The sequence below is a fragment of the Lutimaribacter pacificus genome (genome assembly GCF_900142185.1).
Lineage (GTDB): Bacteria > Pseudomonadota > Alphaproteobacteria > Rhodobacterales > Rhodobacteraceae > Lutimaribacter > Lutimaribacter pacificus.
Genome location: NZ_FQZZ01000013.1, coordinates 1 through 56,257 on the forward strand (window position 1 = coordinate 1; position 56,257 = coordinate 56,257).

Consider the following 56,257-nt stretch of genomic DNA (forward strand, 5'->3'; position numbering starts at 1 on the left):
TGCGCCTCGGTAAAACGGCTCTTTCGCATTCGTCTGCTCCTTCAAGGTTGGGCAGACTCTACATCATGATGAGGGATTTCGCGGGGGGCAGGTCAATGGCCTTGCGCCTTGCCCGGCGTTTGCGCACCGCCAGCCCTTCCTCGCGGTAGAGCCGGTAGATGCGGTTGATGCCCGAAGGCTCGCCCTCGCGACGCAGCAGAATGAACAAGCGTCGGTAGCCAAACCTGCGACGTTCATTGGCCAGATCGCGCAGCCGCTGACGCAGCTCGGTCTCTGGCGGTCTGATCGACCGGTAGCGGATCATCTTCCGATCCGCCCCGACAATATGGCAGGCCCGCCGTTCCGACAGGCCCATCCGGGCCTGCAGATGCGCAACGGCCGCGCGCTTCACGGCGGGCCTTACCATTTTTTTGAAAGCAGTTCCTTCATCGCCGCCGCATCAAGCACCTGCTCAGCCAGCAGCTTCTTCAGCCGGGCGTTCTCGTCTTCAAGCGCCTTGAGCCGCTTGGCATCGGAAACTGTCATGCCGCCAAACTTGGCTTTCCAGTTGTAGAACGTCCCTTCCGACATGCCGTACTTGCGACAGAGATCCGCGCACGTCGCGCCCGCCTCATGCTCGGTCAAAATGCCGATGATCTGTTCTTCCGAAAATCTTGATCGCTTCATTGTCCGTCCCTTCGTTGGGTCGGACTCTAGTTTCAGGTGGAGGAAAAATCCCGTGGCAGGTCACGAGCGATATCGCGATTGATCGCGCCAGTCATGTGGCAACTCCCACCCAACCACGCTCATTAGCAGCGGAAGCATAACGTAGGGGGTTATGGTTCTCAGTCTCTCGGCATTTCTCCAAGAAGTCATAGAATTGATAGGATCGCAAACGAACGTCTGAAAGGTTTTGATAATAAAGGATGAGCTCTCTGAACGGTGCAGAAAAGTCCTTGAAGGCCGCAATGACCGCAACAAGTGCTCCTAACGACAAGCGCCCTTCAATCACCAGCCATCCGCCGATAGAATACAAAAGGAAGGGTGTGAGGGTCATCAGGAAATTCGTGATTGCCTTCTGCATGAATTTCGCGCGCTGCAAACTGAGCCGAGAATTTCGCAACTCATGCATGGTTGCTCGCGTCTTATTACTGGTATCTCTTTTGACGATGGTCGCCACCTGTTCGCCTAATATGTCGCCATAAACACGAACTGCCATTATTCTGCGACGCATCCGTTCGTTCACTCTCGCCTGCAAAATTGGAATGATGAGTATCTGTAGAGGGATAAGTGTCATCGCTGCCGCACCAAGAATCGGGTCCTGAACGAACATGAATAGCAGCACGGTCAATAGGGTGCCGCCCTGGAATACCGGGGTTGCGAACACATCGCCTGCAAATCCTCCTACTGGTTCGATTTCACCAGTTGCCATTGGAATGACATCCGCCCTACGCAGGCATTTCGCTGTCTTGCGCCAGTTTCGATACAAGTCAAAACGAAGGTGGAGTAGTGTACGCTCGCCTATCTCGCCCTTCTTCACATTCAGTTTGTACTTGACCATGCCGTTGAGCATCAGCGTGAGCAGGTACAGCCCGGACAAAGCGACCAGAACATCCAGTTGCGAAAACTGAAAACCGATCACATCGACTGGAAAGTGACCTGATTCGATTGCCCCGTTTACGATCCGCTTCGGAATCTCAAGACTTGCGTAAAGTAGTGGCTGCGCCAAAAGGCCCAGAGCGACGACCGCAGCCTGTTCCTGCCATCGCAGTTTTAGTACGGATCGCAAGACTCGCCAAGGACGATAGTCGGCACTTTGACCAGAAATGTGACCAAGGAAGTGCTTGGCCAGCCGCAGCAACCTGTACGCAAGTACTGCGATGAATGCGAATGGTGCGATCACCAGAACGATATGCAACACCAGATGCAGCCATTCCGGCGCACTCGCATCCAGCTCGAATCTGGCCAATCGAGCAACGCGGTGCATCAACCCGTCAAGGCCAAGCAGCCAGGCTAGGTTTTCCTCCAAGGCCAGTGTCATTGGGACATTTCCAACGATGCAATAACGAACTGGCCCTGGAGATCATTCATCGGTCATTCGACCTCGATTTCGGTAACCGTCAACTTGCCATTCACGCGATCTGCGAGGAATTTGACCTGCGAACCTTCGGAGAGGCCATCCAGCATGGCCGGCTCGGCTACGACGAACACCATCTTCATGGCGGGCATATCGAGGTTTTCCAGCGGTCCGTGGTCGATCGTGACCTTGTTCCACTGGGTATCGACTTTGGTCACAGTGCCAGTGGCCATCGGATGATCACCATCCGCCAGGGCCGAAGTTGCGGTCAGTGCCAACGCGGCAATGAGGGTGAGAATTTTCATGTCTGGTTTCTCCTAGTTTCAGTTTACGATGAGGGGGCCATGCATGCCGGCTTCATAGTGTCCTGGCAGCAGGCAGGCGAATTCGAACGTCCCGGCATTGACGAACGTCCAGAGGATTTCTCCCTCCTGACCCGGTTCGAGACGAACGGCGTTCGGGTCGTCATGTTCCATCTCCGGAAACTTCGCCATCAACTCCTTGTGTTCGGCATTCGCTTCCATCGTATCCATGACGAATTCGTGGACTTCCTCGCCTTCGTTGACGATGTGCAGCCGGACGGTTTCACCGGCGACGAAGGTCAACTCCTTCTGATCAAAGATGTAGAGGTTGTCCCCTTCATAGTCCTCTTTCATCACGACCTTGATGGTTCGGGTCGGGTTGGCCTCCGCCGGTTTTCCGACCGCCATGCCGTCTTCATGACCATGTGCATGATTGTCTGAGTGACCATGCCCCGCGGCCGGTTTGGTTTCATCGTGGCCATGTCCGCCCGAGTGTGTCCCAGCCGCCAGAACGAGTGTCGGCGACAAGGCAATTGCGAGGACTGCTAGTGCTTTCTTCATGAGCGTTTCTCCTTGGGGTGCTCGATGGTTCAACCTTTCCGAACACCGCCGCGCGGTGTGAGGATCGTGTTTGGTGAAGTGTTTGATGCATGTTCGGGCAATTCGCCCGTCCATTCGTAAGCCTGGGTGCCCGGAGGATTCTGATACCAGCCCGGATCCGAATAATCGTCCGGTGCAATTCCGTCGCGCACCTTCACGACCGAGAACATGCCGCCCATTTCGAGCGGGCCGTGTGGACCCCACCCGGCCATCATTGGCACTGTGTTTCCCGGGATTTCCATCGACATCTCGCCCATATCAGCCATACCGGCGGTGCCCATTGGCATATACCCCGGCTGCTGGCGGCGGATTTTTTCGGTCACCACCCGCTTGTTCGCACCGATGAAGGTTGGAATGTCGTGGCCCATCGCGTTCATCGTGTGGTGGGACTTGTGACAATGGATCGCCCAATCACCCTCGTAGATGGCATCGAACTCGTAGGCGCGCATGGCACCTACGGGAATATCGATCGACACCTCCGGCCAGCGCGCGCTCTCCGGTACCCAACCGCCGTCGGTACAGGTGACGTGGAAATCATAGCCGTGCATGTGAATGGGGTGGTTCGTCATCGTCAGGTTTCCGCACCGCACCCGCACCCGGTCGCCCTTGTTCACCACCAGCGGGTCAATATCCGGGAAGATTCGGCTGTTCCACGTCCACAAGTTGAAATCCGTCATTTCCATGATCCGCGGGATGTAGGTCCCCGGATCAATGTCGTAGGCGGCCAGCAGGAAGGCGAAGTCACGGTCCACCGGCATGAAGGCAGGGTCGCGTGGATGCACGATGAACAGGCCCATCATTCCCATGGCCATCTGAACCATTTCATCCGCGTGCGGGTGGTACATGAAGGTGCCTGACTTCACGAGGTCGAACTCGTAGACAAAGGTCTTGCCGGGCGGGATGCCAGGGTGGCTCAGACCTCCCACTCCGTCCATCCCGGAGGGCAAAATCAACCCATGCCAGTGGACCGATGTGTGCTCCGGCAGGCGGTTCGTCACATAGATGCGCACCCTTTCGCCCTCGACCGCCTCGATGGTCGGTCCTGTCGACTGACCATTATAGCCCCAGAGCCGTGCGATCATGCCGTCGGCCATGATCCGCTCCACAGGCTCTGCAACCAGATGGAACTCCTTCACATCGCCATTCATGCGGTAAGGCAGCGACCAGCCGTTAATAGTGACAACGGGGTTATAGTCGAACCTGTCCGTCGGGCGCGGCGGCACCTGAGTGTAGGGGCTGTCCGTAAACGCCGCCTCGGGCAGGTCGCGGAACCGAGTTTGTGCGGAACCGGCATTGGCAAGAACCGCCCCGGCACCCGCAGTCAGCCCGGCGCCGAGAAGTTGTCTGCGATTCATCATTCATCGTCTCCTTCTTCATCTCCGCCAACACTTGCTGATCCGCCCCATATTGCGGCGGTTACGCTTGTCTCGGCCAACCAGTAGTCTCGCTTTGCTTCGGCAGCACTAAGCTGCGCTTCCAATCCATCACGCGCGTCTTCAAGCAGTTCGAACGTGGATGTGATCATCCCGTTGTAGGACAAGAGGGCTTCTTCATCGATCGTACGGCGCAAGGGCAGAACTACGTCGCGCCAGTGCCGAGCGACCGAGTGCTTGCCTGTAACAGCCTTGTGTGCGGCTCGCGCTTCCGCCCGCGCGCCGACGGCCGATTCCGCCAACATGTTGGCTGCCTTCAGGTACTCCAGAGACCCCCGACGTGAGATAAGCTTGCCAGTATCGTAGAGCGGAATTTCGAATTCCACTTCCAGAACTGGGTTTCGGTCCGTTTCGCCGTCTTCGCGCTCGATTTCTATGCCCGCCATGAGCGAAATATCCGAAACCGCGCGCGTCTGACCGGTGAGCCGATAGTCGGCTGCGATCGCTTGAAGCTCCAGACGACCGGCGGCAAGGTCGACGCGGTTCTGCAGCGCCAACCGCTCGATGTCGACTTGGGAACGGGGCCCGCCGGGCAATCCTGGGAGTGCGTCCGGAACGTAGAAAGTCATTTGCCCCAGAGAAACGCCCATCAGCCGCGCCAGCCGCTCCTTGGCGAGTTGTGCTTCCAACCTTGCGTCAGCTCGCTCCGCCGCGACTTCGGCGTTGAAGGCGTGCTCCCGGGCTTGATCTGCCCGGTTCAACGCACCTGTACGCCCTAGTTCGGTAGCCAGTTCTGACGCGGCATTGGCTGCATTTTGGGTTTGTGCGATCAGGCCGGCAGCCTCGAAGGCGGCGACGGCCTCGATCCATGCGCGGCGGGTTTCAATAGCCAACGCAATCGTCTCTCCGGCAGCAGCCAGTTGGGCTTGCTCGAACCGAAGTTCAGCCACCTTTGTTCGAGGTTTTGCTGTTGCCGCGTCCAGAACGGCGGTGAGGAGAGTCGCTTCGAGCGTTCGCGTGACATCACCGGCTAATCCCGACACTGACACGCCGATCGTGGGAACGGGGCCTAAAGCGGCTTCCCACACATCTGTCGCAGACAAGCCAAGTTCCGCGTAGGACGCCTGGAGGCCACGGTTGTTGAGAAGTGCGGCCCTGACGGCGGTGTCTGCACTGATTGTCTTGCCTTCGATCAAAGCCTTGGTTTGTGCTTCAGCAGCTGCGATCTCAGCTGCAGACAGGTGCCAAGCCGGCGTGCCGGTCTGTGCGCGCTGGCTGCGGTCCGCCACGGCGGCGAAACCTGCGCGCGGAGTGCTGACTTTGCCAATCGTCGCTGTGTCCGCACAGGCTGAGAGAACGGCGAGTGCCGCAACGGAGGAGATGAGTTTTCCCTTCATGCTCAGTTCTCCCTTTGACTGTCATTGACGCCGCGCCAATCGGCAGGCTCGACGACCTGATATCCGAGATATTCGACCGGAGGAGCGGCATGGAGATGCGTTGTTGGGTTCGCGGGGGCAGAGTTCTCTGCGCCCACCGGGAGTGGCTCTAGCGGCGCACAGGCCGCAATAGCCAGCGGCAATACAGCCGCGAACATGGTTTTCATTGTGCGTTTTCCGTCAGAAGATGTGGTAACGTGCGGCTGTATTGCCGTGACGATCATTCACATCTTTGGACGGGGTGGTCGGTCGATACCTTCGGGCGTTTTAGGTAGGACTTTGTCATCGGCACTGATCTCGTATCTTGCCACCAGATGGCAGGGCGCAAGACTCTTTGCGGCTTCAAATGTCAACGCGGAAATACATCCATGTGACGCACAATGATCCGCCGCATGCGGGGGCGGGTCCAATTTGTCATCAAGTGTAATGGTGTGCCCGTGATTGGTGCCGTGCGAATCCAAAGCTGCTGACACCTCCGCCGAAAAATCACATTCGAGCATCTCGGCAGCATTGGCTGGTGCCAAAAGGAGGGCGACGGCGAAAAACGCCGATGTGATCCAACTCAGAAAAGGTGCAACTCGGACTGTCATGAAACGGAGATAAGCGGGCAATGTGTCGTTTCACAAGTATCAAATTGTATCAGACCTGACAGAGACATAGTAGCCACAGTAGCGGAAGCGATCAGCGATACTCTATTCAACCAAAAAAGGCCCGTGCAGGCATCCACAGCCCCATGAAAATCATCATCAAATTCTCGGTCAGCGACACAAATCCCAATGGTACGTTCGAGCCGCCGCCGACGCAGGCGCACTTCAATTCCCGCTTGTCGATATAGACCGCTTTAAAAACCGAAACAGCGCCTATGGTCCCGATAAACAATGCGACGGGCGCGCTTATCCAAACCAGCGCACCGGCGACCATGAGAATACCGGCCAACGCCTCGCCAAATGGGTAGATGTAGCCGTACCTCACCCAGCGTTGCGCCAACAAATCGTAGTTCAGGAACATCGTGGAGAACCCCTCGACGTCCTTAAGCTTTTGAACCGCGAGAAAACACATTGAGATCGCGATGAACCACTCGAAGGCGCGTAAGGTGAAAACGGACCCGAAGGAGGCCCAGCTCAGTCCGAGCGCCATTAGGAAAGCAACCGAGAAGATCGCGATGACCGGTTGATAGGTGGTTTCGTCCTCTCCTCGCACCTCTTGGCCAAAATGCTTCCGGAGCGCGTCGTACCCACCAATACGCTCACCGCTGATGAAGGTTTGAGGAGTCGTCTCGACGCCATGCTCCTTCTTGAATGCGTCGGTCTCCGCACGAGACGTGAGGTGGTGGTCCTCTACCTCGTAGCCCTCCCGCTCAAGCAGATCCTTCGACTTGAGCCCGTATGGGCAGAGATGATCCTCCATCACCATTCGGTAGAGAACGGCTTTTTTCGCGTCGGATACGGTATCTTTAGGCATGGTCAGCTCCTGTGGGTTTGACGTCACGCGTTGCACCGTGTCCAGCCGATGAACCCGGCCCGGGATCCGGCATCGAGCGTGTAAACCAGCGTCGACTCGGCAAGTGCGTCGTCCGAAGACCCGTCCTCGGTCGGCGTTATGGAAACCGCCATCCCATCAGTCGAAAGCGAGACAGCACCATCGCTCGCAGTCTCCGAGGCAGAGAGGCGGATCAGGTCGCCGCTCAGCTTCATCAGAGCCACCGCTTCGCCGTCGACGTCGCCCATGGCAACAGTAGGTTTGGACGTGGTGGTGAAGTTGAACGTGCAGGCCGCGCCCTCAGGGAACAGCTTGGCGATATCGGCCTCGGTCAGGAATTCCGGATCAATGGCGGCAACCTTGGCGGTCGACAGCGCCTCCGAAAGCGGGACGATCTGTGCTTCAGGTGCCTCCTCCTCGGTCCCGTCGCCATTGCCCTCGATATCCTCGATCAGGTACCGCATTTCAGCGATTTCCTTGTCTTGCGCATATACGATTTCATCAGCGAGCTTCTGGACGCGAGGGTCTGACAGGTTCGACCGCGACGACGTCATGATCGCGATCGAATGGTGCGGGATCATCGCGCGCATGAAGCTGGTGTCGCCAACCGTAACCTGGCTTCGAACAAGCCAGAGAGCCCCAGCAAAAACGACGATTGATCCGAGATAGATTGCAGCGTTCATCGCCTTGCTCTTGTACATACCGAGCATGAAGGTCAGCATTACAAGCGCCATCGCCGCACCCATCACGAAAGCCATGTAGAAGCGTGTTTCGGACCAGAACAGATGGGTCCACTGGTAAGTATTGAAGTACATCAGAGCGAGCATGATCGCCGTCGAGGTGCCAATCATGGCAAAGAATTTGCCATAGGATGACGTCGAATGCCCCGATGCTCTGTCACGCGCGGTCTGCCGCGCACCGTGTGAGGCAGTCGCTGCTTGAGTATTCTGATGCGTTGCGTCAGACATGATGATCCTCCGAAATATCTCTACAGAAACAACCCTCCAGCGCTGGAGGGTTCCGAAAAATCAGAAATACTCTGTCCTGTCAGACAGTTCGAACGGTCAGTTCTGTCGTCTTCTGCGCAATATGATCGTGGCTAGGCATCCGCAGAGCAACTGGTCCAAAGGCTAGGCGGGACCACCCGCTAAATCGCTGAGTATCGGACAGTCCGGGCGATGGTCGCCATGACAGGATCTGATTAGATGCGAGAGTGTCTCGCGCATGGATTGAAGCTGCGCGATCTTGTCGTCAATCGCTGTCAGGTGTTCTTCGGCGACCGCCTTGACCTGAGTGAGCCTCCCCAACTGAACTGGTCCACCGCTATGTTTAGGAAACGGAGGACTGAGAATGGCAAACAGGCGACCCAAGCCCGAAGAGATTGTCTCGAAGTTACGACAGGTTGAGGTGCTGATGGGACAGGGCATGTCCCGTCTCGACGCAATCCGACAGATCGGCGTTGTTGAACAGACGTACTATCGCTGGCGCAAGCAGTATGGCGGAATGGGCGTAGATCAATTGAAAGAGCTGAAGCGGCTCCAGAAGGAGAACGAGCAGCTGAGACGCGCTGTATCGGATCTGACACTGGACAAGCTGATCCTGAAGGAGGCGGCCAAGGGAAACTACTGAGCCCCGCTCGTCGTCGTGCCTGTATCGACCATGTCCGCGACCGGTTCAAAGTGTCTGAGCGCAGAGCCTGTCGAGTGTTGGGGCAACATCGTTCGACCCAACGGCATGTGCCCAAGGGGCGTGCAGATGAGGATCAGCTGGTTGCCGACATGATCGAACTGGCTAGACAGTTTGGTCGCTACGGTTACCGGCGGATTGCGGCCTTGCTGAGAGATTCAGGCTGGTCTGTCAGCGATGGTCGGGTTGAACGGCGTCCGCCATGGGCCTCGGACCGATGGCGGCCATCATGGCGAACCGGCGAGAGGGTCTGAAGGTTCCACAGAAGCAGCCCAAGAGAGGGCGTTTGTGGATGAACAACGGATCATGCGTCAGGCTGCGGCCTGAGTATCGGAACCATGTCTGGAGCTATGACTTCGTGCATTGCCGGACCGATGACGGGAAGGCATTCCGCACGTTGAACATCCTGGATGAGCACAGCCGCGAATGCCTGGCAATCAAGGTGAAGCGCAAGCTGAACTCATCAGATGTGATCGATGCTCTGACAGATCTGTTCATTCTGCGAGGTGCTCCCTCTTTCATTCGGTCGGACAATGGACCTGAGTTCGTTGCACAAGCGGTTCGGGATTGGATCACGGCTGTCGGTGCAAAGACAGCATTCATCGAGCCAGGTTCGCCCTGGGAGAATGGGTATTGCGAAAGCTTCAACGGGCGGATGCGGGATGAACTGCTCAATGGGGAAATCTTCTATAGCCTGCGTGAAGCTCAAATCCTGATCGAGCAATGGAGGAAACACTACAACACCAAGAGACCACACAGTGCATTGGGCTATCGGCCGCCGGCTCCCGAAACCATCACCCCAATGGAAACCAGCCCGATCATGCACTAACAATTACCTTGGACCAATCAGATCGGGCAGCTCAGTAGTGCGACAAAGCCCGGTCGCAACATGAACACAAGCTGCACAAACTGTCACGCAAACTACTGAAATCACGAGCTAATCGTCACCATCCATCATTGGACCAACCTTTTCGCCCTTTCCGCCATTCTTACTAACTGATCGCTGGCGGTTTTTGCTGCCGCCTGCACAGCCGCTGGACTCTGTACTACGCTTCGCCCGACCGCTTCCCCGGTGGTCAATGCGCCGATGCGAGACCTGCCTTTTACACCGGTCGTGTTGATTATCCCGCGCATGATCCCAGCCGATCCAACGACAACGGCCGGCGCGGCTGCAACCATCAGGTTGCCCGAGATCCCACGTACGATTAGCGGCGTCGCCGCGACGAAACCCTTGGCGAGGAACACCATCACGAAGAATGGTACAAGCGAGCCGATGTTGTTTGCCGAGTTAGGATCACCGAGCTGGGCGAGAAGCGAATTCGCCATGCCGACGACGGTCGAGAACATGGCTGCGATGACGATGGGGTAGAAGGCATAGCTGACTGTCGTCGAGACCCATCTGTGGAAGAAATCCTTGGTCGCGTCAAAGAGCGACAGTGCGATCATGATCGGAGCGAGGCCAAGCATGAGTGTCAGCATCATCTTGGCGAATATGAGGACGATGCCGGTCATGAAGCCAAGGAGGCTCAAAAGAATAAGCCCGATGCCGCCTAGGATCGCGCCCGTCATCCAGTTCAGGTTGCTGCCGATGGCATTCAGGTACTGGCTGAATTTTTCGATCAGGATGTCGAATTCGCCGGCAAAGTGTGTGGCCCCCGCCCCTCCGCCGCCGACCGAGGAAATCAGGGCTCCAGCAACATAGTCGAGCCCGCCGATGATGGCATTCGCGACCGCGTTGAAGTTGGCCCAGTTGAAGGCGAAGAGCCCTATCAACATCAGCTTGATTAGGTACCAAAAGAAGCTGGCCCCATCCATGCTGCGGAACTGGAATGCCATGTTGATGCAGACGCCGATTAGCGAAAGCGTGACCATCAGCAGGACGATCGTGCCGGTATTGCTTGCCACGGCCCCGAACTGGGACTCAGCGGCATCGACAAGGAACGCGTCTGCCGTTCCGACCATCCAGCTGACGACGCCCATTACCAGTTGCCTTGAGCTTCGCAGATTGTACGCACGCTCGGCTCGAGTTGCTTCCTTACTTCAATCCAGTCGCGGCGAAACGCTGAATGCTCGGCTTGGCTAAGGCCTGCATACCTTTCATGATATTCGCCATCGGAGCTATCCCAAGCGGGAAAGCGGGTTTCACAGCTGCAGTCGCCAGATTCAGCGATCTCCTCCCAGGCCCGAATTTCGTACAACTCCATCAAAGCTGCTGCCTTGTAAGCTTCCCGCGGATTGATTTCGTCCATCCAGGTCGGGCGCGCCGGACGATCGTTGCAGATCCGGTATTGTTGAGGCGACATATCGACCGTGAGATCGTTTGAGACCTGAGGCGAAGTCTGCGCCACAAGGGGGCCCGCCAAGGCGGCAAGCATGAGTGCGAGAATTGGTTTTCGCATCTGGGGGGTTCCTTTTTTACTCAGCGGCAACGGAGGGGCTCTTGTTGCCTCTGCCGTCGACCATGTCGAGGTTCAAATCTCTGGTTTGACCTGGGAGGAAGAACTCGGTGATTCCGCGCGCGCCTTCATGGCGGCCTGCCTGAATGATCACGTCGATCGAGCCTTCGATGTAATCGATCATGTCGGCGTAGGTCATCGGCACATCGGTTTTCAGGGCGGCGATGGCGAGGCGGCGAACAGCAAGTTGTGGGGTCTCGGCATGCAGTGTGGTCAGCGATCCACCGTGGCCGGTGTTGATCGCCTCGAGAAAGGTCATCGCCTCGCGGCCGCGGACCTCGCCCAACACGATCCGGTCGGGCCGCATGCGCAAGGTCGAGGCCAGTAGCACATCAGCGCTGCGGGCGTCGGTATCCCGGTCAGCGATCAGCGTCACGGCATTGGGCTGCTCGGGGCGCAGTTCTGCCGCCTCCTCGATGGTGATGATCCGCTCCTCGGGAGGGATCAGGGAGAGGATTTTGCGCGCCGCGACCGTCTTGCCGGTCGATGTACCGCCCGAAACGATCATGTTGAGCTTGTTCTCGACGCAGAAGCGCAGCGCGGCGTCGATGTCGCCGGAGGCAACCACATTGCGCAGCGCGGCGTTTCGTTCGCGCCGCAGACCTTCGAGGCTGCGCTCCTTTCCATAGAGGAAGCCGAGCCGGATTGCCTCCAGCGGCAGGGAGGAGAAGAACCGCAACGATATTGAAAACCCACCCTCGACTGCCGGCGGCTGGATCACCTGCGCGCGGATCGGGCGATCTCGATATAGGATCGAGACCGAGACAATGGGCTTCTTCGTGCTGAGCGTCGTCGAGGCGGCCGAGGCGATCTGGTTGCCGAGGTCCTTGATCTCGGTCTGGCTCAGCGGGCTGCCGAGACCTCGCATGAAGTGATCGCCCTGGAATTCGCCCCAGACTTGTCCGTCGGGATTGATGCAGATCTCGATCGTGTCGTCGTGCAGGACCTCGGGGCCGAAACGGTCGAGCGACGCTTCCAGATAACTTGCAGCCATGTCAGAAAATCTCGAGGTCACGATCGACCATGACCGTGATCCGTGTACCCTGATCGACATGTATCACTGGTCGGATCGCCAGATAGTCCTGCATCACGCTTTGCGTGCTATCGCGCAGGTCGGTGCCGACATCACTCGCAACATCGGCCGCCGCCTCGCTGTCGATTTGACCCGCTGCAGCCGCAGGCAGGGCGCCGATCAAGGAAATCAGCGCGGCGGAGCCGAAGCGTTGCGCGAAACGGGTCTCGACAAACCCGGTGGTGCCAGTACGGCCAAGTTCGTCTCCACCGAAGGCGCTGATCTGCACGGTCTGATTATCGGGCAAGATGATCCGGTCCCATGCCACCATGACGCGCGATTGGGCGAGTGCGACATCCGAGCGGTAGCGCCCGATCAGCCGCGCGCCGCGCGGGATCAGGATACGCGTTCCATCGAAAGAATGGACGTCTTCCGAGACGATAGCGCGGATCGCGCCGGGCAGTGTGCTGTCGAGGGCCGTCTCTGTCACAGCCTGAATCATGGTGCCCTGAACAACCGTGTTCGATGGGTTCGCGATCACTTCGGCACGTGTCACCTGCGCAGGTTGTGCGCCCGAACGAACAAAGGCTTCATCTGCATTCAAACGTGCGGCTTCCAGCGTGTTCTCCCTATCCGCACCCGCGCCCATCCCGGAGAACGCGATCATAGGAGACGCGATACGCTCTGCGCGGGCCTCAGCTTCAGCAGCGCGCCGCCTTTCGAGTTCGGCCAGCCGCAATTCTTCTTCACTTGGTCCCAATGAGGTCGGCTCTGGTGGTGCAAGCCGTGCAAGTTCCAAGTCCATGCGGAGCTGATCCAATTCGCGGTCCCGCTCGGTCAGCTGCCGCTCGAGGGCACGCTGAGCCTCGGCGGATGCTTCCTGTAAGGTGGCAATTTGCGCCGTCAGGTCCGCAATAGCCTGCTCCGCCCCGCTATCCGCGGCCTCGGCCGGTCTTGCGCGCAGGTCCTCGAGTTCCGCTCTCAATGTCGCAAGACTTTCCATCAGCGCGAGTTCCGACTCGCTCGGACCTGTGTCCGCAGGCGGGGCTTGGCTGGGCTGCGGGGTAGAAATCGGCGCCAGATCTCCGAATCCGGGGCCGCTGCTCTGGAACTCCTCCGGCGCGGCGGTCGCCATTGGTGCTTCTGCTGACGGCTGCAGGGCAGCCCACGCCAGACCACCTGCTGCCGCGATGCCGACGACGCCAAGGATCGCGGCAAGCGGCGCAGGCCGCTTGCTTGCCTTCGCTTTGCCTGTCGAGCCTTCGAGAGCCGCGAGGCGCGTGGCGAGGTCTTCCGTACCTTCGGTCATGATGTGGCCTGTCCTGCGTCCTGGACGCATACCACCTCTTCGCCAAGGCGAAGAACCCATTGTCGGTTGACGCCGGACACGCGGATGACGCCGTCCCTCAAGGCTTGGCTGTTCACCGCGCGTTCCCTGCCGTTCGAATATCGGAAGATGGCGGGCACCGGCGCATTCCGTGCGAACCGGAAATACGTGAAGGTACCATCATCCCAGATGGCCGTCGGCGTGAACTCTTCTCGGGCGCTGACCGCATAGTTCGCGTTCGGCGCATCGGCCGCAACCGCCCTGGTGGGTTGCACGCGGCTTTCAGGGTAGCGGAACTGCACGACATAATGCGGCGTCTCCCGGGCTTCGACGACATGGAAGTAGTAGGAGCGGCGGTTGGTGTAGACGGTGATGTTGGTGGCGACGCCAGATGCTGTCGGCTTGATGGCGAAGGCACGGCCACCCGGGACACCGTCGAATTGAAACCCGACCGTATCGCCGGCGATGATCGAGCGGATTGTTTCACCCTCACCGAATTCGACTGTGGTGACGCGGGTCAGAGTCGTGACGACACGGTAAACTTGGCCTTCAGTCCAGGTCGCTACGCGCACGCGGTTGTCATGAGAACCTGGGCGGGGCGTGGTCTCGGCCAAGGCAGTCGATCCCGCGAACGTGAGAAAACTGGCGGCCAACAAGGTAAAGATTGGAGTGCGAGTCATTCGGAACGGTCCGATCGGATGGCATATTGGGTGACGGTGAAACCGAAAGGGTTTTGCCAAACATCGTCGATCGCGCGGGTTCGCTCTGGCCGGAATTCGAACATCAACGTGGCAGTGAACGATCCATCCTGTACCCCTTGCGGGCTTGTCAGGCGCTTTCTGAGCCGCACCTGGGCGCGGTTATCGCCAATAAGGGTGATCGATGCGATCTCAACGGCCATCTCGGCCGCAGCCCCGTAACGCGTCGGCGGATAGCTGTCCTGCCCGGAGGTCCACATGGCTCGCATGCTGGCCTCGGCCGCCCCGGAAGACTGTGCGAGGACACGGCGGACACGAAGGTCGTTGTCGAGCTGGTTGTAGGTCTCGCGGTCGAGAATGTAGCGGTAGATTTGCGCTTCGATCACGGCAGGCCGTTCGGCGAGCGACACGGTTTCAACCGTGGCATTGGGGAGCGCCATCCCGGTCGCGGGATCGTAGGGCACAACCACGGGAAGCGGCGTCTCGACCATCAGCGCGACAGCCGCAGCCGTCAAACAGCCGAATACGCCAAAGCCTGCCCCGGAAATGCCGATCATCCGCCAAAGCTGTTCCCGGCGCAGGGCACCGTAGACAAGTTCCTCTTCCACGAGCTCGCGCGCAGTCATCACCCCTACCCCACTCACGGCTCAAGATCCGGCAAGGTGAAGTCCATGTAGCGGCGTTCTTCAGCAACGGTGGCGGCGTCAACCACGCCTGCATTGCCAGCGCCTAGGGTTTGGATCGCTTCCAGCTCCCACATCCGTGTCATGGCGATGGCGAGTTCCGCCGTGACGCGTGTGTTATGATCCATCGAGGCTTTGAGATCTTCCATGTCCGGGATCATCTCGACCAGACGTTCCACCCGTTCGAGAGACTGTTCCGCCTCTGCGTGGCTATTCTGCGCCGCCGCCGACATCACAGCACCTGTGGTTGCCCGCGTGGCCACGCCTTCGGCGCCCGGATTGCCGCTGGTGGCGATCTCGCGGAGTGAATCCTTGTCGAATCCGGCGCTTGCCAGCGCCAGTTCCATCTGCGTGCGCATGGGCCCGGCATTGGGCCCTATTAGAGCGCTCCAATCGCCCGCCTGGATGCCTCGGATCAGGCCGGGGATGTCTTCGAAGTTGGCCTCAAGCAAGGAGTCGAGGTCCCCGCCCATGGCAAGCCCGAGGATGCTGCGCGGCCCGGTGAGCGAGGCATACATCTCGTTCAGCTGATCGAGCTGGCTTTGCAGCATGTCCAGTTGCTCCAACGCATTGTCCAGAAGATCCGTCTGGATCCCGAAATCCTGCAGCATCTGCTGAAGCTGGCGGATTTCCTGGGCAATGTTCTGGGTGTCCACCGTGGGCACACCCTGTGCCGCGGCAGGTCCGGTGACATTGAGGGCGAGCGCGAGAGCAATGCTACCGGCGAAAAGGGAACGGGGCAGGCGCAGGTTCAACGCAAATCCTCCTGACTGAAATCCATGTATTGCCGCTCGGCAGCTTGCGCTGCCGCCAAGGCGATCTGCGCGGCGCTGAGTGGCTCGGTTCGGGCGGCCTTGATCCGGGTCCGGATTGCGACCAGTCGGGCCAGTTCGGCCCGGGCATAGGTGTTGAGCGCGATGGCCTCGTGGAGATCCTCGGTCTCACCAATGCGGGTGATGATGTCCTGAACCCGCAGGGCGGCGGCACGGACCGAGACCAGCGAATAGTCGCCATAGACGCCTGCGCCGTGGGCCGAGAGGCTGAAACTCGCGTTGGCGAGGAGCACAGGGTCGATGGTGCCGAGCGCATCGATGCCGCCTACGGCCGCGAGGTAGCTGTTGTACTGCTGCGGGATCACCACGACATAATGCTGGGTTTCCGCGAAGGGTGGCACACCGCCATAATCCTGCACATTGCCCGGCCCGGCGTTATAGGCGGCGAGCGCATGGATAATGTTGCCATCGAACATGTTCAGCATTTGTGCGAGGTATCGCGCACCGCCGGTGACCTGCAGATAGGGATCGTCGTAATAGGCCGGGTAGATCCCGAGATCGCCCGCGGTACCGGGCATGATCTGGGTAAGTCCGAAGGCCCCCACGGGTGAGCGTGCCCCGATCTGGAAACGGCTTTCCTGCCAGATCAGCGCCTGCAAGAGACAGCGCCATTGCACGAGCGAAAGACCTGCGCGGCCGACCCCGGACAGACTATGGGTGTCGCGTGCTGCGCGGATGATCAGCTCCTCGATCCCCTCCCTGGCATCGCCGAACATCCGCGCTGCCGCTGGATTGGTGTCCTCGGGCGCATAGAGACTGGCGGCCGCGCTTTCGACGTCGTCTACCGCCCCCTGCCCCGCCTCGAGCCCCGCCACGGTTCCGGCCACGTCTCCAGCGCCAAGCGACATGGCATCCATCAGCCCTTCGAGGGAGGCGAGTTGCTGGCGCTCGATTTCGGCCAGTTCCTCCTCGCGGCTTAGCCGGTCCTGCTGCAATGCCAGGTCCCGATCGGTCTGCTCAAGGATGGCCTGCCGCTCTGCGAAGAGGCGCAGGTCGAAGGTCGGCACGCCCTGGGCGACCGCTGGCCCCGCCGTGGGACCTGCCAGCGCAAAACCGATCATCGAGAGAGGAAGCCAGGTCCGCATTGGTTCAGCCGCCCGCCCCCAAGAGGACGAAATCGCAGGCCGTGTCGCGGCGCGTGACCTCCGCCCCCATGGTCGAGATCGTGGCGGTGGCGGTTCCTGCCTGCGCAGGAGCCTCGCGAAAATTGAAGCAGTTGGCTTGCGGGGGGTTATGCTGCGCACAGGCTGTCAGGGTCAGGCCGAGCCCGAGCAGCACGACGCTGCGAATGATGGTACGGGTCATGTCACTCTCCAGAAATCAGGACGTTCGCGATAATCGGCGCCGACAAGCGCTTCGCCCTTCTCCATTCCGCCAAGGATGGTCACGAGCGGGCCGAGCGCGCTGAGATCGGCATCGATCACGACGGAACCACGGTCGTCGCGTACAAGCGCGAGGCCGAGCCGACGCCCAGAAGCACGTCGAGCTCTTTCTCGGTCAGGCCGAGCATCGCGTAGTCAGCGGCGGAAGCACGAATGTTGGGCAAGAGCACCTGCGTCGGCACCGCTTCCACGATGGTCTTGCCGGTGCGCGTGCGCTCGAGCTGGCTGGCATATTGGGTCATCATCACGACGACGGCGTTCTGCTTGCGGGCGGTCACCAGCCAGTTTGAGAGCCGCTCTGCGAAGTAGGCGTTGTCGAGGGCTTTCCATGCCTCGTCGATGACGATGATGGTGGGCTTGCGGTCCTCGATCACCCGCTCGACCCGGCGGAAGAGGTAGGACAGGACCGCCATGCGTTCCCGCTCGCTCTCGGAATCGAGGATGCCGGTGAGGTCAAAGCCCGCGACGTCTCCATCGATGCTGAAACTGTCCTCGGCATTGGCCCCGAAGATCCAGCCGTAGCGACCCTCGGCCGTCCATTCCTGCATACGCTCGAAGAGATCGCCCTCGTCATCGGTCGAGACCAGCAGCGAGGCGAAATCCGACCAGTTCCGTAGACCCGCATGTCCTGCGCTGGCGTTCTGGCGCACGACTTCCTGCAGTCGGTTGGTCTGAACCGGGGTCAGCGGTCGATCGCGCCGCTCCAAGAGGCTCGCGAGCCAATCAGCAAGCCATGCCTGGCCCCGCACGTCGATCTCGGTCTGGAGCGGATTGAGGCCCGTGGGGCGCCCCGCCCGCACGGTCGAATAGCTGCCGCCGAGCGCGCGGACGGCCATCTCCATCCCCGCGCGATAGTCGAATACGAAGACCCGCGCACCTGCCCGCCGTGCCATGGTCATCAGGAAAGCCGCTAGGACGGATTTGCCGGAGCCGGGACGGCCGAGGATCAGCGTGTGCCCACCTGTGGGCTCGCGATCTGGCGCGCCCTGTTCGTGGAAGTTGAAGCGAAAACCGCTGCGCTCGGGTGTGGGAAAGAGCGTGATCGGCACGCCCCAAGGGACTTCCCGCCCGGTCTTTCCGAGCGGTGTGCGGTGGAAGGTCGCGAGATCGGCGAAGTTGTGGTTCGTGATCGCGGCCTTGCGGCTGCGCGCCCCTGTGTTCCCGGGATGCTGCGCCATGAAATGCGCCCGTGCCCCGAAGGCTTCCGAGATCAGGTTGATGCCGGAGGTGGCGGAGATGTTGCGGATCTCGGCTGCGATGTCGTCAAGTGCCGTCTGGGTGCTGGCATAGACGGCCACGGTCATGTGGTGCTCGCCGAAGATCAGGCGTTTGGATTCCAGATCGTCCTGCGCGAGTTCCAGTTCCTGGGCGAGACTGACGGCTCCGTCATTGGCGGCCTGCATTAGCCGCAGCTGCCGCTTGATCCGGCCCGCCATGATGTTGGCGTTGATCGGCACAAAAGAGTGCGTGACCACCATGTCGACGGGCAAGTTCAACTCGTCGAGCATCAGGCTATCGGTCTTGGCAGGGTAGTTCTTCACCGCAAAGATCGCCCCGAGCTTTTCGCCGACGGCACCGTCCGAGAGTGCGATGGTCGTGCCGCGGAAGGTGACGCGGGTATTTGCTACGTCCTCGGCGATCACACCGAGGCGCGACCGGGGGAAGAGCGGGTGCTCCTCGCCCGTGTTGAGTGAACCGAGGAAGCCCAGAAGCTCGCCGGTGCTTGCGGCCAGCAGGCGGGGCTTCAGCTCATCGAAGGAGGACAGCAGAAAGCCCACAACCTCGTCGAGCTTGCGCAAGCGGCGGGTGGTGTCGGCCGCATGTCGCGAGCGAGACGCCCCAAGTCCGAACGGCAAGCGGCTGCCGGTCTCAGGTCGCTTCAGCACGGTCAGGGTCAGCGTCTTGTCGCGCAAGCCCGCGCGGCCGAGATGCGCGTGCCATCGTTTGTCGACGGCGGCAGCAAACCCCTCGCCCGGAATGGGCGGCAGGGTCACATCGACCGCTTTCGAGACCTTGTGCAGGTAGAAGGAGAACTCCGTCCCCACCTGCGCGACGATGCAAGCCAGCAACCCTCCGATCCGGTCGAGATGCCCGTCCTCGCTCGTGCTGCTGTTCACCCCTTCGAGGCGGATGCACTGCATCAGTTCGTTGCCGCGTGTCCGGATCGTTCGGTCGTTCACGAGGCTCACATAAGGCAGCATCATTGAGAGCCGCTTCTCGCCCTTGACCCATGCGGGTAGCGCGGTCAGCGGATCGATGGCGTTCTCAACCTCATCGGCAATTCCATCACGGGGCATAGCTGTCGCCTCCGTGCAGCTTGCGGTTCGTCGTGGGCGGGGTTTCCTGCAGGGTGATCACCAGGACATCAAGGAAGTTCGGATCCCAGTCCGCGGCCTTCCAAAGCGCCGGCCAGGCCAGCCCCGCGAAGACGGCCACCACCCAGCTCTGCACCCAGAGGAACAGAAGCGTCGAGCCGAAGAGCCAGACCATGGCATACATGATCGGCAAGCCCATCAGCTTGGGCGGCCTGAGAAGGCCGATGAACACGCGGGACTGGTCTGACATGGGTGCTTCTCAGGTCGTCCAGATGGCGGCGACGATGGTGGGCGCCGCGGCGATGCCCGCGATCGCGACGACGACCCAAAGCGCTTGGCGGAAGTCGAGGATGCCGAAGAGCCAGGAGAGGAAGACGCCGATCAGCGCGAGCGTGCCGATCACGATGCCCAAAGGACCGGTGATCGCATCGACGATGCCCTGCAGCAGCGTCTGCACGGGCGAGAGGTCGATGCTTTGGGCCAGAGCGGGGCCGGCCAGCACGATAAGGGCCATCGCGCCGAGCGCGACGATCGAAGGTCTCGATGTCATGAAAGATCTCCTCTGAGCCGCTCAAACACGGCAGTCACACGGGCCACATGCCCTTGGGTTTCTCGAAAAGGGGGGATGCCGCCGTGGCGTGTGACCGCCTCAGGGCCAGCGTTGTACGCCGCAAGGGCCAGAGAGCCCTCGCCGAACTGCTCGAGCATCATCAGCAAGTAGCGGGCTGATCCGTCGAGGTTCTGCGCAATGTCATGTGGGTCCACGCCGAGGTCGCGGGCGGTATCCGGCATAAGCTGGCCAAGGCCTATGGCACCGACAGGGCTACGTGCAGCCGGATTGTATGCGCTCTCGACTTCGATATTGGCCCGGTAAAGGAGCGCCCAATCAGTGACTGAAAGCCCTGCGCGACGCAGCGCACCATGCCCGGCATACCGCAGAGCCGTGGTCTCGATCGCATGGAGGATTTCTGGGGTGGCGCGGGCGGCGGATCGAGCCGGGATCGCTGTCTCGCTCGTTGCGTCAGGAACGCGAGGTTCTGCGAAGAGAAAAAGGCGCCTGTTTGCCTCTTGAGAAGTGGAAATCAATTGGCCGTCTGGGCCAACCGAAAAGATGAAACCGTCGGCCAGGGCCGGGGGCGCGGAACAAACGCCTGTACCCAAAGCAACGACGAGCGCAGTTGCGCGGTCAGCTGCCTTTGACCGGAGGCGCGGCGTGGCGCTCGCGGCCACCTTCTTCAAGTGGGATGCTAGCGGTCGTACAGCCCATGTCGGCCAAGAAACTGACAAGGCCAACGATGGTTTTGAAGTCGCGGAGCTTGAGGACGCTTCGGCTGGTGACGAGCATCTTATCGTCACGCCCATCAGTGGCGACGGCGCGGATGACCCACGAGCCGTACCAACTGTTATGGCGCTTCTCTGCTCTCTCCTTGCAGACCACCTCAATGAGGTAGCCCTCGGCGAGCAAGCCGCGCAGTCCGTCTTCTGTAACCACATTCGGGGCTTCTTCTATCATGGCCTTCCCTTGGGTCCTTGTTCTGCCTGGGTGCAGTATCAGGCCCACGGGGTCGCAACACCGTGAGCGATACAAAACAACATTAATGATAGCAAGACAATAATAACGTGTTGACGAAGTTCGCCTTGCTCCGATAACGGTGATAGCCGACAGAATGATAATCTTAAAGGCGGCAAAGGAGTTTTGCCCTGCGCTTGTTTATTGCGCGCAACGCACCGTTGCTGTTCGCGTTCCTGCTTGGAAGCATGCCGATAGCCGCGGCAGCAGATTGCGTACCTCCCGAACGACCGTTCTTGCCTCAGTCGCAAGAAGACATGCGTGCCTACGCCGATCTGATCAGAAGCGATTTCGAGACCTACATTGCCGATGTGCAGGACTACTTCCGTTGTCTCGACACCGAGCGAGCCCGCGCCTTTGTTGAGGCGAGGGAGGTCAGCGATGACTATGCCCGGTTCCTCAATGCTATCGAATAGAGATGCTCGGCCATTTTCTTGATGCCATCAAGCATCACCGCATTGTGCCTAACTTCATGTGCCTTTTTCGGGAAACAGCCCGGGCATCCACCGACCTGCATACTTGGCAGGGAACGCCAGCTTGAGCGGCGCGCGGGTCGAGGTCGATGACAAAGCCCCCGCTTCAAGTAGCGCAGATGTCACCCGCCGCGCGGTGCGATCACTCGTGCCAAGGATGGACTCGACCTCCCCTCGTTCGATCTGCCCCTGATAGAGGACGGCTTTCAGCACGGTATCGGATTTTGGAGGCAACGCCCCGGCGCGGATTTCTTCTTCGGCCCAGATCAGGATACGGTCACGCAGCCGATCAGGTCGCATAAGACTTTCCATGAACTCCACCTGGTCAATGCAGGTGCGCAGGAAGAAGCCGGCGAAGGAAGCAAGCGCGGCTTCGCTCAGCGTCCCACGCCCGTCGCGATCTCCACGGCGAGGACCGTCGCAGGAGGCCAGGTGCTCCTTGTAGGCGGCCTCTTCACGTGCAAGCCCGCGCGCCACAGACCAGAGGCCGCGTGTATCGAGCGTTCTGCGCAGCATGGCGTAAGACATGAGGCGGGCAACACGCCCGTTACCGTCGAGGAAAGGGTGCACCCACAGAAGCCGGTGATGCGCGCAAGCCGCAGCAAGGATTGGTTCGATCCTGCCGGGGAGGCTGTAAGCCTTGTGCATACGTTCGAGAAATCGCGGCACCGCGCCAGGGCTGATGGCAACGTGCCGCCCGACTTCAACGTAGCGCGTCCGCAACTCGCCGGGCCCGACGGGTATTCTTTCGCCCGTCTTCGGATTTTCGACGAAGAGAAGCTCAGGCGGCAGCAGCTCGCAGAAGCGGCGATGCAGTTCGATGACAGACACCGGCGATGTTGGTGGTTCGGCCATGCCATCTTCGTCTATCCATTTCTGAACGGCGACATGCGCCTTCGCTTCAAGCTGAAGGTTTCGCCTCGATGGATCGGCGCTGTAGTCGCCCTGCATCGCGCGTTCGATGTCGATGGGATGGGTGTCGTGCCCTTCGATGAGGTTACTGTAGTAGCAGTTCATCGCCCGCACGAGATCTGCCAAAGCCTCCGAGACGGAGGAAGGCAACCCGCTCCGGAACGCGGCAGACTTTTCTGCCAGCTCGAGCGCGAGATCGTTTAGACCCGCGCGCGCTGGTGCACCTTCAGAAACCATGAGTGGCTCGAACAGTCCTACCGTTTCTCCATCATCCGGGATTGTCACTTGTCCTGCTTTCTGGCCGCTTTGATGGCCATAAATCACCTCTTCTAAACCACAGACTATCATGAGGTTGCCGACTCATAAAGTGGCATCCCGTCCGCCAATTTGGCCGGTTCTTTGGCCGCAACTCCACTGCGGTCCGCTGCCAGGTTTGAGAATTTGACGAGCGACAAAGGCAAGACTAGCAAGCAATCTTCAATCAAATCTCCTTGTCATCATTAATGTTGTTTCGTATCGCTGCACCATTATAGATGGAGTCGGCATCATGAAGCACGTGATCCACTGCGTGGCAACAGCCACGGCAATAAGCATATCCGGACTAATGGCCTCGTCAGCTCCGGCTCAGGCCTATCAGGTGGATTGTGCGATCCTCCTCTGCCTTGCGGGCGGTTGGCCTGCCTCTGCTCCCTGCGCGCATGCCAGAGCGGTCTTCATTCGGCGGATCACGCCATGGCCGATCGAGCCGCCCTTACAAATCTGGCGGTGCCCAATGGGTGTGTCGTTCAAAGACCCCAGTCCAATGTCGCCTATGGAACGCCTTTATGACATCACGTTCCGCTATCCGCCCGAACCGCAGGAATCGACTCCTATGCCCCTTGTCCGCGTCCAATCGGATGAACAAGCCGACATCGACATCTCGGGCGACGCCTTTGATTTCGTGCGCAGCATTCGCGTTTATCACATCCAGTACCGCCAGCATGAAAACCGAGATGGCGACTGCAATCGCAGCGACTCGACGCGATTGGGGTCCTACGGCGTGCAGGGCGACTACCGATGGACAAGATCCACCGTGGGCCAGGTGCCAGCCGCATCCGGCCTGAGCATCCCGAATGGATGTGGCAGCTACTTTTACCGCTCCGTCTTCGTCGACTGGCGTGATCACGCCGGGAACTATGGTTCTGAAGAAGTTCGCTACTGACAAAATCTGCGCGCGGTTTTGCCGCGCGCGTCATCTCAACCCCGCACGGGAGGCTGTGCAAGACCCCTGAAAAGGAGACGACGCCAGACCGTGAAGCCTGACGCCGTGCTAGAAAACTCCGTGAACAAGAGTTTCCTAGCGCACCGCCAAAACACCTGCAACCAGCAAAGTTGTTTTGCTGGCAAGAATGTTGTTGTCTCACGACATGGCGTCGGATCTCCAAGGAGACCTCGACCATGGAACCTACGACCGGCCTGATCCTGCGACGGATCACGCAGACAAATCTCTCTGTTGCTGCGCACAAGCTTGCTACCCTCATCCTCGATGCCATCGCCTGGAAGGATGGCTACAACGGTTTGTCGCGCGGAACGGCAGCCTTCACCCTCTCGGCCCTGGCGGAGAAGATGGGTGTTTCACGACAATATCTTTCGGTTCTTTTGAGCGAACTTGAGACGTCGGAATTGCAGCTCGAGCGGGCAAAGCCGAATGGCAAGTTCGCGCCCTGGATTTTTCGGTTTTCCGCCTTTGACGAGGAGAGTGAAACTCATGATCTCGTGTCAGGTGAAGGCGACACATCACTATCTAGAGAAAATAATAACAAAACTATCTTCTCAGGGCTGATCGAAATCACCCCGAGTTCGAACGTTTTTCAGACCAGTTGGGCAGAGCTCATCAAAGCAGCGAAGGCCACGTTGCCCTGCTGGAACATCGACACCCAGGTCATCTGGGATCGCTTCCTCGCCTTCAACCGGTCCCGAGGCAACGGCAGGGTGCCGGCCGGCTTCCTGCTTGGCTTCATGCGCCGATGGCGGAATTCGCCAGGGACTACGCCTCGTCCCGAGGTGAAACCATCGCAGAAACGGGTAGCAGACCCCAAAGAGCGCGAATTGCTGAGACAGATGCAAGCCGCCCCGACTGCGAACCGCCAGTTCCACGCGTCCGACCTGTGTCGTTTGATCGGTCACGCTGCCTACGAAGCGCGGGTACTGGATGTAATCCGCAAGTTTGGGTGTCAGAGGTTCTCAGCAACCTTAGCGGTGCACGGACAAGCGGTGTTGGCAGGGGAAATTTCCAGGTAGGTTCGGTTGCCAAGCTTTGGAGCCGGGAAAACCCCGCTACAGATTCAATATCCGATAGTGAAGTTTATGTAAATTTTTGGTGAAAGCCCTGAGATCTGAGAGTCGTTCTTTTTGCTAATTTGGAGAGTTTCTGTTGTTGAAACGTCCAGAAAACGACCAATTTCGACATTGGATTTCCCGCGAAGCAGGATCGGTCAACAGGCGCTGCAATAACGCGCAAAAAATCGCCTCCCACATCGTCCAGTAGCCTGAGCCTCCAAAAATGGCTGATCCTAGTTTATCTTGACGCATTGGGTCAAAACCCATTCTCGTGTCGACAAAATCAAGAGAGAGATGACCGTTGTCAATTTCGATATCCATATCCGTCGCACTCTTCGTCGCCACAGCCTATTTGCATCTGATGTCCCTGCGCTTCTGCTCAGGCCGCATGGCATCGGTTCCAATGCGGCCACATACGCGCGTGCTTTCCATCGTGAGTCTGTTGTTTATCACCCATCTATTCCAGATCGGGCTCTTCGCAGGCGGCTTCTGGATTGCGGGGGCGTGGTTCGGGATCGGTGGCTTTGAGGGACCCGACATGGCACACTTGCTCGACTATCTGTATTTCTCGGCCGTCATGTACACATCGCTCGGGATCGGAGATATCGTCCCGACCGGGCATCTGAGATTTCTCGCCGGTGTCGAGGCACTGAACGGGCTTTTGATGATCGCCTGGTCTGCATCCTTCCTGTTTGCGACAATGAACCGTCTGTGGGACTGGGAACCTTGCGTTGAGCCCAAGGACTAGGAATGCGCTTACCTTCTCTATGGTCCGACCGATCGACATTTTCTTAAAGCGACGATGCCGAGAAATGCGGCGGCAGCTGCACTGCCCACAACGGCGAGTTTTGCCGTTGCGGTGATCGGAGTTGCATGAAATGTCGCATCGACGATGAACAAGCTCATGGTGAAACCGACACCGGACAGCAGTGCGACCCCAATGACGTCCCGCATCGAGGTGCCGGGCGGGAGTGTTCCGATGCCGAGGCGAAGCGCCAGGAGTGTTCCGGCGAGAAGTCCCAAAGGCTTTCCGACAATCAGCGCCATCGCAATACCGATGGCCACGGACCATGCCTGTGGATCGGCGGGAAAAAAATCCAGCATAACGCCGCCGTTGAAGAAGGTGAAGATCGGCACGACAAAGAACAGAGCAAATGGCGAAACGCGCCGCTCAGCGCGCGCTGTCGCTCTTGGCGGAAACGACGACAGCGGCAGAGAAAACCCGACAATTGCCCCTGCAATCGCTCCTTCGAGACCGGTCAGTATAAGTCCTGCCCAGAGAACGCAGCCGAAGGCGAGGTAAGGCACGAGCGATGCCCTTCGGGTTCGATTGAGTAGAAATAGACCTGCCAAGCCGCCAACCACCATCCAAAGCGGCCAAAGCTGATCGAACGATCCGTAGAACAATGCGATGACAATTACTGCGCCGAGGTCGTCGAAAATCGCGGCGGCCGTTGCAAAGGCGATGATCGCAGGACCAAGCTGACCCGAAAACAGCGAAAGGACGCCAAGGACCGATTGCGTGGCCACATCCGTCAACTGTGGGCGGGCTCATCTTGCGGCGCCAGCCAGCGCGACAGGTAGGCGCGTTCGAACAGAAAGACTCCCGCGATCGTAACGGCCGCATAGGCGACGATGGCTGGATCGCTCTGCAGCTTCATGGCGGTGAACGCGACGAGAACAATTGCATCGAACCCGAGAGCCGCAAGAATGACGACGCCAGAGGCGCCGATTTCCGCCCGGCGGAAGCGCCAGACACCCCAATGCACGACCATGTCCATGATAAGGTAGAAGAACGCGCCCAGCGATGCGATGCGGCTCAGATCGAAGAACACGGCGAGAAAGGATGCGATCACCACCGTGTAGACCAGTGTATGCCGCTGGATCGGTCCGGACATGCCGAAATGGCTATGCGGGATCATCTTCATATCCGTCAGCATCGCAAGCATCCGCGAGACAGCAAAGACGCTGGCCAGCACGGCAGACGCCGTTGCGACGACCGCCAGAAGAACCGTCAGCAGGAAGCCCACCTGCCCCAGTGCGGGTTCCGCTGCCTCGGCCAGAGAATAGTCCTTGGCGGCGATGATCCCGTCGATGGTGAGGCTGGAGCCAACACCGAAAGCTACAAGCAGGTACACAACCACGCAAAGCGCAATCGAAATCATGATCGCGCGGCCTACGTTGCGGTTGGGATCGGTGATCTCGGCGCCGCTGTTGGTGATCGTAGTGAACCCCTTGAACGCAAGAATGGCGAGCGCGACCGAGGCGACGAAACCCATCGGGCCGAAATCCACAGCGTCCCGCGACGCGGCAGCGAATTCAAACCCGCTCGACCACAGGGCTGCGATCCCGAAGAGCGCGATGCCCCCGATCTTGATTGCGGCCATGACCATCGAGAACAGCCCGATTGACCGGTTGCCCGCGATGTTCACGAGGAAGGCAAAAAGGATCACCCCAACAGCAAGGATGGGCACAAGTGGCCCGCCCTCGATATTAAAAGGGCGCAAAAGATAGGTGGCAAAGGTCCTAGCGACGAGGCTTTCCGCGATCACCATGCTGAGCGCCATTAGTAGCGCCGCACCTGCCGCAACGGCCCCCGGTCCGTAGCATTTTTGGAGGATCATCCCGATCCCCCCGGCCGAAGGCCACGCATTCGACATCTTGATATAGCTATAGGAACTGAACCCGGTGACGATCGCGCCTATGATGAAGGCAATGGGAAAAAGCGGCCCGGCCAGCTCGGCGATCTGCCCTGTCAGGGCAAAGATCCCTGCCCCGATCATCACGCCCGTGCCCATGGCAACCGCGCCGCCCAAAGTGATGGAGTTCTTCTTGTAGCCGTCGCCGCCGTGGCCGTGCTCGTGATTCATGATTTGCCCCGTCTTTCCCGTTTCTTAATTTGGCCTTTGCCAAGCGTTCGTGTGTATGGCCGCTCCGCCTGCCAAGTGGCGACGCAGACAGCTCAGCGCCTGCTCCAGATCAAGGTGGTCAACAATCGAATTGGCCCCTGCCTGTCGCGCATCGCCGAACCGCATTGCATCAAGTGTCACCAATATCATCGCAGCCGTCAAATCAGCCTGATCGCCACCTTCGAACAGGTTCGCGGCAATCTCTTTGCCGTCGCGATCGAACGCAACCGCCGCGATCCGTGTTCTTAATTGCCCGAATTGCGGCAGCCACTCTGAAAGCTTTGTCAATCGCCGGGAATGCTCTGACATCCAGCGTCCGAGCCAAAGCCGTTGTGCCACTGCAAACAGGCGTGTGACAAATGGCGGATCGACGGCCAGGTAATGGTGAACACGGACTTCGCGTCCGCCAGGATGAATTCCCTCATCGGGAAACGCCACATCGAGCGCCAGTCTCGGCGCCTCGTTCTGTGCGAAACTGAACCACCAGGGGTGCGTGCCAGGAAATACAGACCGGCCCGTCACCGGGTCGTCATAAGGCTGTCCAAGCGTCCGAAAGAACCACTCAGACGCTGCCTTCCCATAGTGACGGCCCATGCCAAGCTCGACTCCGATACGCAGCGTCTCTACCCGTTTGTCGCTTGCCAGAGCTGCCGCCATCAATGTGCTGAGACCCGGAGCAGTTCCAACACCCGTCACAAGACACCCGTTTTTCCCGTCCGCCGCCCGGATCAGGGCGTGGACATAGCTCGGCGTCGCCGATGTATCGAGCACCGTACCGCCTCTTGCGAGAATTTCAGCGACCAGCCCCGGCGGTGTCGCTTCGGTCAGATTTACGACCATGGCGTCGTCGGGAAGTGAATGGGCCGCGTCGGGGCGCGCCACGTCGAGGGCTGTGTAAACCACGTTTTCATGCGCCGTTTCAACCGCACGGTTTCGCCTGGAAACCGCCCAAACCTTCCATTCCTGATGGTCGGAAAGGAGGCGAACAAGCCGCGACCCGACATCACCGGATCCTCCGAGGATCACCAGATTGCTCACTCCGTTCACCCTCTTGGTCTCGGCGCTTCTAAATCGCAAATCCGTCTTGCATTTCCGATATCAAACTCAATCTTCGATCAATTCGCAGGCGAGCGCTCGATCGTCGGGAAAAACTGACGCCGCTCCGGTTTCCCGATAGCCAGCTTGCGCTCTGCAAAAAACGGAACAGAACGCTTGCGTTCATTGCGCGGCAACTTCCCGGAATCGAGGCAGAAACGCCGGAACATTCTCTGCATATCTCTCCCATGCCTCGCCAAACCGGGCCCGACTGTCGGCCTCCTCGCTCTTGGCAAGTCGCGCATACATCCAGACCAGAACCGGGAACATTGCAAGCGTGAGGATTGTCGGCCATTGCACGAGGAACCCTGCCATGATGAGAACGAACCCCACATATTGCGGATGCCGTATCCGGGCGTAGGGACCCGTGACCGCCAGTCGCCCGGCCCGCTGTGCTGCCCAGAGATGGTGCCAGGCCACCGAGATCAGCCAGAAGCCCCCACCGATGAATGCAAAGCTGAGGAAATGGAACGGCCCGAAATGCGGGTTCGCTTCCCAGCCGAACATCATTTCCAGAAGGTGCCCGCTGTCATGGGCGAACCAGTCAATCCCCGGCCAGTTGGATTGGAGCCAACCCGACAGGAAAAAGATCGTCAGCGGAAACCCGTACATCTCGACAAAAAGTGCCACGATGAAAGCACTGAATGCGCCGAAGCTGCGCCAGTCACGCGATGTCTGTGGCTTGAAGAAACTGAACGCGAACAGAATGAAGACCGCCGAATTGATGAACACGAGCAGCCAAAGCCCGTATGACGATCCCGGGTCGCTCGTCATTTGTCATCACCCGATCCGCGGCCGCCATGTCCGCCGTGGCCACCATGACCGCCATGCATGAAGAAATGCATGCCAACACAAAGCAGCAAAGGGAGCCAGATCAGCAACCCGCTGCCCAGAATGTGCACCCGATGCTCGTAACCCAGCAGTAGTCCACCAAGGATGAGCGCAAAGATCAGGTAGATGCCCGCGCGTGATTTCCAGAACGAGGGCGGCCTCGGCGGATTGTCATTATCCAAATGTTTTTCGTGATGTCTTGTCATAACACATTCCCGTAGTCAGTTGTGGATCGAGGGGACATGAAACCAGCCCCCACGCGTCGGAGCCATTCGCGCAGTTTCTGCAAGGTTATGGCCAGTCTTTTTTCGCGTCATACGTCATGTCCCTTGAAAAGAACTCCTGCGGGCGCGCGACGTCCCTGAACCGCATCGAATTCGGCTTCTGTCAGAAAATCAAGCGCCCGCCGCCCCGTGACATCCGCCGCAGCCGCAAGAACATGCGCCCAGCTTGATCGGTTGGCGAACAGCATCCCGTTGGTATCGAGTGTACCGCCGCGACCGCAAAACCCGAGGAATTTCGACTTCCGCAATCCGGTATCAAGGCGGCGGAGGAGACCGCAGAGCGGCTCCGGCCTGGTATGCGCGACAAAAACCCGGGCGCCTGCCGTTTCGGGAAAGAATATTTCGAGCGTCGCGTCGGAGGCGGTCATCTTCGCCTCATGATCGTCGCGGGTGCTGCGGAACCGTCCCGGCTCGACCATCACGATGACACGGTGCCGCACGCTCTTTTCTTTCAGGCGATCCGACGCCGTGAGAGTTTCGGCCAGTTGGTAAGCGCCAATGGCGACCAAGATCAATTCCGGGTCATCGCCACCGACATCGCGCAGGCAGACCGCGCCGTCGGCCAGCGCCCGTTGCGCCAGTTCGGGAGATAGCACGTCTGGAACTTCGCGCTTGGGAACCACCATCGTCCAGATCGCCCCGTGTGATCGAAAGACATCCCGCAGGCATGCGACGGCACTGTTCCAGTCCACAGGAAACACGACGCGAGAGAGATCGGACATCTCCGCCCACATCGTTTCGGCGGCGGTCGTGTCCTGATGCGACAGCTCGTTCTTGCCATTTTCCCACGTATGCGAGGTGAGGACAACCGGCAGGCCAAGCCAATAGGGTTGGCGACCTGCGGCGATCAATTGCCGCGTGAAGATCAAATCCTGGCGCAAAGCGCCAAGCATTTTCGTGGCGAAGGCTTCGTAGGAGACTGCCAGATTGAGACCGCTCTTGTTTCCCAGAACGGCGCATATGACGGCTTCTTCGTTAAGGGCTGTTATCACGCCACCGGTCTCGGATTCCGGCATCCCGGGCTCGGGGGCGGTCACACGATGCTTCAGCAGATCTAGGGTCGCGTTCATCCTGTTGCTGCGCATTTCATCAGGGTTGCCGACGCGGGCGCGCAGGCCGGGATTGGCGAGGACAAGCGCTTCGAAGTATTGGTCGAGACCTTCCATCGGCGAGACGTTTCTGCGACCCTCAGAGGCGTGCCACGGCGGTTCGGGCAGGCTGGGCGTCACCGCCGGGCGCGAGATCAGGGGATGGGCCCGCTCCTTGGGACGTCCCGAGGCGTCATGGTTGTTGAGCGCAAGCACCGCATCCGACAGGTCTTTTGGCGGCACCCAGAGGTTCGCGGCACCTTCGTTGAAGTCACGGCGGGCGGCCGCGTCGGTTCGCGGATTGCCCTCGAGCGGCAGGTTATGCGCACGGTTCGTGCCGGCGCCGGGAAATCCGAAACCTTTGACCGTCTCCGCGATGCCGTAGTGTAGACGGATCGCAGGTGCTTCGTCCTTTTCCCGAACGGCCAGGGCTTCGGCGGCGAGACGTTCCTCGATCTCAAAGATCGCCCAAGCGAAGGCTGCCGGATCGCGCCCGTCCAGATCGATCGGATCGAAACCGTTCAGCCGCAGGTGCCGACGGAACCAGTCCACGCCGCCGGATTGCGCCATTGTCGTGCGCTGGTCGATCCGTCGACCGTTCGCGATCATGATCGGGGCGACCGGCCCGGTGTCTTTCGAACGCCACCAGCGCGGTGCCCAGTCGCTTCCGCGCTGTTCTTCGAAAGCACCGTCACTCATGAACGCCACAAGATGTTCACCGGGCTGAGGCATGTGCCCGTAGAGCAGTCCGGCAAAGCCGAGATAGCCGCCTTCGATGAGACCGCCGGCGGTATGCGCGTTCACATGGCTGCCGAGCGCAGATGCGGGGCGTCCCTCGGCGGTGATCTCGTAGGAATAGAAATCCCGAACGAAGCGCGTCAGGCCGGGATCGGAAAACGAGTATCGGTTCTCCTGTTCGGACGACATGTTGTTGACGATGAGGTTCACCGCGTCGATCGCGGCAACGCAATGCCCCTGTCCCATCAGCCAGGATCGTGTCATGCCGCCAAGCGCGTTTGCAGCCAGATAGCCGACATAGGCTGGAACCATGTTGAGCGACCCGCCGGTATGACCATCGGGACCGGCTTTGAAATCCTCGGCGTCAAGCGGTGTCCCGTCCGTGCGCACGTTTCGCGCATAGGTCATATGCACCACGAGCCACATTGCCGCCTTCGTGATGCGATCTGCTGCGGCGAGGATACGCCAGGCTTCGGCCCTGTCGCGCACTCGCCCGCGACGCTCGAGAATATCGACCATGTCGTGGACCCGCACCTGTGTCAGGTCGTCATGGGCCGCAAGACCCGCGCCAAGCACCCAATCCGCAAAGGCCGGTTCGTTGCCACGATAGAGAGCGGCCCGATCCCTTGTCCGCACTTGCCCGGCGGCCGGCGTCTCCAAGTGCCTGTTGTGGTTTTCGGACATCCTGATTTCCCTGCTTCTCTAGTCGATGCTTGTGCCCGCTCGCACCCCAAGCGACCCGAATGCTTCAGCCAGAACGTCGGCGATTCCGATCGCATTCGATGGATGCGGTATGGTGTCGGTGGTGATGATCCTTGCGGCACCGGCTGCCAGAATGTCATCATGTGCGGAACCGGCGAAAACCGCGTGGATCACGAGGCACACCGGCGCGCGGCTGCCCGCCGCAACGAGCCGTTCAATGGTGCGCACCAAGGTCCGTCCCGAAGAGGCGATATCGTCCAGGATCACGGGCGTGCCATCGCGCAACACGGCACTTTCCGGCACGCTGACCTCGACCTGACGGTCGCCGGTCCGGACCTTGCGCAGCACTTCATAGGGCCGTCCGGCCAGCCGGGCCACCTCGGCCACCCATTGCTGGCTTTCGCTATCGGGGCCCAAAAGAACAGCGTCGGGCAGGTTAGTCTTGATCCAGTTTGCAAGCAGTGGGGCGGAAACGGCGCGCACCGCTGGGATCGGGAAAACCTCCTCCAGCCGAGCGATCCGGTGCAGATGCGGATCGACCGTCACCAGCCAGTCGAAACTTTCACCCAGGAAGTGCGCGAAAAGCCGCGCGCTGACCGCCTGCCCAGCCTCGAAACGGCTGTCCTGCCGCATGTAACCGAGATAGGGTGCGATCAATCCGACGCGGCGCGCGCCCATCTCGCGGGCCGTCGCCGCGGCGAAGCGCAACGGCAGCGCATGATGGTCTGGATTGCGTAATGTCGCCAGGAGCGCCACGTCGGCCCCGTCCAGATCGCCCGGCAAGGTCATCAGGCTTTCGCCATCGGGGAAATGGTGCCAGTCGAGCGTGCGCAATTCCGCCCCCATCGCGAGTGCCAGAGTTTCGGTCAGTAGCTTCATTTCGGGAAACGGTATGAGGATCATGGGCCCTCCTCGGACAGCGTGAGAACCCCGGTTTGGGATTCGGCATAGGCCAGGGCATAGGCCAGTTCGCCCGCTGTCTCGGCATGGAGTTCATAGAGCGGCTGGCCCTCGTCCACCCGGTCGCCCAACCGCACCAGCAAGCGAATGCCTGCGCATTTCTGACGCGGCGCGCCTGCCAGCTTGGCGATGCGGGCGATCCGGCGGTTATCCACGGATGTCAAAAGGCCCGCGTGGGGGGCGTGTATCTCGATCCGCTGCGCCGCCGTTCCGGGTTCCCGGAACCCGCCCTGCGCCTCACAGATCGCCATGAACCTGGCCTCAGCCGCGCCGCTATCCAGCAGAGCCCGGGCCCGGTCTCGTCCCTGCCCCGCCACGCCGTCGGGAGCGAGGTCCAGAAGATGCCCGGCCAGATCCAGCGCCCTTTCGCGCAGGTCCGCAGGCGCATCGGGCGCGCGTCGCAGGACCGCCAGCACGTCGATGGCTTCCAGCGTCGGGCCGATGCCGCGCCCGACCGGAGCGATGCCGTCGCTGATATGCAGCGCCAGGTTCAGACCCAACGCATTGCTGACCGCTGACACACGGACGCCGAGTGCCTCGGCAGCCTTCTCAGAGCGCACCTTGGCCGTGGGTCCGACCGGCATGTCGATCAGGACATGCGTGGCACCCGCCGCGGCCTTCTTCGACAGTACGCTTGCCACCAACTGACCGGTCGAGTCGAAATCAAGCGGGCGTTCGACACGAATGAAATGATCGTCGGCGGGGCTGAGGGCGAGCCCGCCACCCCAGACGATGCACCCGCCTTCTGCTTCGACTACCCTGCGCAGCGCGGCGGCGTCGAGCGCAACGGGTGCCATGGCCTCCATCGTGTCGGCCGTCCCTGCCGGCGACGTGATCGCACGGCTGGACGTCTTGGGAATCAGGTGCCCCGCTGCGGCGATGATAGCAACCACGATCGGCGTCGTTCGATTGCCCGGCAAACCGCCGACGCAATGCTTGTCGAGAATGGTCCGCCCTCCCCAGTCGAGCGTCTGCCCGGCGCCCTGCATGGCGCGGGTCAGTGCCACGGTCTCGGGCTCATCCAGCCGCTCACCCGCACAGGCGGTGACGAAAGCGGCAAGCTCGAGATCGGACAGCCGGCTGTCGAGCGTGTCGCTCACGATTGCCGCGAACCCAGCCTGATCCAGCCTGTCGCCATAGGCTTTCGACCGGATCATCGACGCGGAAACGGGCGGTTCGGGATGAGAAAACGCTCCCTTGTCCCCTGCTCGCGCACCAAGCGCCGCCCAAGCCGAGGCGGACAGCGCCGCCTGATCCACGTCAAGCCACGCTCCGCGGCCAACGACATTCAGGGTTGCGATGATCCAACGGTCCTCCAGGTCGATCCGCACACGGGTCTGGGCCGCGAACCCCTCGGAGCGACAGATGTGGCAGTCTTCGTTCATATAGACGACCGGTTGCCGGTAGGTGTCGATCCCGGCGGGGACAAGAGCAAGCGTATCGGTCATCGCGGCCGGTCCAGATAGACGGATTCGAGGTGCTCCGGGACGCGCACGGATCGTCCAAGCTCGTGTTTGACGCGAAATCTCAGGGTGTCCGCAGCCGAAGGTTCCCCGTGGGTCAGATAGGTCATCGTGGGTGCGGGACCGGCGGACATCCAGCGCAGGATTTCGTCGGCATCGGCATGCCCGGAAAAGGACTGGAGCTGAACCACTTCGGCCTCGATCGGGAACTCTCGTCCGAACATGCGCAAGGTTCGCGCGCCATCGGCCAGCACCGCGCCACGTGTTCCGCCGGCCTGAAAGCCGGACAGCAGGATCGTGTTCCGCCTGTCGCCGCCAAAGCTTGCCAGATGGTGCAGGATGCGCCCGCCGGTCAGCATTCCGCTGGCGGAGACGATGATCATCGGGCCCTGGCGCGTGTTCAGATCCTTCGATTGCTCGACCGTGTTGACGCGCTTGGCAATCTCGAACATCGCGACGCAGTCTTCGCGGCTGACGTGATGCTCTGCGTGGTGGCGGTGATAGATATCGGTCGCATCCACGGCCATCGGGCTGTTGAGGAACACCGGTACATAGGGAATGTCCCCCCGCGCCATGAGCCGCGCGATATGCAGCATCACCCCCTGCGCCCGTCCGACCGCAAATGACGGGATCAGTACCGTGCCGCCACGGGCAAACGTGCGCTTCAGGACTGGGGCCAGTTCGGCCTCGGGGTCGGTATCGGGATGGGAGCGATTGCCGTAGGTGGATTCGCAGACCAGCACATCGGCTCCACCGAACGGTTTCGGCGGCCGCATCAGCGGATCGGGATCATGGCCCAGATCGCCGCTGAAATGGACGACCCTGTCGCCGATCTCGAAACGGATCTGGGCGGCGCCCAGAAGGTGCCCGGCCGGGATGAAACGGGCGGCGACCCCGTCGCCGAGGTCGATCCTCTGATCGAAGCCATGCGGCCGAAGGCGTTCCAGCGCCGCCTCTGCATCCTTGAGCGTATAGAGCGGTTTGGGGTTCTTGTGTTTGGAAAACCCCCTCCGGGCGGCAAAGTGCGCCTCTTCTTCCTGAATGTGTCCGCTGTCGGGCAGGATAAGCCCGCAAAGGTCTGCTGTCCCCTCGGTGCAGTGGACCCGGCCGCCGAACCCCGCCCGGATCAGCGCCGGCAGGTATCCCGAATGGTCGAGATGTGCATGTGTGAGCAGCACAGTGTCGATCGTGTTCGGACGCACGGGAAACGTTTTGCGGTTGCGTTCTCGCAGGTTCTTGAACCCCTGGAACAGGCCGCAATCCACGAGAATGCGCCGTCCCATGGCCTCGATCAGATAACGCGATCCCGTCACGGTCCCGGCGGCACCCAGAAAGCGTAGTTTCGGACGTGTGATTTGTGTCATGCCTAAGTCTCCCTATTCGCGATGGCGTTGAAGAGCCCGCCGAAGATCAACGCGGCATACCAGCCATAGAGAAAGCTCTCGACCAGACCGACGATGAAGCCAAGCGGTGTCAGCCAGACGAACCCTGGCAGCAGGCCGGACCAGGTCTGGTACATCGCATAGCCGGGAAAGATCAGATCGAACGCGATGCAGACCAGATAGGTCACCGCCAGAAACAGGCTCAGCGCCCAGCCCAGCGGCACAAGTGGCAGGCGCGCGCGCCCCGTCGCGGTATCCGCGCCCATGACACATGCCCCGCACGTCATGCGCAGGGCCAGGAAAAGGATCGCCGCGACTGCGGTGAAATAGATGATAGGCATCATGGCTTGTTCCCTCCTCGCCGCCGGTGGGACCGGTCCGCAAGAGCCTTGCTATCCGGCGCCGCCGTGCCGTGGCTCGCGCGGGACGCAGATCCCGCGCGGGGGTGTCGTGTCAGTGGCCGCAGCAGCAGCCGGATTTGGCCGGCGTCTCCTTGGCGGATTCCGTGACGCGCGGCTCGGGCTTGGCTTGGCCCTGCGCGTCGGATTTGCCGCCGCAACATCCGGTCGATTTCTCGGCGGCGCTGGCTTGCTTCGGGGTATTGGAAAGACTGTCCATCTGGACCTCCTCTTGTTGCCTTCGTTCTATAGACGCGGCTCGACGGACAGCATTACAGGAATTCGGACATTGGCGCGTTTGCAGTGTGAGGATGCGGGCGGTCTCGCAGGCCGGAGGCAGTCGTTTGGCAGCTCCGACCGGGACGCCCGATCCGGGCTGGCATGGGTCGAGCGGTTCTGACAGCTACAGCAGTCGTCGCGCGGCCCAGCCAATCGCCTCCAGGCCACGCGCGCGCAAGCCGCGGCGGTGCCACGCCGGCTGGGTGATTTCAGCGGCCTCTGCGAGGTCGCCCAGATACTGCGCCTGCAGTTGCTCGGCCAGGGTCCGATCCCGAGCGATCAACACGAGCTCCTGGTTGATGAACAGGCTTCGGTAGTCGAGGTTTGCCGAGCCCACGATCGACCAAGCCGCGTCGATGACCGAAGTCTTGGCATGCAGTTGGCGCGGCAGGTATTCATAGACCCTCACGCCCGCCGACAGAAGGTGCGCATATGCAGCCCGAGTCGCCCAGCCGGCGACCGGCGGATCGCTCCGGCGGGGGACCAGCAAACGTGCGTCCACGCCGCGCCGGGCGGCGGCCTGAAGCGCGCGGTCGACCACGGTTCCAGGACTGAAATATGGTGAGGTCAGATAAACGTGGGTTTGCGCCATTTCGATCAGCCCCGCATGCAGACAGGCAAGCCGCTTGCGGCACAGGCGCGAGTAGCTCGGCACCAGCAACCCCTCGATCCCCTTGGTATCATCGGGAATCGCGCTGGCCGGAAGCTGGCCAGCGTCAAGCCAGAGTCGCTCGAAATGCCTGACAGCGAGCTCCACCAGCGGGCCCGCGACGCGCACATGGGTGTCTCGCTGACGGGTCTCGCCGTGAAGTCGGCGCGAGTTCAGTCGGCGTATGTTGAAACCGCCCAGGAATGCTTCCCGGCCATCGACGACCAGAAGCTTGCGGTGGTTGCGTTGCAGATATCTCAGCGGGTGCAGCAGGCTGAAGGGGCGAAACCAGCGGAACCGGACCCCGGCCTGTTTCAATTCGTGTCGCAGCCTGCGAAAGTTTCTCTGGCCGGCACCGAAGGCGTCGAGGTGCAGCCGCACGTCAAGGCCGGCGCGCGCTTTTTCCGCGAGCGCGGCCACGAAACGCGCGCCGACCTCGTCGGCCGCAAAGATATAGGACTCCATGCGGATATCGCGCGTCGCGCGCTCAATCGCGGCGATCATCTCGTCGAAAAGCACATCGCCTTCGACGAAAAGCCGGAACGTGCCCTCGCCCTCGCCGAGGTCCGGCACACACATCGCAGCGCGCGCATGTTTGCTCGACCGCGAGACGCCCGTTGCTTTGCGGCTGATACCGTCCGCCCGAATAAAATTTCTGTCAAAGACGCGCATGGTTCCCGCTTAGCGCATCGTGAATCTGGCAGCAACGTCAGGGTCGTCGACTGGTGCGCCGCTTCCTGATATGATGGCGCGAGAACCTGCTTTGGTCTCGATGGTGGCGCAATGGCCACGGCCGTCAGGCACCGGACACGTCATGGAGACCGTGCTGGCACCAGACGCAATCGCAATCGACATGGTCGCAACTGCGGTCTTTGAGAGGTTCGCGATAACGAAACCGGGAGAGTGGCAGCACGAAGCGCTTGGAGAACGACAGCCGGTAGGCCGAAGCCAATATCGATCGGGTGTCGTTCGCATCGAGTTTTCCGATCAGATAATCCAATCCGCGTGTACCCGTGTGGTTGAACATGAACCGATTGACCACGCCGGCACTCAGGCCCGGCTCCAAACTCTGCCGCCAGGCCTCGGTGTAGTCGGTTCCGTGTATCAGGCTCTCTGCCGCCAGCCGGCCCGTTCGCATCGCATAGCGCAACCCGAATCCTGCCAGCGCGTCCTGAAACCCCGCGTGCTCGCCGATCACCGGTTTTCCGCCCTGCATCGCTGTGCGTGGCAATCTGACATTTCCGAAACCGCCGAAGCCGCGCGCATTCTGCATTTGCAGCCCGGCGTGACGTTCGAAATACGATACCGTCGCCGCAAGATGCTTCGCCTGGTCGCGAAACCCCGTGAAGATGCAACTCGCCACCGTTCCGCGTCCTTCGTTCACGAGCAGATATGCGTAGCCCTTCGGGGCAAGTTCCGGCCCGAACGCAAGCCAGGCACCATCGGTCATGGCCGTGTTAAAGACGTAGCCGACCGCGATGATATCAGCACGGCGCGGCCCGCCTGCCAGGATCATGTTCCCCGCCGTGGCCGTGACCCGATCATTGAACCGCACCTCGACCCCGGCCGCTTGGGCCTGATCCAGCAGGGCACGGTCCAGCGTCCCCACGGCGTTGCCCCGCCGAAACAGATAGAACAGGGGCTTTGAATCATGAACCCGGTGCGCCGTGGCGCGGCTGTCAAAGACGACGCCTTCGGTGATACCGCGATGATCGAAATCGGCGGCGATTCCGACCGCAGCGAGTTCGTCCAGAACGTCCTGCGCGTCGGTCCAGTTCTCCAGACCCTGAAAATCGTCATGGAAACGGTGACCGACATCCTTGTGCCATTCACGCACCGTGACCCGGCGGTTGGCCTTGGCCAGAACGATCGCGCAGACGAGGCCCGCGGGCCCGGCTCCAACAATTTCAATCTGGTCATCGCTGCCGGCGGAATGGTCGGGCACAGGTGCCATCATCTCGCCGCTTTCCGGCGCCCGGTACCGCCGTGCCTTCTGGCGTCCAGAGTGCAACCGCAAGATCCACCGACCGGTACCATGCGGCAGAGGACAAGCCGGTCAACCGGTTTGTGCGACGATGCCAGGCATCCTTCCTCTGCCGAACCTTGTGTAAACGCCTGCGGGGTCTGATTTCCCCGCAGGCCATTTCTCCGCACTCTTCTGCACCACATCAGTGCCTTTCGAGCATGCAGGAAACTTTTCCGGCCCGCAGGCCATGGAAATGGTGCGGAGCCTTGGCCGACAGTATTGATCATATGCCGTAGGCCCATGCCGCCAGTCGGCCCATATGGATGTCGACGCTGCGGACACCAGACACGTTTTCCACCGCGACCCGGATGGCGTTCTCTTCGAAATCGCTGTCGGCAACGCCCCAGACCGCCACATTGCCGTTATCAACTGTGTAATTGACCAGATTGACCGCTGCACCGGGCACCTCTTTGAGCGCCTCGTCAATCTTGGCGCGCAGCACACGATCATCGCTTGAGGGCTTGGAAAGTGCCCCGTCCGGAATTGTCGACAAGGCATGGAGCAGGTTTGCCCGACTGACAATTCCGACCACGCGCCCCGCGCGCAGCACCGGCACCCGTTTGATCCGGTGCTTTTCCAGAAGACGCGCGATCTCGGCGACCGTCGTGTCCTCCTCGACCGAAACGACATCGCGGGTCATCACGTCCGCTACATGGCGGCTATTGAGCTTGACGAAGTCCTGGGCAGAATTGCCAGAGCCGCCCAGCACCTCGAGCCACCAGGACCGGCGCGGGCCGTCGGTGTCGCGGACGCGCCGCATCAGGTCTCCTTCGCTGACCACTCCCTTGAGGGCGCCGTCCGCGTCTACGACGGGTAGTGCGCTGACGTGATGATCGAGCATCAAGCGCACGGCGTCCTCGACTTTTCCGTCCTGCGGGACGGAGATCACGGACGTCGTCATAATATCCTTGGCTTGCATGTCGTTGTCTCCTTCGCAAATAATGGGCCGATGCACCGATCAGGTGCCGATCACCAGCTGCAGGTCATCGCCCAAATCATAGGGGGGGATGTCAAGGTTGCGGGGTGCTGGTCCTTTCCGTATCCGCCCCGACGTGTCGTAGTGCGATCCGTGACAGGGGCAGAACCAGCCGCCGAACTCGCCCACCGCAGATCCGTCCTGACCCAGCGGTATACAGCCGAGATGGGTACAGACACCGATGACGATCAGCCATTCACCATCCGCATCTGCCGTGCGGTTTTCGTCTCGTGCGGGCACTTCGCCGCTCTGGTTGGGGTTCTCGCGCCCGCTGTCGACCGGATCGGCAAGATCGTCGAGTTCGACGGCACGCGCCGCCTCGATTGCCGCAGCAGACCGGCGCCAGACGAAGACCGGGCGCCCCCGCCACTTGACCGTAATGCGTTGGCCCGGTTCGACGCCGGACAGATCGACCCTGACCGTACCGGAGGCGGTCACGTCGGCTGAGGGGTTCATCGAGTCAATCAGCGGCCAGACCGCAGCCCCGACGGCAACCGCGCCGGTCGAGGCTGTTGCATAATACAAGAAATCGCGCCGCTCAGTTGCGGGCGGCGGAACTGGGTCGTCTGCGGTCCTGTTCATCGTGAATCCTCCGACTTGACGCTCATCTGGGTTGAAAAGACCGGACTTTCGATGTGAACACCCGCGTCTACATGCAACACTTCTCCGGTGATGCCGCTGGTATAATCGCTGGCGAAGAGCAGGGCCGAGCGGCCCACCTCGTCGGCCTCTATGTTGCGCCGCAAGGGTGCTGCGCGCGCGGTCGCCTCCAGAAGACTTGAAATGCCGGTCAGCCCCGATGCTGCACGGGTCAGCACCGGACCCGCCGAAATAGCGTTGACACGGATGTTTGACGGCCCGAGTTCATGCGCGAGATAGCGCACAGTCGCTTCGAGCGCCGCCTTGACCGGCCCCATCACATTGTAGTTTTCCACCACGCGTTCGCCGCCAAGATAACTTAGCGTGATCAGGCTGCCGCCGCCGGACATCAACGGTTCGGCAAGATGCGCCATACGGATCAGCGAATGCACCGAAACGGCCATCGCTTCCGAGAACCCCTCGGCAGAGCAATCGGTCAGCCGACCATGAAGGTCGGCGGGCGGCACGCTGCCCACGGCGTGAAGAAGGAAATCGAGCTTTCCCCAGCGTTCTGCAATGGCATCGAAAACGGCATCGAGTTCATGCGGTGCCTTCACATCGCAAGGCAGGACGATGGGCGCTTCAAGCCGCGCGGCCAATGGTGTCACGTGGGTCTTGGTGCGCTCGTTGACATAAGTGATGGCCAACTGGGCACCCGCTTGCCGGAAATGCAGCGCGGCGGGCCACGCCAGACTGCGTTCATTCGCGATGCCGATGACCAGGCCCTTGCGACCGGACAGGTCCAAAAGTTCCACGGGATCGCAGCATTCGGGGAAGTCAGGCATCTTCCGATTGAACCCGGGTATCGGCGGGTGCGTCCGGCACCTTCTTCTGTGCAGTTTGACGCTTCGCGGTCTTGCCGTGCTTATGCCCGCCGTGTCCATGCCCGAAGAGATGCAATGCAGCCATCCCGCCGACCACGAGGACCAGAACCCAGTTTTCGATAATCCATTCCATGATTGTTCACTCCTTGTTTGATGTGTCGGACGGTTGGCCCGTTTGCGTAGTGGTGGCGAAAGGAAAACTGCCGTACATCGCGCCGAAGACATGTGTTAGCCATGCATCGCGCGCTTTGCGCAAGGCACCGAGGTTTTCGCCGGTACGCGCCAACAACGCGCGTTCGGCAAGGATGGCGGGATGGTCTTTCGGCAGGGGATCTCGCGTCTCGCGCACGGAGTCGGCTGTGGATTTCACCAATGCCATCCATGGGTTCACACGTTCGGAAAACATCGTTCTGGTCCATCGCATCGGATGCAGGGCGCGCAGCATCTCGGCACTGGCCGGAGAAGTCGCGGCCTTGATCCAAGGGCTAACAAATGTCGAATAGGCCGCCTCGTTGATCCGTGACATCTGCGCGACCTGCGCCAGCGCTCCATGGTCTGACCCAAAACCGAGATCGTCGACGTCGCGCTGCTCAAAACGCACGTCGTAGTCGTCGGTTTTGCGCTTTGCGCCCCCGGAAGGATTATCGATGACCATCTCATAAAGCCCGGGCGCCAGCGCCTCGACCGCCTCCAGGCTTTCCAGGATCGCCCGATGCTGAAGCCGCGCGACGGACCCGGAGACGAAGATACCCAGATGCCCGACAGTCTCGTGCGTCATGTAGACGATGCGCTGTCCTGCGGCCTTGAGCGCTTCGGTGTCAGGATATAGCTTGGCAATCCAGCCCAACGCCTGCTGCGGCGGGGTGATGTTGTCGCCCTCCGAGGCAAAGACGATGATCGGGTTGCGGATCCGTTTCAGATCGATGGTACAATGCGCGTCCAGTTGCATCTCGCCCTGCTCCAGTCGATTGCCGATGAATAGGTTCTGAGTGATGCCGAGAATTTCCTCGCGGCTCAGCGTATAGTAGCCGTTCCACCAGCGTTCGAAGTCGAGGAACCGTTCACGTTCGGTATCGGCATGGGAAAAGAGGTTGGCGTATTTCTCCCAGATCGCCTTTTCGGGTTGCAGTGTTTCGAAGTTCTGCGCCAGCCACGCGCCGTCGAACCGCCCGTCGCCCAGATCGGCGATCATGTGCGCCGCCCACGACCCGCCCGAGAGCGCGCCGAGCATTCGCATCGGGCTGGTGGACGCGTCGCCCGACCAATAACTGAGCGGAGAGCCGTTCAGCACGATGGGCCCGGTCAGACCGTCGCAATCGGCGGCCAGCAAGGCGGCGGCCCAACCGGCCTGGCAATTGCCGTAGAGCACGGGTGCTGCGTTCGGGTGACGGCGGGCGACTTCGGTGACGAAGTCACGCAGTGCATAGTGTACGTCAGCCAGCGTCTGGCTTGGCATGGGTTCTGGAAAGAAGATCACGAAATAGACCGGATGGCCCTCGTGCATCGCCATGCCTACTTCGCTGTCATGCTTGAAGCCGCCGATGCCCGGCCCATGACCCGCGCGCGGATCAATGACGATGACCGGCGGCTTTGCCTCGTCCACGCAATCGTCCCAGCAATCTTCGCCTGCCCGCGTGATCCGGAGCAGTGCATAATTGGCGGGCCGGTCGAAGGTGCGGGCATCCAGCAAGAGCTCGTAATCGAAGTCCAGAAGCGGCGGCATGCCCTGCCGTTCATGTGCGATCATGTTGTCGGCGCGTTCGCGTAACGTGTCGAGGAACAGCACCCAGCGTTCAAAGGCGTCCTGAGCGTAGGGCACATTCGCGCCAGCCGAGGTCTGTTCCGGCACAGGTTGAGAGGATTGCGTGGGCGTCACAGTTGCAAGGCGCAAGCTCTTATTCATCGTTGGCTTCCTTCTGTTCATCGATTTCTCCGGATGGCCGCCCTGCAAGAAGCGCAAGTGCGAGGTCCTTGGCGACCTCCTCGCGCAGACCGGTCAGCAGGTAGGCCGCATCACCGGGCTTGAGGCCCAATGCGCGCGCCGCTAATTCCGGGGGTTGCTTTAAGATTTCCACGCGCTGGAACAACGCTAATGCCATCGGGGCATCTGGATGCGCGGAGGCCTCTGCACAATTGCATATCATCCGCGACATTAACTCCGGAACGGCGGCATTCCGCGACGGTTCCGTTGCTCCCGAACGAAAATTCGTCGTCTCCGGTGGCATGATCCCAGTCCTCCTGCTGTGCTGCCCTAAGGCGCAGTCACAAAAGAAGACGTCGATTGGCGAAAAACGTTACAGAACCGACCGCGTCTCGATCAGGAATTCTGCTGCCCTGCTTCGCAATCGGTTTCGTGCTCGGCGTTCTTGCAACCCTCAGGCTGACAATAGCAATCGTCACGGTCATCCCGGCAGCAAGCGCCACAATGATTTGTCAGCGCCTCGCGCAGAGCCGTGCGCGCCCGGTGTAGCCTAACGCCAAGCGCGTTGCGGGTTAGTCCAAGGTCGCGCGCCACATGCTCACGGTCTTCTTCGCCGAAGTCGATGCGCCGGATCAGTTCCGAATCCGCCGGGCGCAGTTCGGAAATCAGACCGCCATGACAGGTGCAGAGCCGTGCCATCTGAGTCGGCGCATCAGCGGTCCAGTCTTCCGGCTCGCGCGCCACCGCCGCGGCCAGTTGGTCACGGCGCGTGCCTTTGCGGAAATGGTCATTCAACGTGGAGCGCAGGATCGCATAGAGCCAGGCATCCATCCGTTCGGCGTCTCTGAGTTGGTCCTTGCGCTGCAGCACGCGGATGCTGAAATCCTGCAGGACATCCTCTGCATCCGCCCGGTTGCCAAGCCGTTTGATCAGGAAGCCCAGAAATGCGCCACGTCCATCGAGCAACGCACGTTCCGTCGCGGTGTCCGGCACCTTCGGTCTTACGTTGTCTCGTAAAGCCATGACACTCCTGTCCTTTCCAGATTTTTTGAAATTTGCACTGTCATCAACGTCATCATGACTTCTGTCATGTTAAATGCCCGCAAGCGTTGACATGGATCAATTACGCCATCGTTCTTGTCGCAGGTTCGACGTGGCAAGGTCCACTCACCCGTTCTGCGGGGGAGCCTTTCAATGACCTGGGCAACTATTGCCAGATCGCCTCAAGCTATTGAAATATATTTATTTATGTCAAGATCAGCTGTGCTGGCTTTGTATTCTACCACTGAGATTGACGAACACAATTCCCGCAATGACCAATAGGATGCCGGAAAGCTGCATGACGGAAAGACGTTCGCCAAAGAACACTGCCCCGATGGTGAGGCCGAATATCGGCACCAGGAAACTGAACACAATCGCCCGGTTCAGTTCCACTTCCTCCAGTACCGAAAACCACAGCCAGTAAACCAGTGCAGAGCCAAACAAGGCCAAGCCCAACAGCGACATTACGAAAACAGATGTCCATTGGATGGCCGTCTGATCTTCAAGGAGAAGCGCCGCCACGGCAAGAGGCACGCTGCCGATCAGCATCTGAAAGCCCATTGCAAAAAGTCCATCGACCTGACCTGCGATGGATTTGATCGCCACGTTGCTGACAGTCACTCCAACCGCAGCCAGAACGATGTAGGCAAAACCGATGGCCGTCCCGTCTCGCGCTCCATCGCCCAATTGTGGCAAGGCGATCACAAGTATTCCCGCGAAACCGATCAATAGGCCACCCCAACCGACCCTCGCCAGTCGCTCTCCAAGCCATGCAACGCCCAACATTGTCGCAAGCAGCGGCTGAGCGTTGGCGATAACCGTGGCGAGCCCGGGAGATACAAATTCTGCCGCATGAAACATGCCGAGAAATCCCAGACTGGTCGCGCCAAGGCCGACGACACCCAGTGTCACCCACGTGCGCCAACCACGCGGAAACGGCCGCTGCAGCCACACCGCAACAAACACCAGGGTGGCCGCAGCCAGAATTGCCCGCAGTGTCGCAAAGGTCAAATGCGGCGAATATTGCAGCCCTGCCGTGATCAGCGGAAAGCACGCCGCCCACAAGAGCATGGCCAGAACGATCTTGGTTATTGTCGTCGGCGACATCGGGATTTCCTTTTTTCAGGTCAGAACCGGCTGGAATTGCGGAGATCTTCCGGCGTGCCAAGTCAGTGTAGAATGATAAGTTTTTCTCGTAGTTGATGATCGCAGTCGCAAGTGTCAACAATTGCGGTGCGGCGGCTTGGCGACAGTGATTGGACGAACCAAACAGACGTTTCAGCGACTGAAACCTTACTGGTTATTAAGACAAACGTCTGATGACCTGTGCTTTATGAGTTCCAGGATGCACGTATAATGAAAGAAACGCAGACGTTTGTGGCAGACGGTGTAACGCATCCGACTTACGAGCGTCGTATTTTGCAGAGGTGTGTGATGAAAAATGACCAAGGCGACAAATTTTCCTTAGTTGACCAGTCCGACGTCGCTGCAAAATCCACCGACGCGGCCGTTCGCCACGCGTTGGTGGAAGGCAGACATCAAATTCTGAAATTCCTGCGTCGGCGACTGGGTGATCCAGAGGCGGCAGAGGATGTCCTGCAAACATTTATGCTGCGGGCCATCGACCGCTCAGAGCAACTTCGTGATGTGCGCGCCGTTCGCGGCTGGCTCAGTCAGATCCTTGCGTCGTCCATAGCGGACCATGGCCGCAAGGTTTCGCGACAGCGACAGAGGGAGGTGGTCATGGCCCCGACCGACCTGGAAGGCGTCCATCACGATTTTGACGAAGAACTGGACGAGGTTATCTGCAATTGTCTCTACAAGTTGTTGCCAACGCTCAAACCGGAATATGCCGAAGTCATCTGGCGGGTCGATCTTCAGGAACAACCGCGAGAGGACGTCGCCAAAGACCTTGGGATCACGTTGAACAACCTCAACGTCCGCGTTCACCGGGGCAGGCAGGCATTGAAGACAAGGTTGCAGCAGATGTGCCTGACCTGCCCGGTTCACGGCTTTCTTGATTGCGATTGCGACGCGGCAGAGAAGGTCCGCGCCCGCCTCGAAGGCCTTGCGGACGAAAGCGAAATCTGAAGAACACGCAGAACCGCGGAGCGATCCTCGGAGCTTTAATGCTGCTGCCTTACACGCGTGCCTGAGACCGAAGCCGCAATCGAAAGATGATCACGATCGCGTTTGATAAGTCGTGGGCTCATGTCCTTCGGCGAACAATAGGCTGCAATCGGGCAAATGTGTACCGAAAGCGCTTGGACCGATACGCCCAATCGGCGCTTTCCTGCTTTCAGGTGCCGACGCAATATGGCTGCGCGCTGTAACAAACACTAGCGCCGGTCGTCTTTTTGAGAGCCGGGGTCGTTCGATGCCCCTTCCAAACTCAGACAAACGCGGAGGCACCGATCATGTCCAACAGCGAAATCTCACCTGATGAGCAGTTTGAATTGCATGACGGCGCGAGGCAGCTTCCACGCCTTGGACCCGGAAGGGCCGCGATGTGGTTACTTGCCAAATTGCTCAGCCGTCTGGTTCGGAACGGTCACCTGACTGTTATCGACCCCTGTTGTGGGACTTGGCGTTTCGGTGGCGGTGACGGCCCTGCCGTTTCAGTCCGATTGACCGACAAGGCGCTGCCTGCGCAACTTCTTGCAAACCCCAGTCTGGCGCTTGGCGAGGCCTATATGGATGGAACGCTCCGCATCGAGACCGGCAGCCTGCGCGACCTTCTTTCGATTTGCATGGCTGACCTCGACGCCGTCGACGCTTTGCCCGGGAAACGGATCAGGCAAGGGCTGGACGCTTTTTTGAGCCGCAGGTTGCATCACAACCCGATCAACCGGGCCCGCTGCAACGTGGCGCACCACTATGATCTCTCGACCGAACTCTACGACCTCTTTCTTGACGCGGACCGACAGTATTCATGCGCCTACTTCGCCACAGGCAATGAAACTTTGGACGAGGCGCAAGCCCTCAAGAAACGACACATCGCTGCAAAGCTGCTGCTGCGGCCCGGCCTTGACGTTCTCGATATCGGCTCGGGCTGGGGGGGCTTGGCGCTGGAGCTTGCCCAACAGCATCAGGCCCGCGTGACCGGTCTGAGCCTGTCTACCGAACAGATCGTGGCCGCCCGCGCCAGCGCAACGCAGTCCGGCCTGTCCGAACAGGTCGCCTTTAAACTCCGCGACTACCGGCAAGAGAAAGGCCAGTATGACCGTGTCGTTTCGGTGGGCATGTTCGAGCATGTGGGCCGCAGTGGATTTGATGACTATTTCAGCACGATCCGAAGGGTTCTCAAGCCGGATGGAGTCGCGCTTGTACATGCGATCGGTACGATGGCACCCAAAGGTGGCAGCGATGCGTGGATCAGGAAATACATTTTCCCCGGTGGCTATCTTCCGTCACTGTCCGAAACGATCTCGGCGGCGGAACGTTCTGGGCTTTGGGTCACCGATGTCGAGGTCCTGCGCCTGCATTATGCAGAGACCCTGCGGCACTGGTCCGAACGCTTCGCAGCCGAGCGCGGGACCGCGCGGAGGCTTTACGACGAACGGTTCTGCCGCATTTGGGAATTCTATCTGGCTGTCTGCGAAATGGCATTCCGGCATGGCCGGTTGATGGTGTTCCAGCTCCAGTTGGCCAAACGCCGCGACACCGTTCCGTTGACGCGGAATTACATCGCGGACGCTGAGGCAGATCACCACTGCCACATCAGGGCACTCGGCAAACAAATAGGGAGAGCAAGATGACAGGCAAAGGGCAAATCAAGGTCGCCGTGAACGGATACGGTGTGATCGGCAAGCGCGTAGCCGACGCGGTGGCCGTGCAGGCCGACATGGACCTGATCGGCGTGGCGGATGTCGTGGCCGACTGGCGCGCCCGGATGCCGGCAACCAAGGGCTTTGCCCTCTACGCTGCAGACCCGGAACGGGAATCCGCGATACAAAAGGCCGGCCTGAACCTCGCCGGCGGCTTGGACGATCTGTTGGCCGCCGCCGACATCGTGATCGATTGCACGCCGAAAAAGATCGCCGCTCAGAATGTGGAAACATACCGCGACAAAGGCATCCGTTTCATCGTTCACGGCGGCGAAAAACACAGCGTAACGGGCCATTCCTTTGTCGCCGAAGCGAATTATGAAACGGCGCTCGGGCGCGACAGCACCCGTGTCGTGTCCTGCAACACGACCTCGATCGTCCGCACGCTGAGCGCACTCAAACGGTCCGGCCTGCTTGGCTCGGCGCGCGGAACGCTGCTTCGGCGCGCCACTGATCCATGGGAAAGCCATCTGGGCGGGATCATGAACACGCTCGTTCCCGAACCCGAAATCCCTAGCCACCAAGGCCCCGATGCGCAAAGCGTCGATCCCGACCTTGACGTGATCACGATGGCCGTCAAGGTGCCCCAGACCCTTGCGCATTTGCACTACTGGTCCGTGAGGATGCCGCGCAAGGCATCAAAGGATGAGGTGCTGGACGCATTCTGCGCGTCGTCCCGCATTGCTCTGATCCGGATGTCGGACGGGCTGGGTGCAATCAACGCAGTCAAGGAGATGATGGCCGATCTCGGGCGCCCCAACGACAGCCTCTACGAGGTGGCCCTGTGGGAGGACATGCTCAGGGTAGAGGGCGACGAGTTGTTCTATGCCTATATGGTCGACAACCAGGCTATCGTGATCCCCGAGACCATCGACGCGATCCGTGCCCTAACCCAAGCTGAGCCAGACGGAGCCGCATCGATTGCGCGCACGAATGCGGCGCTGGGTGTCGGTGCGTTTGCGGCCAACACACCGACGCGTTAGCAAGAGGCACTGAGGACTGAATTGGCGTGACTGATCAGCCCGCCGCCATGCCCCCGTCGACGGGATATTGCGCTCCGGTGATGAACGCGGAATCGTCGGAGGCGAGGAAGAGGACGAGGTTGGCGATATCGAGGCTTTCGCCATAGCGACCCAGCGGGATCGTATCGGAAAGCTGCTGCTTTACTTCATCGCCGCGACCGGGATTGAAGCCTTCCTCCAGCGACCGCATCATCCGGGTGTTGACCGGCGATGGATGCACGGAATTGACCCGCACGTTGTGGCCCGCCGCCTCGATCGCAGCCGCGCGCGTCAGGCCGACTACGGCATGTTTCGACGTGATATAGGGCGCGACGTTTGGGCTGCCTTTGAGACCCGCAATGGACGACATGTTGATAACGCTTCCCGATTTCCGTCCGATCATCACCGGCAAGACATGCTGCAATCCAAGGAATGCGCCGCGCACGTTGACTGCCATCACGCGGTCGAAATCCTTGATCTTCTGATCGATCAGTGGCGCGACCTTGCCCTCGATCCCGGCGTTGTTGAAGAACACGTCGATGCGTCCGAATTTCTCGACGGTCTGCGCGACATATCGTTCGCAATCCTCGACCGACGATACGTCGGCCGCGATTGTCAGCACATCGCCCGAATTTCCAAGATCCCTCGCGGTATCCGACAGATCACTTTCCCTGAGGTCGACAAGCGCGACCTTGGCACCTTCGCTGAGAAAGAGCCGCGCGGTTTCCAGACCGATACCAGCTGCGCCCCCGGTGATCAGGGCGACTTTGTCGGCGAGACGTTTCATCGAGAATCTCCTTTTGATGATTTTGGGGGTGACGAACGAACCTGCGTCCCGGCCGTTCCATCCAGAAGCGCCAGCGCATCCTCAAGCTGACCGATACCAGCGAGGCCTCCTGCCTCCGCGAAATCGGCCGCTGCCGCCATCTTGGGGCCCATAGAGCCCGCCGCCAGGTCGAGCGCCCGCGCCTCTGGCGGGGTGAGATGTCGGATGGGCGCCGCATCATCCGTTCCGAAATCCCGGTAGGCCGCATCCACGTCAGTGAGCAGAAGCAGCGCATCCGCCCCGAGCCGTTGCGCAAGCAGCGCGCTGGCGGCATCCTTGTCGATCACGGCCTCGATCCCGGTCATGCTGCCGTCGGGCAGGCGCAGCACGGGAATGCCCCCGCCTCCGGTGCAGATCACGATCACACCCTGATCCAGCAGCAGGCGCAGCACACGCAGATCCGGAATGTCCTGCGGCTTTGGCGAAGGCACGACGCGCCGCCATTTGTCCCCGTCCTGCGCGATGCTCCAACCGGCGGCGGTGGCGCGTGTTTCGGCCTCGTCGCGGGAATAGACCGGGCCGATGAACTTGCTGGGCGCCTGAAACGCGGGGTCGTCCGCGTGGACCACAACCTGCGTCAGAAGCGTGGCGACCGGAAGCGCATGATCCAGCGCATTCTCCAGTTCCTGCTCGATCATGTAGCCGATCATGCCGACGGTTTCCGCACCCAGCACGTCGAGAGGAAATGCCTCGTCGGGTTTGTACACCGCCCCCTGAAGCGCCAGCAGCCCGACCTGCGGACCGTTGCCGTGGGTCACGACCAGTGTGTGCCCGGCGCGCACGATATTTGCCAGCGCAGCGGACGCAGTCCGGACGTTGGCGCGTTGATTGTCTGCCGTCAGGGGTTGACCCCGCTGCAGCAGGGCGTTCCCGCCAAGCGCTGCGACCACCAGCACGGCTAGTTAGCCAATGTGGCGACAAGGATCGCCTTGATGGTGTGTAGCCGGTTCTCGGCCTGATCAAAGACTATGGAGGCCGGGCTTTCGAACACCTCTTCGGTCACTTCCATCGCCGTGATGTCGAAATGTTTTGCGATGTCGGCACCGACCTCAGTCTCGGCGTTGTGGAAGGCGGGCAGGCAGTGCATGAACTTGGTCTGCGGATTGCCGGTCTGCGCCATCACGTCCGAGTTGACCTGATAGGGCAGAAGTTGGCGGATACGTTCTTCCCATTTGTCCTTGGATTCACCCATCGACAGCCAGACATCGGTGTAGATGAAATCGGCCCCTTTCACCGCCTCGCCCACCTCTTCGGTGATGGTGATGCGCGCGCCGGTGGTCTCTGCGATCCGGTGCGCTTCGTCCTGAATGGCTGGATCGGGCCAACAGGCCTTTGGCCCGCACAGACGCACGTCCATACCCATTTTGGCGCCGCCGATCAGCAGGCTGTCGCCCATGTTGTTGCCCGCATCCCCCAGAAACGCATAGGCAATCTGACCCAGCGGTTTGTCGGAATGCTCTGACATGGTGAGGAAATCGGCGAGGATCTGCGTGGGGTGGAATTCGTCCGTCAGACCGTTATAGACCGGCACCCCGGCATACTGCGCCAGCGTCTCGACGATGGGATGACCGAAGCCGCGATATTCGATCGCGTCATAGACCCGGCCCAGCACGCGGGCGGTGTCCTTCACGGTCTCCTTCTTGCCCAGATGCGACCCCGACGGCCCCAGATAGGTGACATGGGCGCCCTGATCGTGGGCGGCCACCTCGAAGCCGACGCGCGTGCGGGTGCTGTCCTTTTCAAAGATCAGCGCGATTTCCTTGCCGGTCAGGCGCGGCACTTCGTAGCCACCGTATTTCGCCGCCTTCAGGTCGGCGGAGAGTTTCAGCAGAAAGCCGATTTCCTGCGGGCTGAAGTCGCGCAGCGCAAGAAAATGGCGGTTTCGTAGATTGTAGGACATGGGGTTTCCTTTTGTCAGATTGCGTCGCGGATGGTGGGGCAGCTCATGCAATGGCTTCCACCCCTGCCCCGGCCCAGTTCGGCACCGGGAATGGCCAGAACTTCGATCCCGGCGTCCTTCAGCGCGGCGTTGGTGTCATCATTGCGGTCATAGCCGATGACAACACCGGGCCGCAGCGCCAGCACGTTGTTGCCGTCATTCCACTGCTCGCGCGACTGCTCGGCCAGATCGCTGCCGCCGGTCGGGACCAGATGCAGTTTCTTGAAACCCAATATCTCGGCGGTGATTTCGAAAAGATGCCGGGCGTCGCGCCGGATATCGAGCGCGGCACCGGCCGACCCGGGACGCAGGTCATAGCAGGTGATCGCGTCAGCCACCTCCTTGAACGTCGTCACGACATCGTTGCCGCAATGGGTGAATACCGTGTCCAGATGCATTGCCGCCCGCGACCGGGGCATCTGGCAGGCGATGACGCGCGTCACGTCACCCCCCAGAAACAACGCCTCGGCCAACTGACCCACCGCCTGCGGAGACGAGCGTTCGCCCATACCGACCATCACGACGCCATGGCCGATGGGCATGATATCGCCCCCTTCCAGCGTAGCCGCGCCAAATTCGCGCGTCGGATCGCCGAACCAGACACGCGCATCTGCGAACTTGGGGTGGAACCGATAAACGGCGGCCATCAACAGCGTTTCGGGCCGCCGTGCCGGCCAGTACATCGGGTTCAGAGAGACGCCGCCATAGACCCAGGCGGAATTGTCCCGCGTGAAGATGAAATTGGGCAGCGGTGGCAAAACAAAGCCGTTGAGGCCGAGATAGCTGCCGAACATGCCCGACGGGGTGAAAGGAAGATCGTCGACGGTGATCCCACCAACGAGAAAACGGGCGAGTTCCACGCCCGGCAGTGCCTCCATCCAGGCGCGCAGGTCGTCACGCATCCCCACGCCCACATCATTGCGGGTGATCCGGTGGTCGAGCACCCAGGTGCGCGCCTCCTTGATGTCCAGCGTCTCGGCGAGCAGCGCCATGGCATCCAGGACCTCGATGCCCTCGCCGCGCATGATGTCGGCAAAGACGGCATGGTCCTTGATCGCCTGCTTGACCCAAAACACATCATCGAACAGTAGATCGGCGCAGTTTTCGGGGGTCAGGCGGCGGTGGGCAAGTCCGGGCGGCGACACGATCACCTGCCGCAATTGCCCTGTTTCCGAATGTACGCCGAGTTTCAGTTCAGACATCTGCGGTAACTCCTATGTATTCAGTCAAAGAATGGCGGCCAAGCTGATGCTGGCCGAGATGAAGACGACGAGGATCAGCAGTAATGGCCATACGAAGACAACCCACCGATCAAACGATACGCGTCCGATCGCCAGACCGCCGATCACCACTGCGGATGTGGGCGTGATCAGGTTCACCAGCCCGCTTGCGGATTGATAGGCCGTCACCACAAGGTCGCGACCGACGCCCGCAAAATCCCCCAGTGGGGCGAGGATGGGCATCGACAGAACCGCCAGTCCGGAAGATGAAGGTACGAGGAAGCTCATCCCGATCTCAATCCAGAGCATCAGGTTGATGAACGCGATTTCCGGCAGGCCGCCGAGGGTGTCGGCCGCGCTGTTGAGGATGGTATCGGCGATCAGGCCCTGTTCCATGATGACGACGATGCCGCGCGCCAGCCCGATCACCAGCGCCACGCCCAGCAGATCCCTGGCGCCGTCGACAAAGGCCGAGGTCAGTTTCTTCTCGCCCAATCGCGCGACAACCCCGACGACGATGGCCATGCCGAAGAACAGCGCCCCCATCCGGGCCATCCACCAGCCCTGGCTCGACACGCCCCAGATCATGACGGCAAAGGTGGCGAAGAACAGGAGCAGAACCAGCTTCTGGGTGCCGGTCAGCTTCGGCTCGCTGAATTCCGCGTCCGTCTCTTTCAGGAAAAACCGCCGGTCGCTTTCGCGTTGCGCCGCGACGACGGATCGCGCCGGGTCCGCCTTGACCCTGGAGGCGTAGCGCATGACATAGGCAATGCAGATCGCGAGGCCGCCCAGCAGGATGACCAGCCGCAAGGCGATGCCTTCGGTGAACGGAATGCCCGCCGCGTTGGAGGCGATCACCGTGGCGAAAGGGTTGATCGTCGAGCCCAGCGTGCCGATGCCCGCGCCGATCAGGATGATCGCCACGCCGGTCACGGAATCGTATCCCGCGGCGATGACCACCGGGATCAGCAGCGCGTAGAAGGCCAGCGTTTCCTCGGCCATGCCGTAGGTCGTTCCGCCCAGGGCGAAGAGCGACATAAGGATCGGGATCATCCAGATCTCGCGGCCCTTCAGGCGGACCATCGCCGCCTGGATCCCCGTGTCGATCGCATTTGTCGCGTTTACCACCCCCAGAAAACCGCCCAGGAGCAGCACGAACAGCGCCACGTCGATGGCATTGGCGGCATAGCTGTCGGGGTCATAGAACCCGGCGACAGGTGCCAGCATGACATCCACGAAGCCCTGCGGATTGGCTTCGACCGTCTGATAGGTGCCCGGCACCGCGATCTCGCGCCCGACCTCTTCATTCATCGCGCGGTCGTACTGCCCGGCAGGGATGATCCAGGTCAGGGCCGCAACGGCGATGATCAGCAGAAAAAGGATGGAATAGGCGGTGGGAAATCGTGCTGCCAGTCCGCTCCCGTCGGGCTTCTTGTCTGTAGATGTATCAGTCATCGTGGCCTCCCCTTCATTCAATGCGTTTGGTGTGTTTGTGGTGTGGAACCCGGCTCCAGGATGGTTTCAGAATCCACCGGGTTCCGCCGATCACCTGCGCCGCCTTGGCCTTCGCTGATCCCTTCCAGCCGCGTCCGCTTGAGCAGCAGCGCGTTGACCGCGACCAGCGCCGAGCTGCCCGACATGGCAATTGCGGCGACGGCAGGGCTGATGATCAGCGGGTAGAACACGCCCGCTGCAGCGGGGAAGGCGATCACGTTGTAGGCCACCGCCCAGAACAGGTTCTGGTGCATCTTGCGCAGGGTGGCGCGCGACAGCTCGATCGCGCCCACGACATCGTAGGGATCGCTTTTCATCAGCACGACATCGGCGCTTTCCATCGCCACATCCGTGCCCGCGCCGATGGCAAAGCCGACATCGGCCTGGGTCAGCGCGGGCGCGTCATTGACGCCGTCGCCGACCATGCCCACCTTCTTGCCCTTGGCCTGAAGCTCCTTGACCTTCTCGGCCTTCTGACCGGGCAGCACGTCGGCCAGCACCATGTCGATGCCCAACTCGGCCGCGATCCGCCGCGCCGTGCCCTCGTTGTCGCCGGTCAGCATCGCCACCTCGACGCCGCGTTCGCGCAGCTTGGCCACGGCGGCCATGGCGCTTGGGCGCGGTGCATCGGCGATGGCGATCAGCCCGAGCATCCGCCCGCCCTTCGCCACATGCACCACGGTGCGGCCCTCGCCCTTCAGGCGCTCGGCTTCGGCATCCAGCGCGCCAAGGTCGATGCCTTGCTCGTCCATCAGCCGGCGGTTGCCGACCAGCACTGGCTCGCCCGCGATCTCGGCGCGTGCGCCGCGGCCTTCAAGGTTCTCGAAGCCGGC

General features: G+C 60.6%; 57 protein-coding genes and 4 pseudogenes (1 of these 61 cut by a window edge). 8 read left to right on the forward strand and 53 right to left on the reverse strand.

Translation table 11 applies throughout. From position 1 onward, the window contains the following. Window positions 1–94 precede the first annotated feature (94 nt). The 10 genes and pseudogenes from F3H87_RS19955 to F3H87_RS22040 form a co-directional block, all read right to left on the reverse strand. A pseudogene (locus F3H87_RS19955) lies at window positions 95–666 on the reverse strand (transposase); the annotation flags it as partial. 91 nt (window positions 667–757) lie between these two features. Continuing rightward, window positions 758–2,020 carry an ABC transporter ATP-binding protein gene (locus F3H87_RS19960; RefSeq protein ID WP_149789448.1) on the reverse strand — a complete coding sequence of 421 codons (1,263 nt, stop codon included), beginning with the start codon at window positions 2,018–2,020 and terminating at the stop codon, window positions 758–760. A 53-nt stretch (window positions 2,021–2,073) separates the two neighbouring features. Next, window positions 2,074–2,361 (reverse strand): copper-binding protein, encoded by a 288-nt coding sequence (locus F3H87_RS22030; RefSeq protein WP_223228148.1) that lies wholly within the window; start codon window positions 2,359–2,361, stop codon window positions 2,074–2,076. 18 nt (window positions 2,362–2,379) lie between these two features. Further along, window positions 2,380–2,919: a cupredoxin domain-containing protein gene (locus F3H87_RS22035; protein ID WP_223228149.1), complete on the reverse strand. Its 540-nt coding sequence runs from the start codon at window positions 2,917–2,919 to the stop codon at window positions 2,380–2,382. A gap of 29 nt (window positions 2,920–2,948) precedes the next feature. Next, complete coding sequence (locus F3H87_RS19970; RefSeq protein ID WP_149789449.1) at window positions 2,949–4,316, reverse strand: multicopper oxidase family protein; 1,368 nt, start codon at window positions 4,314–4,316, stop codon at window positions 2,949–2,951. Beyond that, window positions 4,313–5,728 (reverse strand): TolC family protein, encoded by a 1,416-nt coding sequence (locus F3H87_RS19975; protein ID WP_149789450.1) that lies wholly within the window; start codon window positions 5,726–5,728, stop codon window positions 4,313–4,315. Before F3H87_RS19975 ends, F3H87_RS19970 begins: the two co-directional genes overlap by 4 nt. Window positions 5,729–5,730: 2 nt before the next feature. Then, the gene (locus F3H87_RS19980) at window positions 5,731–5,934 is read right to left on the reverse strand and encodes a hypothetical protein (protein WP_149789451.1); all 204 of its coding nucleotides are present in this window, start codon (window positions 5,932–5,934) and stop codon (window positions 5,731–5,733) included. 529 nt (window positions 5,935–6,463) lie between these two features. Then, the gene (locus tag F3H87_RS19985; protein WP_149789452.1) at window positions 6,464–7,228 is read right to left on the reverse strand and encodes a MauE/DoxX family redox-associated membrane protein; all 765 of its coding nucleotides are present in this window, start codon (window positions 7,226–7,228) and stop codon (window positions 6,464–6,466) included. Window positions 7,229–7,251: 23 nt separating this feature from the next. Continuing rightward, the gene (locus F3H87_RS19990; protein WP_188129271.1) at window positions 7,252–8,214 is read right to left on the reverse strand and encodes a DUF305 domain-containing protein; all 963 of its coding nucleotides are present in this window, start codon (window positions 8,212–8,214) and stop codon (window positions 7,252–7,254) included. 162 nt (window positions 8,215–8,376) lie between these two features. Then, window positions 8,377–8,538 (reverse strand): annotated as a pseudogene (locus F3H87_RS22040) (MerR family DNA-binding protein); the annotation flags it as partial. 58 nt (window positions 8,539–8,596) lie between these two features. Between F3H87_RS22040 and F3H87_RS20000 the strand changes: the two are divergent. Continuing rightward, window positions 8,597–9,761 (forward strand): annotated as a pseudogene (locus F3H87_RS20000) (IS3 family transposase). A gap of 125 nt (window positions 9,762–9,886) precedes the next feature. On the opposite strand, the gene F3H87_RS20005 reads toward F3H87_RS20000, so the two are convergent. The 14 genes and pseudogenes from F3H87_RS20005 to F3H87_RS20070 all read right to left on the reverse strand — a co-directional run bounded on the left by F3H87_RS20005 (window position 9,887) and on the right by F3H87_RS20070 (window position 21,151). After that, on the reverse strand, window positions 9,887–10,912 hold the full coding sequence (locus F3H87_RS20005; RefSeq protein WP_149789453.1) for a type IV secretion system protein: 1,026 nt from the start codon (window positions 10,910–10,912) through the stop codon (window positions 9,887–9,889). Further along, a complete protein-coding gene (locus F3H87_RS20010) occupies window positions 10,912–11,331 on the reverse strand; it encodes a hypothetical protein (RefSeq protein ID WP_057796677.1) in 420 nt (139 codons plus the stop codon). Before F3H87_RS20010 ends, F3H87_RS20005 begins: the two co-directional genes overlap by 1 nt. Before the next feature lie 16 nt (window positions 11,332–11,347). Continuing rightward, complete coding sequence (locus F3H87_RS20015; RefSeq protein ID WP_149789454.1) at window positions 11,348–12,382, reverse strand: ATPase, T2SS/T4P/T4SS family; 1,035 nt, start codon at window positions 12,380–12,382, stop codon at window positions 11,348–11,350. A 1-nt stretch (window position 12,383) separates the two neighbouring features. Then, a complete protein-coding gene (locus tag F3H87_RS20020; protein ID WP_149789455.1) occupies window positions 12,384–13,709 on the reverse strand; it encodes a TrbI/VirB10 family protein in 1,326 nt (441 codons plus the stop codon). Further along, entirely contained in the window at window positions 13,706–14,407 is a 702-nt protein-coding gene (locus F3H87_RS20025) for a TrbG/VirB9 family P-type conjugative transfer protein (RefSeq protein WP_149789456.1), read from the reverse strand. Before F3H87_RS20025 ends, F3H87_RS20020 begins: the two co-directional genes overlap by 4 nt. Continuing rightward, the gene (locus F3H87_RS20030) at window positions 14,404–15,051 is read right to left on the reverse strand and encodes a virB8 family protein (RefSeq protein WP_149789457.1); all 648 of its coding nucleotides are present in this window, start codon (window positions 15,049–15,051) and stop codon (window positions 14,404–14,406) included. Before F3H87_RS20030 ends, F3H87_RS20025 begins: the two co-directional genes overlap by 4 nt. A 14-nt stretch (window positions 15,052–15,065) precedes the next feature. After that, on the reverse strand, window positions 15,066–15,863 hold the full coding sequence (locus F3H87_RS20035; protein WP_149789458.1) for a type IV secretion system protein: 798 nt from the start codon (window positions 15,861–15,863) through the stop codon (window positions 15,066–15,068). Then, window positions 15,860–17,026, reverse strand: a complete 1,167-nt coding sequence (locus tag F3H87_RS20040; RefSeq protein WP_149789459.1) for a lytic transglycosylase domain-containing protein — start codon at window positions 17,024–17,026, stop codon at window positions 15,860–15,862. Before F3H87_RS20040 ends, F3H87_RS20035 begins: the two co-directional genes overlap by 4 nt. A 4-nt stretch (window positions 17,027–17,030) precedes the next feature. Further along, window positions 17,031–17,246, reverse strand: coding sequence for a hypothetical protein (locus F3H87_RS20045; RefSeq protein WP_028095514.1), 216 nt, complete (start codon window positions 17,244–17,246; stop codon window positions 17,031–17,033). Further along, window positions 17,243–19,620, reverse strand: a pseudogene (locus F3H87_RS20050) (VirB4 family type IV secretion/conjugal transfer ATPase). The gene F3H87_RS20045 and the pseudogene F3H87_RS20050 overlap by 4 nt, the downstream one beginning before the upstream one ends. Further along, window positions 19,610–19,888 carry a type IV secretion system protein VirB3 gene (locus F3H87_RS20055; RefSeq protein WP_018065947.1) on the reverse strand — a complete coding sequence of 93 codons (279 nt, stop codon included), beginning with the start codon at window positions 19,886–19,888 and terminating at the stop codon, window positions 19,610–19,612. The pseudogene F3H87_RS20050 and the gene F3H87_RS20055 overlap by 11 nt, the downstream one beginning before the upstream one ends. A gap of 9 nt (window positions 19,889–19,897) precedes the next feature. Continuing rightward, complete coding sequence (locus F3H87_RS20060) at window positions 19,898–20,188, reverse strand: TrbC/VirB2 family protein (protein WP_054540759.1); 291 nt, start codon at window positions 20,186–20,188, stop codon at window positions 19,898–19,900. Further along, entirely contained in the window at window positions 20,185–20,868 is a 684-nt protein-coding gene (locus tag F3H87_RS20065; protein ID WP_149789502.1) for a lytic transglycosylase domain-containing protein, read from the reverse strand. Before F3H87_RS20065 ends, F3H87_RS20060 begins: the two co-directional genes overlap by 4 nt. Then, window positions 20,825–21,151, reverse strand: a complete 327-nt coding sequence (locus tag F3H87_RS20070; protein WP_010138156.1) for a hypothetical protein — start codon at window positions 21,149–21,151, stop codon at window positions 20,825–20,827. The genes F3H87_RS20065 and F3H87_RS20070 overlap by 44 nt, the downstream gene beginning before the upstream one ends. A gap of 194 nt (window positions 21,152–21,345) precedes the next feature. On the opposite strand from F3H87_RS20070, the gene F3H87_RS20075 reads away from it, so the two are divergent. Next, window positions 21,346–21,624, forward strand: a complete 279-nt coding sequence (locus F3H87_RS20075; RefSeq protein WP_394852177.1) for a hypothetical protein — start codon at window positions 21,346–21,348, stop codon at window positions 21,622–21,624. Window positions 21,625–21,678: 54 nt separating this feature from the next. On the opposite strand, the gene F3H87_RS20080 is transcribed toward F3H87_RS20075, so the two are convergent. Continuing rightward, on the reverse strand, window positions 21,679–22,941 hold the full coding sequence (locus F3H87_RS20080; protein ID WP_149789460.1) for a Fic family protein: 1,263 nt from the start codon (window positions 22,939–22,941) through the stop codon (window positions 21,679–21,681). A gap of 199 nt (window positions 22,942–23,140) precedes the next feature. Here F3H87_RS20080 and F3H87_RS20085 point away from each other — a divergent pair, with 199 nt between their 5' ends. Then, on the forward strand, window positions 23,141–23,794 hold the full coding sequence (locus F3H87_RS20085; protein WP_223228150.1) for a hypothetical protein: 654 nt from the start codon (window positions 23,141–23,143) through the stop codon (window positions 23,792–23,794). A 236-nt stretch (window positions 23,795–24,030) separates the two neighbouring features. Next, window positions 24,031–24,873 (forward strand): hypothetical protein, encoded by an 843-nt coding sequence (locus tag F3H87_RS20090; protein ID WP_149789461.1) that lies wholly within the window; start codon window positions 24,031–24,033, stop codon window positions 24,871–24,873. 114 nt (window positions 24,874–24,987) lie between these two features. Here F3H87_RS20090 and F3H87_RS20095 read toward each other — a convergent pair whose 3' ends face one another. Further along, on the reverse strand, window positions 24,988–25,233 hold the full coding sequence (locus F3H87_RS20095) for a hypothetical protein (protein WP_149789462.1): 246 nt from the start codon (window positions 25,231–25,233) through the stop codon (window positions 24,988–24,990). A 40-nt stretch (window positions 25,234–25,273) separates the two neighbouring features. Between F3H87_RS20095 and F3H87_RS20100 the strand changes: the two genes are divergently transcribed. Beyond that, complete coding sequence (locus F3H87_RS20100; protein ID WP_223228151.1) at window positions 25,274–25,660, forward strand: ion channel; 387 nt, start codon at window positions 25,274–25,276, stop codon at window positions 25,658–25,660. A 17-nt stretch (window positions 25,661–25,677) separates the two neighbouring features. Here F3H87_RS20100 and F3H87_RS20105 read toward each other — a convergent pair whose 3' ends face one another. From F3H87_RS20105 to F3H87_RS20200, 21 genes are all read right to left on the reverse strand, one after another. Next, entirely contained in the window at window positions 25,678–26,442 is a 765-nt protein-coding gene (locus tag F3H87_RS20105) for a Na+/H+ antiporter NhaA (RefSeq protein ID WP_223228156.1), read from the reverse strand. Between the two features lie 5 nt (window positions 26,443–26,447). Then, entirely contained in the window at window positions 26,448–27,782 is a 1,335-nt protein-coding gene (locus F3H87_RS20110; RefSeq protein WP_149789464.1) for an APC family permease, read from the reverse strand. Window positions 27,783–27,806: 24 nt separating this feature from the next. Beyond that, complete coding sequence (locus F3H87_RS20115; protein ID WP_188129272.1) at window positions 27,807–28,859, reverse strand: NAD-dependent epimerase/dehydratase family protein; 1,053 nt, start codon at window positions 28,857–28,859, stop codon at window positions 27,807–27,809. Window positions 28,860–29,039: 180 nt separating this feature from the next. Next, complete coding sequence (locus F3H87_RS20120; RefSeq protein WP_017467753.1) at window positions 29,040–29,690, reverse strand: methyltransferase family protein; 651 nt, start codon at window positions 29,688–29,690, stop codon at window positions 29,040–29,042. Next, complete coding sequence (locus tag F3H87_RS20125; protein WP_081749914.1) at window positions 29,687–29,953, reverse strand: DUF2933 domain-containing protein; 267 nt, start codon at window positions 29,951–29,953, stop codon at window positions 29,687–29,689. Before F3H87_RS20125 ends, F3H87_RS20120 begins: the two co-directional genes overlap by 4 nt. Window positions 29,954–30,060: 107 nt before the next feature. Then, a complete protein-coding gene (locus tag F3H87_RS20130; RefSeq protein WP_149789466.1) occupies window positions 30,061–32,541 on the reverse strand; it encodes a phosphoketolase family protein in 2,481 nt (826 codons plus the stop codon). Between the two features lie 18 nt (window positions 32,542–32,559). Next, entirely contained in the window at window positions 32,560–33,462 is a 903-nt protein-coding gene (locus tag F3H87_RS20135; protein ID WP_043847455.1) for a ribose-phosphate diphosphokinase, read from the reverse strand. After that, window positions 33,459–34,967, reverse strand: coding sequence for a thymidine phosphorylase family protein (locus F3H87_RS20140; RefSeq protein WP_043847457.1), 1,509 nt, complete (start codon window positions 34,965–34,967; stop codon window positions 33,459–33,461). Before F3H87_RS20140 ends, F3H87_RS20135 begins: the two co-directional genes overlap by 4 nt. Continuing rightward, a complete protein-coding gene (locus tag F3H87_RS20145) occupies window positions 34,964–36,346 on the reverse strand; it encodes an MBL fold metallo-hydrolase (protein ID WP_149789467.1) in 1,383 nt (460 codons plus the stop codon). Before F3H87_RS20145 ends, F3H87_RS20140 begins: the two co-directional genes overlap by 4 nt. A gap of 2 nt (window positions 36,347–36,348) precedes the next feature. Further along, complete coding sequence (locus tag F3H87_RS20150; RefSeq protein ID WP_043847459.1) at window positions 36,349–36,708, reverse strand: DUF5676 family membrane protein; 360 nt, start codon at window positions 36,706–36,708, stop codon at window positions 36,349–36,351. Between the two features lie 109 nt (window positions 36,709–36,817). Next, the gene (locus F3H87_RS21895; RefSeq protein ID WP_157835932.1) at window positions 36,818–36,982 is read right to left on the reverse strand and encodes a hypothetical protein; all 165 of its coding nucleotides are present in this window, start codon (window positions 36,980–36,982) and stop codon (window positions 36,818–36,820) included. A gap of 183 nt (window positions 36,983–37,165) precedes the next feature. Further along, window positions 37,166–38,362 carry a phospholipase D-like domain-containing protein gene (locus F3H87_RS20155; RefSeq protein WP_223228152.1) on the reverse strand — a complete coding sequence of 399 codons (1,197 nt, stop codon included), beginning with the start codon at window positions 38,360–38,362 and terminating at the stop codon, window positions 37,166–37,168. Between the two features lie 124 nt (window positions 38,363–38,486). Further along, the gene (locus tag F3H87_RS20160; protein ID WP_149789468.1) at window positions 38,487–39,647 is read right to left on the reverse strand and encodes an NAD(P)/FAD-dependent oxidoreductase; all 1,161 of its coding nucleotides are present in this window, start codon (window positions 39,645–39,647) and stop codon (window positions 38,487–38,489) included. 292 nt (window positions 39,648–39,939) lie between these two features. Next, a complete protein-coding gene (locus F3H87_RS20165) occupies window positions 39,940–40,635 on the reverse strand; it encodes a CBS domain-containing protein (protein ID WP_149789469.1) in 696 nt (231 codons plus the stop codon). A 39-nt stretch (window positions 40,636–40,674) separates the two neighbouring features. Beyond that, complete coding sequence (gene petA / locus F3H87_RS20170) at window positions 40,675–41,274, reverse strand: ubiquinol-cytochrome c reductase iron-sulfur subunit (RefSeq protein WP_149789470.1); 600 nt, start codon at window positions 41,272–41,274, stop codon at window positions 40,675–40,677. After that, window positions 41,271–42,116, reverse strand: coding sequence for an enoyl-ACP reductase FabI (gene fabI / locus F3H87_RS20175; protein WP_149789471.1), 846 nt, complete (start codon window positions 42,114–42,116; stop codon window positions 41,271–41,273). The genes petA and fabI overlap by 4 nt, the downstream gene beginning before the upstream one ends. Beyond that, the gene (locus tag F3H87_RS20180) at window positions 42,109–42,288 is read right to left on the reverse strand and encodes a hypothetical protein (RefSeq protein WP_149789472.1); all 180 of its coding nucleotides are present in this window, start codon (window positions 42,286–42,288) and stop codon (window positions 42,109–42,111) included. The genes fabI and F3H87_RS20180 overlap by 8 nt, the downstream gene beginning before the upstream one ends. A 6-nt stretch (window positions 42,289–42,294) precedes the next feature. Further along, a complete protein-coding gene (locus tag F3H87_RS20185) occupies window positions 42,295–44,058 on the reverse strand; it encodes a DUF3141 domain-containing protein (protein WP_149789473.1) in 1,764 nt (587 codons plus the stop codon). Continuing rightward, window positions 44,051–44,380, reverse strand: a complete 330-nt coding sequence (locus tag F3H87_RS20190; RefSeq protein ID WP_043847469.1) for a hypothetical protein — start codon at window positions 44,378–44,380, stop codon at window positions 44,051–44,053. The genes F3H87_RS20185 and F3H87_RS20190 overlap by 8 nt, the downstream gene beginning before the upstream one ends. A gap of 92 nt (window positions 44,381–44,472) precedes the next feature. Next, window positions 44,473–45,099 carry an RNA polymerase sigma factor gene (locus tag F3H87_RS20195; protein ID WP_043847470.1) on the reverse strand — a complete coding sequence of 209 codons (627 nt, stop codon included), beginning with the start codon at window positions 45,097–45,099 and terminating at the stop codon, window positions 44,473–44,475. Window positions 45,100–45,333: 234 nt separating this feature from the next. Then, window positions 45,334–46,224: a DMT family transporter gene (locus tag F3H87_RS20200; protein WP_149789474.1), complete on the reverse strand. Its 891-nt coding sequence runs from the start codon at window positions 46,222–46,224 to the stop codon at window positions 45,334–45,336. 249 nt (window positions 46,225–46,473) lie between these two features. Between F3H87_RS20200 and F3H87_RS20205 the strand changes: the two genes are divergently transcribed. The 3 genes from F3H87_RS20205 (at window position 46,474) to F3H87_RS20215 (ending at window position 49,927) form a co-directional block, all read left to right on the forward strand. Continuing rightward, window positions 46,474–47,208, forward strand: a complete 735-nt coding sequence (locus F3H87_RS20205) for an RNA polymerase sigma factor (RefSeq protein WP_223228153.1) — start codon at window positions 46,474–46,476, stop codon at window positions 47,206–47,208. A 326-nt stretch (window positions 47,209–47,534) separates the two neighbouring features. Next, window positions 47,535–48,875: an SAM-dependent methyltransferase gene (locus F3H87_RS20210; RefSeq protein WP_149789475.1), complete on the forward strand. Its 1,341-nt coding sequence runs from the start codon at window positions 47,535–47,537 to the stop codon at window positions 48,873–48,875. Further along, a complete protein-coding gene (locus F3H87_RS20215; protein ID WP_149789476.1) occupies window positions 48,872–49,927 on the forward strand; it encodes a type II glyceraldehyde-3-phosphate dehydrogenase in 1,056 nt (351 codons plus the stop codon). Before F3H87_RS20210 ends, F3H87_RS20215 begins: the two co-directional genes overlap by 4 nt. Before the next feature lie 34 nt (window positions 49,928–49,961). Here the strand turns inward: F3H87_RS20215 and F3H87_RS20220 are convergent, their stop codons facing one another. The 6 genes in view from F3H87_RS20220 to F3H87_RS20245 are tightly spaced (at most 24 nt apart) and all read right to left on the reverse strand, a layout consistent with a single transcriptional unit that may run on beyond the window. Next, window positions 49,962–50,732, reverse strand: coding sequence for an SDR family NAD(P)-dependent oxidoreductase (locus tag F3H87_RS20220; RefSeq protein WP_043847441.1), 771 nt, complete (start codon window positions 50,730–50,732; stop codon window positions 49,962–49,964). Then, window positions 50,729–51,667 (reverse strand): carbamate kinase, encoded by a 939-nt coding sequence (gene arcC, locus F3H87_RS20225; RefSeq protein ID WP_051487981.1) that lies wholly within the window; start codon window positions 51,665–51,667, stop codon window positions 50,729–50,731. Before arcC ends, F3H87_RS20220 begins: the two co-directional genes overlap by 4 nt. A 2-nt stretch (window positions 51,668–51,669) precedes the next feature. After that, window positions 51,670–52,671 (reverse strand): ornithine carbamoyltransferase, encoded by a 1,002-nt coding sequence (gene argF / locus F3H87_RS20230; protein ID WP_149789477.1) that lies wholly within the window; start codon window positions 52,669–52,671, stop codon window positions 51,670–51,672. Between the two features lie 14 nt (window positions 52,672–52,685). Further along, window positions 52,686–53,912 carry an arginine deiminase gene (locus F3H87_RS20235; RefSeq protein ID WP_149789478.1) on the reverse strand — a complete coding sequence of 409 codons (1,227 nt, stop codon included), beginning with the start codon at window positions 53,910–53,912 and terminating at the stop codon, window positions 52,686–52,688. Window positions 53,913–53,936: 24 nt separating this feature from the next. After that, the gene (locus tag F3H87_RS20240) at window positions 53,937–55,385 is read right to left on the reverse strand and encodes a YfcC family protein (protein WP_149789479.1); all 1,449 of its coding nucleotides are present in this window, start codon (window positions 55,383–55,385) and stop codon (window positions 53,937–53,939) included. A gap of 17 nt (window positions 55,386–55,402) precedes the next feature. Further along, on the reverse strand, window positions 55,403–56,257 hold the 3' end of the coding sequence (locus tag F3H87_RS20245; RefSeq protein ID WP_149789480.1) for a heavy metal translocating P-type ATPase. It continues 1,530 nt past the right edge of the window; only the last 855 of its 2,385 coding nucleotides appear in the window; its start codon lies off the right edge, out of view — the gene reads right to left on this strand; the stop codon is at window positions 55,403–55,405.

Coding starts and splice junctions, on each gene's coding strand:
- F3H87_RS19960 (WP_149789448.1), bottom strand. CDS start 2,020: ATGACACTGGCCTTGGAGGAAAACCTAGCCTGGCTGCTTGGCCTTGAC.
- F3H87_RS22030 (WP_223228148.1), bottom strand. CDS start 2,361: ATGAAAATTCTCACCCTCATTGCCGCGTTGGCACTGACCGCAACTTCG.
- F3H87_RS22035 (WP_223228149.1), bottom strand. CDS start 2,919: ATGAAGAAAGCACTAGCAGTCCTCGCAATTGCCTTGTCGCCGACACTC.
- F3H87_RS19970 (WP_149789449.1), bottom strand. CDS start 4,316: ATGATGAATCGCAGACAACTTCTCGGCGCCGGGCTGACTGCGGGTGCC.
- F3H87_RS19975 (WP_149789450.1), bottom strand. CDS start 5,728: ATGAAGGGAAAACTCATCTCCTCCGTTGCGGCACTCGCCGTTCTCTCA.
- F3H87_RS19980 (WP_149789451.1), bottom strand. CDS start 5,934: ATGAAAACCATGTTCGCGGCTGTATTGCCGCTGGCTATTGCGGCCTGT.
- F3H87_RS19985 (WP_149789452.1), bottom strand. CDS start 7,228: ATGCCTAAAGATACCGTATCCGACGCGAAAAAAGCCGTTCTCTACCGA.
- F3H87_RS19990 (WP_188129271.1), bottom strand. CDS start 8,214: ATGTCTGACGCAACGCATCAGAATACTCAAGCAGCGACTGCCTCACAC.
- F3H87_RS20005 (WP_149789453.1), bottom strand. CDS start 10,912: ATGGGCGTCGTCAGCTGGATGGTCGGAACGGCAGACGCGTTCCTTGTC.
- F3H87_RS20010 (WP_057796677.1), bottom strand. CDS start 11,331: ATGCGAAAACCAATTCTCGCACTCATGCTTGCCGCCTTGGCGGGCCCC.
- F3H87_RS20015 (WP_149789454.1), bottom strand. CDS start 12,382: ATGGCTGCAAGTTATCTGGAAGCGTCGCTCGACCGTTTCGGCCCCGAG.
- F3H87_RS20020 (WP_149789455.1), bottom strand. CDS start 13,709: ATGACCGAAGGTACGGAAGACCTCGCCACGCGCCTCGCGGCTCTCGAA.
- F3H87_RS20025 (WP_149789456.1), bottom strand. CDS start 14,407: ATGACTCGCACTCCAATCTTTACCTTGTTGGCCGCCAGTTTTCTCACG.
- F3H87_RS20030 (WP_149789457.1), bottom strand. CDS start 15,051: ATGACTGCGCGCGAGCTCGTGGAAGAGGAACTTGTCTACGGTGCCCTG.
- F3H87_RS20040 (WP_149789459.1), bottom strand. CDS start 17,026: ATGCGGACCTGGCTTCCTCTCTCGATGATCGGTTTTGCGCTGGCAGGT.
- F3H87_RS20045 (WP_028095514.1), bottom strand. CDS start 17,246: ATGACCCGTACCATCATTCGCAGCGTCGTGCTGCTCGGGCTCGGCCTG.
- F3H87_RS20055 (WP_018065947.1), bottom strand. CDS start 19,888: ATGTCAGACCAGTCCCGCGTGTTCATCGGCCTTCTCAGGCCGCCCAAG.
- F3H87_RS20060 (WP_054540759.1), bottom strand. CDS start 20,188: ATGACATCGAGACCTTCGATCGTCGCGCTCGGCGCGATGGCCCTTATC.
- F3H87_RS20070 (WP_010138156.1), bottom strand. CDS start 21,151: ATGATAGAAGAAGCCCCGAATGTGGTTACAGAAGACGGACTGCGCGGC.
- F3H87_RS20080 (WP_149789460.1), bottom strand. CDS start 22,941: ATGATAGTCTGTGGTTTAGAAGAGGTGATTTATGGCCATCAAAGCGGC.
- F3H87_RS20085 (WP_223228150.1), top strand. CDS start 23,141: ATGAAGCACGTGATCCACTGCGTGGCAACAGCCACGGCAATAAGCATA.
- F3H87_RS20090 (WP_149789461.1), top strand. CDS start 24,031: ATGGAACCTACGACCGGCCTGATCCTGCGACGGATCACGCAGACAAAT.
- F3H87_RS20095 (WP_149789462.1), bottom strand. CDS start 25,233: ATGGATATCGAAATTGACAACGGTCATCTCTCTCTTGATTTTGTCGAC.
- F3H87_RS20100 (WP_223228151.1), top strand. CDS start 25,274: ATGTCCCTGCGCTTCTGCTCAGGCCGCATGGCATCGGTTCCAATGCGG.
- F3H87_RS20110 (WP_149789464.1), bottom strand. CDS start 27,782: ATGAATCACGAGCACGGCCACGGCGGCGACGGCTACAAGAAGAACTCC.
- F3H87_RS20120 (WP_017467753.1), bottom strand. CDS start 29,690: ATGACGAGCGACCCGGGATCGTCATACGGGCTTTGGCTGCTCGTGTTC.
- F3H87_RS20125 (WP_081749914.1), bottom strand. CDS start 29,953: ATGACAAGACATCACGAAAAACATTTGGATAATGACAATCCGCCGAGG.
- F3H87_RS20130 (WP_149789466.1), bottom strand. CDS start 32,541: ATGTCCGAAAACCACAACAGGCACTTGGAGACGCCGGCCGCCGGGCAA.
- F3H87_RS20135 (WP_043847455.1), bottom strand. CDS start 33,462: ATGATCCTCATACCGTTTCCCGAAATGAAGCTACTGACCGAAACTCTG.
- F3H87_RS20140 (WP_043847457.1), bottom strand. CDS start 34,967: ATGACCGATACGCTTGCTCTTGTCCCCGCCGGGATCGACACCTACCGG.
- F3H87_RS20145 (WP_149789467.1), bottom strand. CDS start 36,346: ATGACACAAATCACACGTCCGAAACTACGCTTTCTGGGTGCCGCCGGG.
- F3H87_RS20150 (WP_043847459.1), bottom strand. CDS start 36,708: ATGATGCCTATCATCTATTTCACCGCAGTCGCGGCGATCCTTTTCCTG.
- F3H87_RS21895 (WP_157835932.1), bottom strand. CDS start 36,982: ATGGACAGTCTTTCCAATACCCCGAAGCAAGCCAGCGCCGCCGAGAAA.
- F3H87_RS20155 (WP_223228152.1), bottom strand. CDS start 38,362: ATGCGCGTCTTTGACAGAAATTTTATTCGGGCGGACGGTATCAGCCGC.
- F3H87_RS20160 (WP_149789468.1), bottom strand. CDS start 39,647: ATGATGGCACCTGTGCCCGACCATTCCGCCGGCAGCGATGACCAGATT.
- F3H87_RS20165 (WP_149789469.1), bottom strand. CDS start 40,635: ATGCAAGCCAAGGATATTATGACGACGTCCGTGATCTCCGTCCCGCAG.
- petA (WP_149789470.1), bottom strand. CDS start 41,274: ATGAACAGGACCGCAGACGACCCAGTTCCGCCGCCCGCAACTGAGCGG.
- fabI (WP_149789471.1), bottom strand. CDS start 42,116: ATGCCTGACTTCCCCGAATGCTGCGATCCCGTGGAACTTTTGGACCTG.
- F3H87_RS20180 (WP_149789472.1), bottom strand. CDS start 42,288: ATGGAATGGATTATCGAAAACTGGGTTCTGGTCCTCGTGGTCGGCGGG.
- F3H87_RS20185 (WP_149789473.1), bottom strand. CDS start 44,058: ATGAATAAGAGCTTGCGCCTTGCAACTGTGACGCCCACGCAATCCTCT.
- F3H87_RS20190 (WP_043847469.1), bottom strand. CDS start 44,380: ATGCCACCGGAGACGACGAATTTTCGTTCGGGAGCAACGGAACCGTCG.
- F3H87_RS20195 (WP_043847470.1), bottom strand. CDS start 45,099: ATGGCTTTACGAGACAACGTAAGACCGAAGGTGCCGGACACCGCGACG.
- F3H87_RS20200 (WP_149789474.1), bottom strand. CDS start 46,224: ATGTCGCCGACGACAATAACCAAGATCGTTCTGGCCATGCTCTTGTGG.
- F3H87_RS20205 (WP_223228153.1), top strand. CDS start 46,474: ATGAAAGAAACGCAGACGTTTGTGGCAGACGGTGTAACGCATCCGACT.
- F3H87_RS20210 (WP_149789475.1), top strand. CDS start 47,535: ATGTCCAACAGCGAAATCTCACCTGATGAGCAGTTTGAATTGCATGAC.
- F3H87_RS20215 (WP_149789476.1), top strand. CDS start 48,872: ATGACAGGCAAAGGGCAAATCAAGGTCGCCGTGAACGGATACGGTGTG.
- F3H87_RS20220 (WP_043847441.1), bottom strand. CDS start 50,732: ATGAAACGTCTCGCCGACAAAGTCGCCCTGATCACCGGGGGCGCAGCT.
- argF (WP_149789477.1), bottom strand. CDS start 52,671: ATGTCCTACAATCTACGAAACCGCCATTTTCTTGCGCTGCGCGACTTC.
- F3H87_RS20235 (WP_149789478.1), bottom strand. CDS start 53,912: ATGTCTGAACTGAAACTCGGCGTACATTCGGAAACAGGGCAATTGCGG.
- F3H87_RS20240 (WP_149789479.1), bottom strand. CDS start 55,385: ATGACTGATACATCTACAGACAAGAAGCCCGACGGGAGCGGACTGGCA.